The 44,985-nt window shown below is 37.1% G+C and carries 36 protein-coding genes and 1 tRNA gene (1 of these 37 running past the window's edge); 25 read left to right on the top strand and 12 right to left on the bottom strand.

The window, feature by feature from the left end; genetic code table 11:
* The 7 genes from J0M15_09040 to J0M15_09070 form a co-directional block, all read left to right on the top strand.
* On the top strand, window positions 1–435 hold the 3' portion of the coding sequence (locus J0M15_09040) for an aminotransferase class IV (GenBank protein MBN8537188.1). 474 nt of this gene lie to the left of the window's left edge; 435 of the gene's 909 nt are visible here — the last part of the coding sequence; its start codon lies beyond the left edge, outside the window; the stop codon is at window positions 433–435.
* Between the two features lie 116 nt (window positions 436–551).
* On the top strand, window positions 552–1,529 hold the full coding sequence (locus tag J0M15_09045; GenBank protein MBN8537189.1) for a hypothetical protein: 978 nt from the start codon (window positions 552–554) through the stop codon (window positions 1,527–1,529).
* A gap of 68 nt (window positions 1,530–1,597) precedes the next feature.
* Window positions 1,598–3,133, top strand: a complete 1,536-nt coding sequence (locus tag J0M15_09050) for a hypothetical protein (protein MBN8537190.1) — start codon at window positions 1,598–1,600, stop codon at window positions 3,131–3,133.
* 25 nt (window positions 3,134–3,158) lie between these two features.
* Entirely contained in the window at window positions 3,159–3,731 is a 573-nt protein-coding gene (locus J0M15_09055) for a hypothetical protein (GenBank protein ID MBN8537191.1), read from the top strand.
* On the top strand, window positions 3,709–6,276 hold the full coding sequence (locus J0M15_09060; GenBank protein MBN8537192.1) for a hypothetical protein: 2,568 nt from the start codon (window positions 3,709–3,711) through the stop codon (window positions 6,274–6,276). Before J0M15_09055 ends, J0M15_09060 begins: the two co-directional genes overlap by 23 nt.
* 2 nt (window positions 6,277–6,278) lie before the next feature.
* The gene (locus tag J0M15_09065) at window positions 6,279–6,902 is read left to right on the top strand and encodes a hypothetical protein (protein MBN8537193.1); all 624 of its coding nucleotides are present in this window, start codon (window positions 6,279–6,281) and stop codon (window positions 6,900–6,902) included.
* A complete protein-coding gene (locus J0M15_09070) occupies window positions 6,895–8,088 on the top strand; it encodes a hypothetical protein (protein ID MBN8537194.1) in 1,194 nt (397 codons plus the stop codon). The genes J0M15_09065 and J0M15_09070 overlap by 8 nt, the downstream gene beginning before the upstream one ends.
* Here J0M15_09070 and J0M15_09075 read toward each other — a convergent pair.
* Together J0M15_09075 and J0M15_09080 are read right to left on the bottom strand one after the other, a co-directional pair.
* Window positions 8,085–9,122: a rod shape-determining protein gene (locus J0M15_09075; GenBank protein ID MBN8537195.1), complete on the bottom strand. Its 1,038-nt coding sequence runs from the start codon at window positions 9,120–9,122 to the stop codon at window positions 8,085–8,087. The two genes, J0M15_09070 and J0M15_09075, sit on opposite strands and share 4 nt — an antisense overlap.
* 1 nt (window position 9,123) lies before the next feature.
* Window positions 9,124–9,759: a hypothetical protein gene (locus J0M15_09080; protein MBN8537196.1), complete on the bottom strand. Its 636-nt coding sequence runs from the start codon at window positions 9,757–9,759 to the stop codon at window positions 9,124–9,126.
* A 107-nt stretch (window positions 9,760–9,866) separates the two neighbouring features.
* On the opposite strand from J0M15_09080, the gene J0M15_09085 reads away from it, so the two are divergent.
* From J0M15_09085 to J0M15_09105, 5 genes are all read left to right on the top strand, one after another.
* Window positions 9,867–10,634, top strand: coding sequence for a glycosyltransferase family 2 protein (locus J0M15_09085; GenBank protein ID MBN8537197.1), 768 nt, complete (start codon window positions 9,867–9,869; stop codon window positions 10,632–10,634).
* Window positions 10,634–11,578 carry a hypothetical protein gene (locus tag J0M15_09090; GenBank protein ID MBN8537198.1) on the top strand — a complete coding sequence of 315 codons (945 nt, stop codon included), beginning with the start codon at window positions 10,634–10,636 and terminating at the stop codon, window positions 11,576–11,578. The genes J0M15_09085 and J0M15_09090 overlap by 1 nt, the downstream gene beginning before the upstream one ends.
* 87 nt (window positions 11,579–11,665) lie before the next feature.
* A complete protein-coding gene (locus J0M15_09095; protein MBN8537199.1) occupies window positions 11,666–12,073 on the top strand; it encodes a hypothetical protein in 408 nt (135 codons plus the stop codon).
* Window positions 12,074–13,741: a hypothetical protein gene (locus J0M15_09100; GenBank protein ID MBN8537200.1), complete on the top strand. Its 1,668-nt coding sequence runs from the start codon at window positions 12,074–12,076 to the stop codon at window positions 13,739–13,741. It abuts the gene before it with no gap.
* 34 nt (window positions 13,742–13,775) lie between these two features.
* Entirely contained in the window at window positions 13,776–14,216 is a 441-nt protein-coding gene (locus J0M15_09105) for a hypothetical protein (GenBank protein MBN8537201.1), read from the top strand.
* Between the two features lie 490 nt (window positions 14,217–14,706).
* Here the strand turns inward: J0M15_09105 and J0M15_09110 are convergent.
* Window positions 14,707–14,782, bottom strand: a tRNA-Ala gene (locus tag J0M15_09110).
* Between the two features lie 147 nt (window positions 14,783–14,929).
* Here J0M15_09110 and J0M15_09115 point away from each other — a divergent pair.
* From J0M15_09115 to queF, 3 genes are read left to right on the top strand one after another with little or no spacing between them, the layout of a single operon-like run.
* Window positions 14,930–16,120, top strand: a complete 1,191-nt coding sequence (locus J0M15_09115) for an acyl-CoA dehydrogenase family protein (GenBank protein ID MBN8537202.1) — start codon at window positions 14,930–14,932, stop codon at window positions 16,118–16,120.
* 11 nt (window positions 16,121–16,131) lie between these two features.
* A complete protein-coding gene (locus J0M15_09120) occupies window positions 16,132–16,845 on the top strand; it encodes an RNA methyltransferase (protein ID MBN8537203.1) in 714 nt (237 codons plus the stop codon).
* A complete protein-coding gene (queF, locus tag J0M15_09125; protein MBN8537204.1) occupies window positions 16,845–17,333 on the top strand; it encodes a preQ(1) synthase in 489 nt (162 codons plus the stop codon). Before J0M15_09120 ends, queF begins: the two co-directional genes overlap by 1 nt.
* A 212-nt stretch (window positions 17,334–17,545) precedes the next feature.
* Here the strand turns inward: queF and J0M15_09130 are convergent, their stop codons facing one another.
* The 6 genes from J0M15_09130 to J0M15_09155 all read right to left on the bottom strand — a co-directional run bounded on the left by J0M15_09130 (window position 17,546) and on the right by J0M15_09155 (window position 25,331).
* Window positions 17,546–18,535 (bottom strand): hypothetical protein, encoded by a 990-nt coding sequence (locus J0M15_09130; protein ID MBN8537205.1) that lies wholly within the window; start codon window positions 18,533–18,535, stop codon window positions 17,546–17,548.
* 172 nt (window positions 18,536–18,707) lie between these two features.
* The gene (locus tag J0M15_09135; GenBank protein ID MBN8537206.1) at window positions 18,708–21,335 is read right to left on the bottom strand and encodes a hypothetical protein; all 2,628 of its coding nucleotides are present in this window, start codon (window positions 21,333–21,335) and stop codon (window positions 18,708–18,710) included.
* A 62-nt stretch (window positions 21,336–21,397) separates the two neighbouring features.
* Window positions 21,398–22,855, bottom strand: coding sequence for a TolC family protein (locus tag J0M15_09140; protein MBN8537207.1), 1,458 nt, complete (start codon window positions 22,853–22,855; stop codon window positions 21,398–21,400).
* Window positions 22,849–23,598, bottom strand: a complete 750-nt coding sequence (locus tag J0M15_09145; protein MBN8537208.1) for a hypothetical protein — start codon at window positions 23,596–23,598, stop codon at window positions 22,849–22,851. The genes J0M15_09140 and J0M15_09145 overlap by 7 nt, the downstream gene beginning before the upstream one ends.
* Window positions 23,599–23,606: 8 nt before the next feature.
* A complete protein-coding gene (locus J0M15_09150) occupies window positions 23,607–24,743 on the bottom strand; it encodes a hypothetical protein (protein ID MBN8537209.1) in 1,137 nt (378 codons plus the stop codon).
* A gap of 48 nt (window positions 24,744–24,791) precedes the next feature.
* Window positions 24,792–25,331: a PilZ domain-containing protein gene (locus tag J0M15_09155; GenBank protein ID MBN8537210.1), complete on the bottom strand. Its 540-nt coding sequence runs from the start codon at window positions 25,329–25,331 to the stop codon at window positions 24,792–24,794.
* A 267-nt stretch (window positions 25,332–25,598) separates the two neighbouring features.
* Between J0M15_09155 and ppk1 the strand changes: the two genes are divergently transcribed.
* The 4 genes from ppk1 to J0M15_09175 all read left to right on the top strand — a co-directional run bounded on the left by ppk1 (window position 25,599) and on the right by J0M15_09175 (window position 33,334).
* Window positions 25,599–27,761: a polyphosphate kinase 1 gene (ppk1, locus tag J0M15_09160; protein MBN8537211.1), complete on the top strand. Its 2,163-nt coding sequence runs from the start codon at window positions 25,599–25,601 to the stop codon at window positions 27,759–27,761.
* Between the two features lie 42 nt (window positions 27,762–27,803).
* Entirely contained in the window at window positions 27,804–28,307 is a 504-nt protein-coding gene (gene sixA, locus J0M15_09165; protein ID MBN8537212.1) for a phosphohistidine phosphatase SixA, read from the top strand.
* Between the two features lie 145 nt (window positions 28,308–28,452).
* Window positions 28,453–31,803 (top strand): AAA family ATPase, encoded by a 3,351-nt coding sequence (locus tag J0M15_09170; GenBank protein ID MBN8537213.1) that lies wholly within the window; start codon window positions 28,453–28,455, stop codon window positions 31,801–31,803.
* A gap of 151 nt (window positions 31,804–31,954) precedes the next feature.
* The gene (locus tag J0M15_09175) at window positions 31,955–33,334 is read left to right on the top strand and encodes an AarF/ABC1/UbiB kinase family protein (GenBank protein ID MBN8537214.1); all 1,380 of its coding nucleotides are present in this window, start codon (window positions 31,955–31,957) and stop codon (window positions 33,332–33,334) included.
* Window positions 33,335–33,410: 76 nt separating this feature from the next.
* Here the strand turns inward: J0M15_09175 and J0M15_09180 are convergent, their stop codons facing one another.
* Window positions 33,411–34,388 carry a hypothetical protein gene (locus J0M15_09180; protein MBN8537215.1) on the bottom strand — a complete coding sequence of 326 codons (978 nt, stop codon included), beginning with the start codon at window positions 34,386–34,388 and terminating at the stop codon, window positions 33,411–33,413.
* Between the two features lie 276 nt (window positions 34,389–34,664).
* Between J0M15_09180 and J0M15_09185 the strand changes: the two genes are divergently transcribed.
* Complete coding sequence (locus tag J0M15_09185; protein MBN8537216.1) at window positions 34,665–35,357, top strand: hypothetical protein; 693 nt, start codon at window positions 34,665–34,667, stop codon at window positions 35,355–35,357.
* A 140-nt stretch (window positions 35,358–35,497) separates the two neighbouring features.
* Here J0M15_09185 and J0M15_09190 read toward each other — a convergent pair whose 3' ends face one another.
* Window positions 35,498–36,652, bottom strand: a complete 1,155-nt coding sequence (locus J0M15_09190) for a hypothetical protein (GenBank protein ID MBN8537217.1) — start codon at window positions 36,650–36,652, stop codon at window positions 35,498–35,500.
* A gap of 86 nt (window positions 36,653–36,738) precedes the next feature.
* Between J0M15_09190 and J0M15_09195 the strand changes: the two genes are divergently transcribed.
* From J0M15_09195 to J0M15_09210, 4 genes are all read left to right on the top strand, one after another.
* Window positions 36,739–37,353 carry a hypothetical protein gene (locus tag J0M15_09195; GenBank protein MBN8537218.1) on the top strand — a complete coding sequence of 205 codons (615 nt, stop codon included), beginning with the start codon at window positions 36,739–36,741 and terminating at the stop codon, window positions 37,351–37,353.
* Between the two features lie 96 nt (window positions 37,354–37,449).
* Window positions 37,450–38,151 carry a hypothetical protein gene (locus J0M15_09200; GenBank protein MBN8537219.1) on the top strand — a complete coding sequence of 234 codons (702 nt, stop codon included), beginning with the start codon at window positions 37,450–37,452 and terminating at the stop codon, window positions 38,149–38,151.
* 23 nt (window positions 38,152–38,174) lie between these two features.
* Window positions 38,175–39,470, top strand: a complete 1,296-nt coding sequence (locus J0M15_09205) for a trypsin-like serine protease (protein ID MBN8537220.1) — start codon at window positions 38,175–38,177, stop codon at window positions 39,468–39,470.
* A gap of 102 nt (window positions 39,471–39,572) precedes the next feature.
* Window positions 39,573–41,069 (top strand): PAS domain-containing sensor histidine kinase, encoded by a 1,497-nt coding sequence (locus J0M15_09210; protein MBN8537221.1) that lies wholly within the window; start codon window positions 39,573–39,575, stop codon window positions 41,067–41,069.
* 5 nt (window positions 41,070–41,074) lie between these two features.
* Here J0M15_09210 and J0M15_09215 read toward each other — a convergent pair whose 3' ends face one another.
* A complete protein-coding gene (locus tag J0M15_09215; GenBank protein MBN8537222.1) occupies window positions 41,075–42,655 on the bottom strand; it encodes a response regulator in 1,581 nt (526 codons plus the stop codon).
* Window positions 42,656–43,081: 426 nt separating this feature from the next.
* Here J0M15_09215 and J0M15_09220 point away from each other — a divergent pair, with 426 nt between their 5' ends.
* Complete coding sequence (locus J0M15_09220) at window positions 43,082–44,893, top strand: hypothetical protein (protein MBN8537223.1); 1,812 nt, start codon at window positions 43,082–43,084, stop codon at window positions 44,891–44,893.
* Window positions 44,894–44,985 lie beyond the last annotated feature (92 nt).

Below are 44,985 nucleotides of genomic sequence, written 5' to 3' on the forward strand. Positions count from 1 at the left end.
GGATTTTGGGCGCAGACGAAGAGCTTGAATTATCTTCCAAATGTCTTGATGAAAAAAGAGTGTGAAGATCAGGATTTTGATTTTATATTTGGGGTCACTGAAAATGAATTGATTTCTGAAAGTTATACCGAGAACATTCTTTGCTTAATGGGCGATGAGTTGTTTTATCCAAGTTTTGATTACACGTTAAAAGGAACAACTCTTTCCAGATTAGTAGAACTGTTAGAATGTAAAGAATTCAGTGCTCAACAGCTACCAATAAGACAGATATCCTCAAAAAGATTAACTAAAGATGAGTTATTTCAATCAGATGCCATTTTTGTCGTAGGAACCACATTGGATATTATCTGGATTAATAGCTTGCATAACAAGAACTTTTCTGTCCCTAACTGTTTTAAAGAGTTAAGGAAATTAATTCTCCAAGATCAAATGTAACGATTTCTTTTTTTCACTTAAAGTCACTTTTTTTCAAAATTCCTGTTAAGAGAATTTAACTCATTGGACTTTTTCAGCAATTTGGTCTATTGGATATCCACACAAGGAGAACAATTATGAATATTTTTTCACAAGGCAGCAAACTTGCCTTATCAGTTTTTTTAATGTTAGGTGTTTTTTCAACCTATAAAGCGGATGCCATATCGCTTAGATTTAAATCGAAAATATTTTCAAGCGGGCCAGATATTTACGCTTGTAATGCGGGCGTCGCTTCTGCATTTTTACAAAATAGTATCTGTTATTTTGGCGGGAAGAAAGAGAATGGATTTTGTACTCCTTCTTCTTGTTCCAATGCTAAAGAAAATTGCAATACCGACTGTGTGTGTATTGATAAGGGTGGTCAAGGGGAGACTTATATTAATAAAATTACCTTGAAAGCAAAACTATATGATACGGAAGCGACCCTTCCTCTAGAAAAGAAAAAGGCTTCTGGACCCGCGTTTCAAAGTGTTTACACTCCTGTAGATTCATGGAATCGAAAAATCTATGATCTGTCGACGCAGTTTATGACCGAAGCCTATACCGGATCTTATTTTGTAGATATTTGCTACCGTGGAACTGAAATTCCAGATGGAGAAGGTTATTTTGTCATTTCAACAGAAGCTGCGGCAATTCCCTTTTTAGTTACAGATTTAACGGGTTATAGTTCTTTAGATAACAACAGAACCGGTCTGGATTTTAATGAGGCGAACATGCTAGGTAAAATTTATACAGATAGAGCCGAGTTGTCTGTAGAAAGATTTGTTGTCTGTGGTGACACGCAAGCATCTTCTGACTTTGTTCTTAATGGAACAACGGGAGTGCCAACTGGAGGAACTGCTGGAAATAAATTTTTTAGTTCAGCTTCAGAAATGCAATTGAGATCATCAGCTTTGTCTAAAGCTCACGGATCTGTTATCGATCCTAAGTTTTGTAAATTTAGATATATTTTTAGGGAAACCAATTGGAAATCAGCAACTCCTTACCGTCGAAGCACTAAGGGTGAAGGCGCTGAGGTTTGTACCTACACTAAAATAAGTGATCCAACAGAATAATTTAATAAAAAACTAAGGGCGAAGGCCCTAAAGAGTTAAGACTTTTGAAACAAACTCTGAGGAAAATAATGAGAATTTTCAAATTAAAGAGACTTCGAAATATTACATCCTCCTTTTTAAAGGTAAGTGCGCTCATGTTGCACTTACCTTTAGTCTTTTCTTTGGCTTGTACTATTGAAAATGTCGATAAAAATACGGATAAGATTTTTATTTCCAACGAAAATGGTAAGTTAAAATTATTTAAACAAGTTAACCCATTAATGTTAAATTCTTGTAAAGAAGAAGTCCAGTTGGCGCTATCCGTAGTGTTACCTTCTCCCCAGGATTATTCTTCAGAGTATTGGATGCATGATTCCATAAGTAACAAAAAAACATGTGAAATCACCAGTGATCTAAAATTTTTAAAAGAACAAAAAGAAGTTACGAGTGAAGTTTTGTTCAAAAAGTTTAAAATATTTGAAAGCTGTGTGGGATTAAGAGTCAAAGATCTTGATCAAAAAAAAATTAGACTTTCTAAATCTGTAAATTGCGAAGTTTTGCCAAGCTCAACAGAGAGTGAGCTATTGTTGAAGGGTGATAATTGCTTTGTGAGAACAACATCAAAAGCTCAGAACCTGGTGGTATCCCCTTTGGTTCTTGATAGTTGTGCTGACATTAAGGACTTTATTGATTTTAATGCCAATCTTAAAGTTATCAAAATAGAAAATAAAATTCCTGAGATATTAACATCCAAAGATTATCATATCCTGTTTGAAGACAAAGAAGAACCTAGGGGAAAGATAAAAGTAAAAGAGGGAATGCTTCCTTTTTTTAAAAGTTCCCATTACATGTTAGATTATTATTTTTTTAATTTGATATTTAATGGATCTAAAGATTTGACGTTAAATGTTCAAGCTCAATATTTTGTTAATAATTTTTCAAATCAACATTTACCTTTTGTTGTTAAAAATGATCTGACCTTAGTTAAAAAAACAAGCAAAGAAAGAATATCTTTAGGGCTATGGTACAATGGAATTATAGTTCCTGGTCAATGGATGGGCGTGGATGGCCTATCTGACAATTTGAGTATCACCCATTCTGTGGAGTCCTACCAATTAAGTCAGAATGCAAAACAAATAGAAAAAGGAGATTTTCTTATTCTCAGTGGGCAGTTAGTATCCCCGAATACAGGCTATCAAAAATTTTGGAAATTTACCCATGAGTATTTAAAAAAAATGGCTGGAGATAACAGGAAAAGAAAGCCGGGAAAAGTTCGAAGCAGAGTGATTTCCGATGAAATACCTTCCATCGATGAATTAAAGTCTTTTTCTCAAATTTCCCAGATCGAAGAATTTTCTTTAGAACAAGCGACTAAAAAGATTTTTAATTTGGATCCAAGATTTCAAATTCGATTTACCCATGTATGTCAAAAGCTGAATAGGGAAGATTTGGAATGTGAGGATTTTTCAATCGTTGAAGATTTGCCTGAAATCAGGGTTTTATTTGAAGTTACTGATTCAGAGTATGAAATAAAGGTGAAGCCAATTAAAATAATTAAAACAAACTGGAATCAAAAAAAGGAAGAGGAGAATTTAAATTCTTCTTCGAGTATTTTATGTCATTAGTCACACGCACTAAAAGGGAGAAATTATGAATCGTACCGTATTGTTAACATTATTATTCTTATCTGGGACTATTTGGGCCGATGAAGCTACGGATTTGTTAACAGTGGACACCTTGCAAGGAAATCCTGCGCACGTAGGGCTTTCTACAGTGGATAAAATTGAGCAAGAAATCGTGGCTGGAATCAAACAGAAATGTGATATTTATGGATGCGTTCTATTTGTTGATGAAGGAAACGGAAATGAATTTAAGATCACTTTAGGTGGTGGTGTAGGGCAGAATTACTCTGGCTATGGCGGTGGTGGTGGCGGAGGAATTAATATCTATGGAGCCCAGTCAGGCAACGATCCCTATTATGGAGTTACTTTTACTTATATTCATACCAACTATAAATGTATTCGAAGAGTGCCCGAAGGGACTTACAAGTTAGTTGAAAGTTATCAAAAGCTAATGGCCTCAAAGGAATATGTGGAAAAAGTTTTTAGTTCATGGAAAAAAGGTGAAGAATTGCCAACACCCGAAAATGTAAAAACAGCACTTTCAGTATTGGTTTCTGTAAAACCAAGTCAGGGAAATTGTGGCAGACTGGGAAACAACTAAAATAAATTTTCTAAAACTTCTTCTGTTTTTTTTGTTAGGTTTCGGTTTCCGAAGTTTTTCCGAAGTTTATTCTTTTTCTAATACCAACCTCTGCGCCAGACAGTCATTGGACCCGGCAAACTCGGTCTATTTGTTAATGGATGGATTTGCACCAGGTCGAGCTGCCATGAAAAGAGCCTATGATCTGAATTTATCTTCTCCGGAACTTGTTAAGAAGGTTTGGGCAGAGTACCATAAAAGAGCCTTCTATCTTTCTCATAAAATTTTAAATCACTTATCAAATGGACAGTTGCCTCTCCTTTCTGACGAAACAGTTAAGTCCTGTCATGGAAACATCAGAAACTGTTTAATTCTTAAAAATTTAGTTCTTGAAAATTGGAACCGAGTTTTCGAAACAACTCCAGGAAAAAATGTGAAATGTTCTTGGATTAAAAAAGCCATTCCTTTAAATTTTGCAATCAATTTTGAATCTAGAAATCCGACAAGGGATGATTTAGAAAAACTTGCCATGAGCTATCTGGATAAAAATAATTATATTGATCGTTGTGAAAATATACTGAATTTAGACCTTCAAAATCAACCTGACTTGGTTCTGAGGTTGAATTTTCCGCCATTCAAAGATTCTAAGGAGGGGTTTCAATTTTGGAATTCGTTTAAGATTTATTTGACTTATATTTGGGGCCTAAAAATTAATTCTGGAAAGTTTAAATTTGAAGACTTGTCTAGGAGCTTTGCGGTTGAGGAGTTAATGACTCTCATGGCTGACGGTTGCCAGTCGATATCCAAACCAGAATGTTCTTCTGATTTTTTAAACACCTCGCAGTTTCGAGATATCATCAAAAAGGGCAAATTTGATGATAATTATTTAATGGCCAATGAGATTTTAAAGGCAGAAATTACGAAAGCTAAAAATGAGCTAAACCCTGATGAGAAGTCATCGAAACAAAGTTTTTCTGCAGGTAATTTTGATCTTCGCAATCAGTTGTTGTCTACTATGAAATTTAGACATCAAGCTCAATTTCAGTTTTATAAAAGTTATAAGACTTTAAAAACAATTTTTAATCAAAAAAAGGTTAATGAAATAGTGAATGACTTAAACACTCTTGAAGGCATCGAAAGATCTGAGGCCGAGCAGGAAAAGGAAGTCATGTGCAGTGAATTATTAAAATTTTCAAATAAAGAAGTGAGTGGTTTCGCAAAAGAGATAATCCAAGCTAGATCTGTTTTTGCTGCAAGTGAAAATTCTGAACTTTTAAATCTTTGGGAAAAAGTGATAGATCTTTCATTGAAGTTAAAACCTTTTTGTCAGGATGTGGAAAATAAATTAAAACTTAAGATGGTGTCAGAGGATGCCTCTACCAAAATCATGAGGACGAAGAAATGGTCCAAAACAGTGACACAGTATTTATTGCCTTTTGATATTCAAAATGATTTGACAGAGAAAAATCAATCTCGTTCGCATCCTTACGTAAAGCTTGCGGAAGAAATAATTTGTGATAACCCTATAGACTGTGTTCGTTCATCTATGGAGTCAGCGGTTAACTTGTATCAAGTTATGCTGTACCGGAATCAGGCTTTAAATAAGCTTCCAAACGAGTTGAATGCCCAAGGCAGTCTTGCGGGAGCCGTGGCTTGTCAACTTTATGATCCTTGGGCTGAAAGTCAATTAAGGAAAAAAAAGCTTATCAGTGACATCATCAGCTCCGTGATATCGGGAGTGACGATGCTTCCGATTTATTTAGATTTAACATTTCAGCAGCCTCAGATTACCAGTTTTAAACAGCTGATGGATTCAGGAACTATAAAATTTGACCCTATTTTTAACGAAAATGACATTAAAAAGACTCTTTTTATAGATCTGGGTCCTGTGGCAAGAACAAATTGTTATTTAAGTTTATCAAATAGTATAGATTTGAATTTACATCAATACAGGTACGTTTTTAGTGGTGTCACCTTTCAGGGCTGCATGAAAAAGGCGGCTGGGGAAATGAATTCTGATCTCCTCAGCTTAACCGAAAACAAACTAAATGAGCTCAGCGCTTGTGGGTCTTGTACTTTGAATTTTGAATCGGTAGCCATGGCCGCAGTGGAGTCGAATTACAGTGTTCTTCGAGCTGGTCTTAGAATTTTTGCGAGCTTGATTTATTATCTGAGGGAGTCCGAAAACCCTAAAACCAACCCCATCGAGTTTCAGATAAATTCTGATTACATCGTAGAGACTTTTCAAAAATACAATTCTATTCCAGATAAGTGTGTTTATGAGCTGATTAATGGTTCAAAGTGTATGGAAGATCTTTGTGTTTCCAAAACAGTTTCTGAACTTGAGAAATCCACTGGGCTTAAAGTGGAATCAGCATCGATATGGAGTTCAAGTTTAGAAAAGGGTGTCGGTGGATCAGACCATCCAGCAAAGGACGTTTGGGTTAAGATTGTTGGGTGTCAAAGGGAAGAACGAATACCTATCACTTGTGTTACTAACAGAATCCCTAGTTTTATTAATATATCAAATCATCTGAAAAATCTTTCATGCGGAAGAGGTCAATAAGAATGAAAAATTTAATTCAAATGATCTTGATCTGTTTTTCGTTTTCTCATTTTCTTTTAGCGGCACCAAAGTCAATCCCTAAAGTAATTCCAGAGAGTCATCAGCCCTTTGAAATGAGTGAATATAAAATGAGTAAAGAAAAAATAAGTTATGAAAGTGATTTCACTATGGGATATTTTATTGAATGCAGTGAAAAAAGCTCTCAACTTTGTCAAAATTTGTGTCACCAAAATAAATGTTTGCTGAATGAGGATTCCTGTGAAGGGTGTATTTCTTCAAATAATTATCAAATGTATTCTCTTTATCGTGATTTAAAGAGCATTTATGCAGTATCATTAAATCAAAGTTCAACAATTCAGGTACTAACCGAATTTCAAAATGAGGCATTGTTTGTTGTTGATAGCACTTCCATTTTTGGTCTATTTATGGATGTTTCGGATGGGCTTCAATTAAATAAAATGAAAGCCGATTTCTTAAGTTATTGTCCGCAGGGAAGCAAAGAAAGTTTTTTGGTTCTTTCAAAAAATGAAGATCATTTTTTGAAATTAAAGTTTATTATTTGTCAAAGTTCCAGTGAATTTGCCATTTTTCAAATCCATTTCAATAAAGAGTATGAAAATGACTAAAATTTTTCTGGTTGTTTTTCTAGCTGCCTTTAGTTTGCTTGCAGAGGTTTGGCATTCTGAAAACGAATGGAGTCTTGATTGGGAAAATAAGTATTCAGATTGGGTTAAAGAATCTTGGGTACAGGAAATCTTCACTGATGAAGAGAGTCTTTTGTATGGCTTAAAAACTGATTGTGCGGACGCTACTTATTTTATGAGGGCTTATTTTTCTTACAAAAATAAACTGCCATTTGTAGCCACATCATCAAGTGGCAAACTCCTTACTGAGAAGTCAAAACAATTTGATTTTCTTTTAGATGAAAATAAAAAATTTATTAGTTTTTTAAAATACATAGCCGATGTGACCAACACCTACACCTTAGCAAAGGATACTCTGCCCATTCCTATGAATAGAAAGGTGTTGAGGGCCGGAGCTGTTTATGTAAGCCCAGGAATTCATTCTTATCAAATTGTGGATTTGGATGAATATGGAAATGTAACAACCCTCAGCTCAACAGTACCCAGAGACGTTAGAATTTTATTTAAAAATTATGGATTTCCTTTCTACATTCCTAAGGATATAAAAAGCGAAAAAGATGGTTTTAGAGTTTTCAAGTGGCCTTCAGAATATACTTTGCCGGATAAAGAAAATCTTCGCAGATCTTCTGAACAATATGAACTGTTTAAGCCCTATGAGAACTCCTTCGTTCGGTATAATGATTTTGTTATAGATCGATTTAAATTGAAAGCTGAACCCTTGGAAAATAAGATAAATAGAGTTTATGAAAGCCTTTGTTATTATTCAAGAGAAAGATCGGCACAGGTCACCCAAGCCTACGTTCGGTGGTTAGAGACTCGAAAAACTTGTTTATCTCGGTCCGATTACGATGAGTACAGTACTTTTTTTAGAGATGATCAACTAAAAGAATATTTCAATTATTTTCGGTCTATAAGGTCTAATGAATCTTGGTCGGAGCTTAGCTCGGAAACGAAAGAGAAATTCCTATCCGTTTTTAACCAAAAATATGCAAGAATGGGATGCCTTGTGGAGACTACTTGGCCTCAACAGCCAGTGATAACTTTATTTGAAATTAGAGAGGCTCTTGAAAAAGGACTTATCGTTTCCGATCCCAATGCGGATATTGCCCAAAGATGGGGATTAAAGTCCTTTGGGCCAAAATGCTTACGATATGAGACAGTGCCCTAAAGTTCCAATTGAATTTTTTCTAGAAGAGAAGGGTCCTCTAAAACCATTTCACCACCGATGGCAATAGCCACGAGGGGGGAGTTGGCAACCCTAACGGGAAGCCTGACTTCATTTTGAATTCTTAAGCTAAAATCCTTAATAAGAGCCCCTCCACCGGCGAGCCAAATACCTTTATCGATGATATCTGAAACCAGCTCTGGTGGAGTGTTTTCGAGGGCTTTGTGAATGGCATTAATTATTTGTTGGAGGCAATCATTCATGGCGATCCCAACTTCTTCTGAAGTGACTTCCATGGTTTTCTGCATCCCTGTTTCCGTATCTCTTCCACTAACAATGGCTGTTTGAATTTCCTTTTTTGGAACCGCGGTTCCAATAGAGATTTTTAAAAGTTCTGCCTGGGACTCGGGAATTATAATATTTTTATATTTTTTAAAATAAGCAATGATATCTTCATCTATTTTATGGCCGCCCACGCGGATGGCCTCACAATAAACAATATCAGCAAGGGCAATCACCGCAACTTCTGTCGTTCCTCCACCAATATCCACAATCATATTTCCCAGGGCTGATTTGATTTCTAAACCACTTCCTATGGCGGCAGCCATTGGTTCATCAATTAAATAGACTTTTTTGCTGCCAGCTTTCTTGCAGGCTTCAACAACCGCTTTTTTTTCTACTTCAGTGACTCCAAAGGGTAAGGAGACTACCACGCGAGGTGAGGAAAAATGTTTTTTAACCTGGGGATGATTTAGAAAAAACTTGAGCATGTGTTCTGCTGAATCAAAATCGGCAATCACTCCATCTTTTATAGGTTTTAGAATAAAAATATTACCAGTTTGTTTCTCAGAAATTTCCTTCGCAGCTAAGCCAACAGCCACAATCTTTTTTTTATGAGGGGAATTTGAAAGATAGGCCACAATGCTGGGCTCGTTAAGGACGATCCCTTTCCCCCGTGCTGAGATGACCGTGTTCGCGGTACCCAGATCGACATAAATATCAGCTCCATTTTTATCTTCTCGAAACCAGGAAAACATATTACTCCTTTTTCTTTCTTCTTTGGAAGCCCTTATTGGCATCAAAAGGAATGCTGGCAAACAGGCTTAGACCCGATTCAGAGTTATTTAGATTTAAGGCGAATTCTCCTGCGAAAAAAACGCTCTCAAGGTCTGGGTGTTGGTACTCGGTGCCTACAACAAATTGAGTTCCAGTGCTGTTATTACTCTTTGTATAAACTAAATTGATGGGTACCGCGAAATAAGGAGTCATGGTGCCCTTCTCAATATCTACTTTTTTGCTGATTAAGGGGCTGATTTGAAAGGCTGTGGTGCTGGTGTCAGCAATTCGAGCAAGCCAAATCGAAGCTTTGATTCCAATGGCCGGCTGATTCATGAAGTCAGGAAAGGGAATATATTTAACGGAGCCACCCAGATGAAAATCAACAGATCCTAGACCAAACAAAAACCGAGAAGAGAGCTCATCACTTCCACCCATGTCCAGAAAGGTACCGATATTAAGGCCCGATTTCCCTGCGGTGAGACTTTGTAAACTGGCACCAATTCGATAAGTTCCTTGGGGAAGGGTTTCCCCAGATTCTCCGATGCTTAAGTAGTTAGCCTTAGCATAGAAAGCGGTTGTTAGAAGCAAAAGAACAAGGTGGAATTTAAACTTCATATTTTTAGTTCCTATGTAAACTCGATTTCGTATCGAGATGGATTTAAAGATCATAAATTAAACTAAGTGGGTTTGACAAGTAGATGAACTGTTGAGATTTTATTATCATGAATATTGAAAAAATACCTTTGAGTATTGTCGTGATTACTTTTAATGAGGAAAAAAATTTGAGGAGATGTCTAAATTCTGCTAGTTTCGCACAAGATATCGTGGTGTTAGATAGCATATCTAAAGATAAAACTAAAGAGATCTCCTTAGCCTGTGGAGCCCGATTTTATGAACAGACTTGGTTGGGTTTTGGTAGGCAAAAGAAAAAAGCTGTGGGTCTCGCAATGTTTGATTGGGTGTTATGTCTGGATGCGGATGAGGAAATAAGCAAAGACCTGCATGATGAATTGATTTTACGCTGGTCAGAATTAAAAGAGGATACGGGATATAAACTTCCAAGATTGTCATTTTATTTAAATAAATGGATTCATCATGGTGGATGGTACCCAGATTATCAATTGAGATTGTTTAACAGGAAATTTTCTCAGTGGTCTGAAGATCTCATTCATGAAAAAGTTTTATCTCCAAAAACAGAAAATTTTAAAAGCGCCTTAAATCATTACGTATTTGATGACATTGCTGATCAGGTGAATACAAATAATAAGTATTCTAGCTTGCAATCTGAAAAGATGAATCATGAGGGACGTCGGTTTAATGGTTTTCATTTTATAACAAAACCCATGGTTAAATTTATAGAATGTTACTTTTATAAAATGGGATTTTTAGATGGATGGGTTGGTTTTATCATTGCCATCAGTGCGGCCTATTCTGTTTTTTTGAAATGGGCAAAGCTTTGGGAGCTGAAAGAGAAGAGGAGTGTCAAGTGATGGCATGGAATAGAAGCACCTGTCTTTGTCTTGTTATTTATTTGATTTTCATTCAAGTGAAAATAGCAAATGCAGCTAATTTAGAAATTAAGTCAGTCCCTCCCGTTTTTAAAATCTTGTCTAACGCTTCGGAGGCACTCAATAAAAAAGAAGTATTTCTTAATCAAAAAGCCTTGACCACCTATAAGACGCTTGACTTCCCCTCCGGGGAATATGAGGTCAAAACGAATCAATCGAGTGCTTTTTTCGTGTTTAATAGCAATCTGAGAGTGAAGATAAACCCAAATTCTGAATTAAAAATGATATTAGGGTCTCAGGATAATCCAGGTATGTTGTTTGAGATAAGAAAAGGGCTTGCCTATTTTAAATCAGGAAATTCTCCTTTTGAGCTCTTCATTGAAAAGTTATTCCAATTTAAAGTTTTTTCCGGAGACTTATCAGTTGATTACGTCTTCTCTTCAAAAAAAACCACCTTTTATGCATTTGTTGCTGATCAGAATATTCAAGTTTTAGGCGATAACCGTGTCACCCTCCTTAAACCGAATCATAAAATTGAATATATTCCTGAGTTGATCGAGCGCGAATTGTCCTATGATTTTTTGCTCAATGATAGAAAAATTCCTAAGTTTCAAGTTAATCAGGATATCATTGATAATTCTTCTTTTTTGAAAGAGGAAGAATGGGGAAATGAAAAGGTTAATAAGGCTAATTTAAATTTAAAGAAAAAACCTGAATTGAAATCAAAAACGGTATTTAAGAGTCCGACACAAATTTGCATTAAACCTGCGGCCAATTATTTAGATTGTTACTGGGTTAGGAAAGAAAAAAAATGTCATCGATTTCATTGTAATTTAAATGGACAGTGGGTTCAGGAAACTGAATTTAATGAAATTTCGGAATGTCCAATACGCCCCACGGTCAAACCTTGCGAGTGGATGAATTAAAATAACGTCTCAAACTGTGACAATCCGATTAAATAAATTTTATTAAACAAATATAAATTCAATCCGATGGGTGGTACAGGAGCCCCTATGCCATTAAATGTAGCAATCTTTGAAGATGACATTGATATCGCTGACTTACTGAAAGAAATGATGGGGTCACCGGAATGTAAGGTGAGTGTTTACTACAATTTTAAAGACAATTCTTGGGTCGAATCTGATGTGGTTCTTGGTGATTTTAGAAATCATCTTATTCCTTTTCAAGATTTGAAACAAGAATGTTTGAAAAATGATATTCCCCTTATCGCCATTTCTGGAGCTGATACCACCCATACACCCCAACTGTTAAAACCTTTTTCCGCTGAAGACTTACAGATTATCATTCAAAAAACGGTCATTGAATACCGGAAGGATAAAATGAATAAAGCGTCTGATAAAAATCAAAAAGAAGAATTAAAAGAGAGTTCTGTTGTTTCCATTTTAAAAAAAGGAAGTTAATTGAAAGCGAAAAATAGAAACATTTTTTCGCTGCTTATTTTGATCTGTGGTGTGATGCTTGGGTATTATTTTCAGAAAAATCAAAAGATGATCGAAAAATTGGATTCCTCCTCGCACGAAGTTGGAAAACTTAAATATGAAAATATCTTGAACACGATTCAAGAAAAGAAAATGTTATTTTCAGGTAATGCTTTCTATCAGTCAGATGCCTGTGTTAGAGAATTGAATCATTTGTATGATTTGATTTATCCTCTTAAAGTAACTGATTTTGATCAAACCAATGTGGGTTTCCACTTTTTAGATGTCCTGAGGTCACTTTTTAACTTTAGAGTTCAAATGAGAGAGTCCTTTCAAAAACATTATTTTGAAGGATCGACAAGTGCTGAATGTGCTTTTGCCCATCGAAGGGTTTTTAGAAGCCTGCGAGTGTTAGAGGATTTCGTGGGAATCTATGGAACAGGAATGAAAAAAAACATTCAAGGGCTTGAGCCGTCTCAATTGAACAAGAAAGAAGACTTTTTTCGCGCCTTCGAAGGGAATTATGAAAACTTTCTTTGGAATGAGTCCTATAAACCTGCTAATCCTTTAGCCTATCAACCTCAATCTGGAGATGTCTTATTATCGCGTGGTTCAGCCTCCGTATCTGCGGCAATAGCCAGGATTACGGATGAAGATTCAAATTTTTCCCATATTGGAATGATCTATGTAGACCCCAAGACCAAAAGTATAGAGACCATTGAGGCGCATATTGAATTAGGTACTGTTGTAACAGACATTAAAAAATACAAGGATCTTAAAGTTCGCTCATTGGTTTTCAGATTTAGAGATCCACAGAAGACAAAAGAAGAAAATTCTGAAATGGCTCATCAAGCGGCCTCAAAGGTGAGAGCTCAAGTTTTAGAGTATAAAAGTAAATATGGATCTTCCGACTATCCTAATGTTTGTTATGATTTTACTATGAATGTAGATAATCCCATTCAAATGGAACCTTCAAAGGATCCATCAAAGAGAAAGTGTTTATTTTGTTCAGAAGTAGTGTCCCTTGGATTTTCATTAGTTAATGAAGGAAAATATAAAATTCCTACCTTTTTTTCATCAATTAAGCCAAAGAATAGAAAGTTCATTGAAGACATAGGAGTAGGAGTTGATAAAACATTTGCCCCTGCAGATATAGAAATAGATCCTTATTTTGATTTAGTTCTTGAATGGAGAGATTTCGAAAGAGTCCATAAAAGTCACCAAATGGATGCCATATTGACAGCTGTATACAACTGGATGGATGAGTTCGATTATCAATTTTTCCCCTCGGAAGAGGTAAGGCAAAAAGTATCAATCGGGTATACGGCAAGAAGAATACCTTTAATTAATAAACTTTTTGGAGTTGTAGAAAAATTTCCATTAAATTTAAGCAAAAATGGTGTTCAAGCCATCTACCTTATGGACTTGATCGCCAAACCATTGAATTTATATATTGTCGATAAAGAAAAAATGAACAATACCTTGTTTACGTCTAAGGAAATGATCGAATTGTTAAACGATTGGAGAGTTAAAGATTTAGCAGAATACAGCACCCAAGAACCTGAAAAAAATTATGGACGTGATCAGGATCCTTATAAAAACTATCGATTCCACAATTTCTTCAGATCAGCTGAAATCAATAAAGAGTGAAGCGGTAGAGCATGCCCTGATTGGTGGGTTTGCTATGGCTTTTTATGGATTTCATAGGGCGACAGCAGATGTTGATTTTCTTGCTGATGGACAAAAACGAGATCGGATTAAAGAGGTTTTACTGAAAGCGGGTTTTCAGCTAAAATATGAATCGACAGAGGTTCTGCAGTTTGTTGGAGTTGGTTTTTTAGACATTCTTCTGGCTAATCGTCCCCTAAGTCAGGAGATGTTAACGCAGGCAAACCAATCACAGGAACTCAAAGTTCAAATTTTGCGTGCAGAGGATATTATTGGATTAAAAATTCAAGCTTATAAAAATGATCCCTCAAGAGAGTTCCAAGATAAATCAGATATTCAAAATTTACTGCAATTGCCAAATCTTCAATTTAATATAGTAAAAAAATATGCAGAACTTTTTTCTGAATGGGATGAAATTCAAAGTATTATGAAGAAAGGAAAACCTCATGGGCCTTGAAGCCTATTTACAGTTTTTAGAAGAATATTGGAGCTTATTTCCCTTCCCCGAAGAGCCAGCGACCAAAAAAGAATATTCTTTGATTTTTTTATAAAAAAATCAGTTGCTAACTCAAAATGAACTCAGTTAAGTAGTTCTAACAAGAAACAAGAAGACCTAACTGTGTTGAAAAGTGAAGCGATTTTTAACAAGAGTTTATATCTTCAGCCTGCTGGCGGGACTGCATACGCGGCAAATCCAAAGAAAGTTGATGTTACAAGCACTAGTAATTTGTAGTAAGTTCTTTTGATACCTGTAAAAATCGACTCCAAAGCGACTCTTTTTTTGTGTCTTCAGGGCAAAAACTAAATCCAAGCCCCCCCCAAAAAAACAAAAAGCTCTCTGAAAGAATCCCTTCAGCGAGCCGTAAAATCATTTTTAAAAATATGAAAGAGCAAGCTTGTCAGCACTCGAAAAATCTTGTGGACACAATTTCGATTCGCTTGACAAATGGTGGACCTTACAGGGATCGAACCTGCGACCTGTTGACTGCCAGCCAACCGCTCTCCCAGCTGAGCTAAAGGCCCATATTGATATATTTAAATGGTGCGTTCCTATTAAATAATTATTTGGAGTGATGTCAATATTAAATTTGGCATATTTTAGATTAAGTGAAAAGCTTGCTCCCTGAAATAAGACAGAGTAATTTGTTTCGAATTGATAAGGAGTTCCTCATGCTTTCCTATAAAGAATTTGATTTATATAATCCTACTGAAGAACATAAAATGTTGCGTGATACGGTGCGAAGTTTTACTGAAAATGAAGTGGAACCACAAGCTCACGAGTTTGATAAAAAGGAAAATTTTAATTTAAATTTGTTTCGAAAAGTCGGAGAGCTTGGACTTCTTGGAATCACTGTTCCTGAGGAATATGGTGGAGCGGGTATGGATGCCACTTCAGCAGTGATTGTACATGAAGAGCTATCGGCTTCGGACCCAGGTTTTTGTTTGGCTTATTTGGCTCATTCCATGTTGCTCGTCAATAATTTGGCACAGAATGGCTCTATAGAACAAAAACAAAAGCATTTGCCAAAGCTTTGTTCAGGAGAATGGATTGGCGCCATGGGGATGTCAGAACCCCATGTGGGAACAGATGTTTTGGGGATGTCGACAACGGCTGAAAAAAAAGGAAATCAATATATTCTTAATGGCCGTAAAATGTGGATCACCAATGGGACTATAGATGAGAACAAGACTCCCTGTGATTTAGTTTTAGTCTATGCCAAAACAGGTGAGAAAAATGGACGGCCTTTAATATCTACTTTTCTGGTTGAGAAATCCCTTGCAGGGTTTAAGGTGGGGCAAAAAATAAAGGATAAATTAGGAATGCGTGCCTCAAATACAGCCGAGTTGGTATTTGAAAATTGCGAGGTGCCTTTGTCTCACTTGGTAGGAAAGGAAGGGGATTCTATGCTTCATATGATGAAGAATTTGGAGTTAGAAAGGCTTACCTTGGCCGCCATGTCCTTGGGGATTGCTCGCAGAAGTTTACAAATTATGAATAAGTATGCGTCCGAACGGGAGGCCTTCGGTAAACCTTTAAATTTCTTTGGTCAAATTCAAAAATATATTGGTGAATCCTATGCCGAATTTCAAGCAAGTCGAGCCTACGTTTATGAAACAGCTCGAAAGTTAAATTTAAATGTTGAAGGAAATCGTTTGGACAGTGATGGGGTTAAGTTAGTGGCAACGACCATGTCTAAAAATCTTGCTGACAGGGCCATCCAAGTTCTTGGAGGCTATGGGTATGTGGCAGAGTACACGGTAGAAAGACTGTGGCGTGATGCTAAGCTTTTGGAAATTGGTGGAGGAACACTAGAAGCTCATCAAAAAAATATCACCCGTGATCTAAGCAAAAATCTATGAATCATTCTGAATTGTTTCCATTTGCTGAGGAAATCAGACTCAGTGAAAGCTTAAGCGTTCATTATGAGCTGGTATTGCGATTATTGAGTGAACAGCTTACCGATGAAAGAAAAAAAAGAATTCGTGAGGTCATTGAGCTAAGAACCTTTGATGTCTCCGTGGTATGCGAGGGTATTTATGACAAAGGAAATGTATCTGCAGTAATGAGAAGTGCCGAAGCCTTTGGGTTTGCTCCTTTTCATGTCATTGAGAACTCTGAAAAATTTAAAAACTCGAGCCGCATCACTCGAGGTTCAGAAAAGTGGCTCGAGATTCAAAAGTGGAAATCGAGTTCGGAATGCATTTCCTTTCTAAAAAAACAGCAACGTCAATTGATTGTAACTTCACTGGATGCCACTATTTCCATTGATGACGCCTCAGATCGGATTGATTTTTCAAAACCTTGTGCTGTGGTTCTTGGAAATGAGAAAGAGGGTGTTTCGGAAGAGATGCTGGCGGCAGCGGATTATAAAATTAAAATTCCGATGTATGGTTTTGTCCAGAGCTTTAATATTTCGGTAGCGGCCGCCTTATGTCTTTATCATATTTCTCTGAGAAGAAAGAAGTTTCCACATTTAAATTCTCTTTCTTTGGTGCAAAAGAAAATTCTAGAGGCTATTTACACCCTAAGGACTTTAGATTCAGCTGAGGATCAATTAAGAAATTATTTTCAAAGGAATTCCTAATGAAAAGTAAAACAAGATTAGTGGAGTTAAAAAATTTTAAATTAGGAGAGTCTAAAACAACGTATGAAGTAAATTATAATCCGAATTTATTAGAGGCCTTTGAGAATAAGAATCCAACTAAAATTGCCTGGACTTCTTTTTTGTGTCATGAATTTACTTCCCTTTGCCCCAAAACAGGACAGCCTGATTTTGCAAAAATATATATTAATTATATTGCTGGGAAAAAAATGGTGGAAAGCAAATCTTTAAAGTTGTATCTGTTTAGCTTCCGGAATCATGGTGATTTTCATGAAGATTGCGTGCAGACTATTTGTGATGATCTTGTAGCGTTGATAAAACCAAAATATATAGAAGTCATTGGAGAATTCACTCCCCGTGGAGGAATTGCTATTTTTCCCTATGCTTCATTTGCTGCAAATGAAAAGATTTTTCAAGAAATTTATAAACACAGGCTGCAGAACTATGTTCCTGGAAAATATTCTAATTAGTTCCTCTGATTTAAAAAAGTTTATTTCCCCAGAGACGTTGAAGAAATAAGCGCCAGGGAATGATTTGAATGTTTTTATTGACTCGCTCTAGGGGGTCATCACTCAGGACTATAAACTCTTTAATACTCTCTTCCTGTTGGAGTGCACGTAAGCTTTTTAAATGAGATTCATTAATCCGCTAAATATATAGCACTTGATCAAGAATATTTTTCTTATTTGTCCTCAGGGTCCCATTCCTGTAAGCTTATTTTCGTTAAGGATGTCGGGCTTCTTTTATGAGTGTTTGCGATTTCATTGTGAAAATTCAAGTCGTCTAGTTTTTCTAGAGTGATCATATAGAGGTCAGCCAGTGGTTTAATTCCATTATGTTTTCTAAGATTGTAATTTTGAATTCTAGCAATAATGTCTTGCTTGTCCCTAAGGTATAGCTGAAGACCCCATTTTGACCAAATCGTGGGAAGGTAGGTATTGGCGGAAAGTAGGGCAGGAAATTGTTTGATGTCATAATCCCAAAGCTCACGGGAATCGAGTTTTCTGAAAAGTTGAATATCAATAATAATAAAGGCATCCAAGATAAAAAGAAGAGGGTAAACAGCTGTGTTTCCTAAGCCACGAAGTAATAAGGATAGTTGCGAAGGAGTAGGGATGTCGGGAATTTTCCATGAATAATCCTCTTGCCACGGATAAGCCCAGTTAGGTCTGGAATTTTGATTAAGAAATCCTCGTTGCATAAACTCAGAGAATAGCTCGTTTCCTCTTTTAAAATCTTTGAAGGCCACAATGGCCGCTTGGGCCGCAAAAATTTGATCTCGGCTACAATTTTGAGGATCAAATCCCCAGTAGGATGGATCATTGGATCTTCGATAAATGCCACGTTGGTGTGTTAAAGCCATCAAATCTTCGTTGTAACCTTGGGATAAGGGACGATTTAAATCATCTTTTGAGGCGCCTAGGATATTCAACAGAGTGTAGTAAGAACCTGTTCTTTGTAAAGTGTCACCCATATCCGAATCGAGTTGGGTGATCAGTCCTTGGGAACGGTAAAGGGACATTTGATCTAATACTTGCTTGATAATGTCCTCATTTACCAGATAGAAGTAGGAACCCTGTCCTTCTTCCAGAGGGGTCACAAAAAATCCTGTAAAACTAGAAGCCAACACCAAGGAAGTTAAGACGGCAAGTCGTTTTAAAGTCCATTTCATCTTGTTTTTAGGATATCAAAAGTGGTGTTTTTACTCTATTATTATGTTTCTATAGATAGGTAAAAACAAGAAAATGGTCCAGATTGGATGTGAGTGTATCACATTGAGACCAGGGGCGCTAAAGATTCCACGCTTTGTATCCGAGCCCCTCTGTGGACAGGTCCCTCATCATCTATTTTTTACGAGTCAAAATCACATCGGCTTTTCTATTTTTTGGTAACAAGAGAGTTCCAACAATTTGAATTGGGTTTTGAGGTCGCAAAATCCCTTCAAAATTAAAGAAATAAGCACGAGAGCTACCATTTATTAAGCTGGTCATGGTGATTCTTTGAGGAAAGGTATCGGGTCTATAATCTACATCGAGATCCAGACTCAGATCTCCAGAAGGGACATCCAATCTTTCATAATAAGCCCGTATCACAGGTTTGTTTCCCACAGTCATGGTCGCATTTAGGGAAATTCGGATAGGAAATGGTTTAATGTCTTTTGTAAACACATCAACCGTTCCTTCATAGGAGCCCTCGATCGTTTTATAGATTTTCAATAAATTTTCACTGTTTTGATTGTCTAAATTATCACTTGGAGCCTGAGGTGTCTTATCGAGCCACTTCATGCTGACGGTACCAATAATCCCATTTCGCGATAGTGCTTCGGCAACAAATACAGCGTTTACAAATTTTCCTCTGAGGGACACAATATCCAAATTTGGATTTGAAGGATTGTAAATAACCAGGTTGTAGTTTTCAGGATTCGCCAGATCGTTGTAACTGACAGAGTAAATGGAGCCTCCGGCAAAATTATCAGCTCTTTTGATATAAGCTTTTAACACAGCTTTGCGGAGTGGTTGTCCTTGGCTATCTATCCCACCTAGTTCTTCCTGAGTAAAAATAGATAATTCCAGTGAGGGGCCCGCCTGTCCAGGCCGATCATTGAGTTTCAAGGACCCTTTATAGCGACCAATGATTTCTGAGTTCAATGGGTTCGGTCGATCTTTAAGTCTTTTAAGAAGGACCTTGGTTTTGATATTCTTCGTAAGGACCAAATCACCTTCAAGAGCCAAAAGATCAAGAGCCAATGGTGGACAAGGACCTTTAGGTTCCTTGCTGCATTTTTCATCCGTTTTTAATTGGCCTTCAAAGTTAAATCCACTTCCCGATTTACTCACAAGGGAAATTTTCTGAGGGAAAGTGTCTGTTTTGAAATCAACCACTAGATCCTGATTAAAATCCAGAACAGGGTATTGATCGAGTCTTTCATAAAAGGCCTTCAGTTCTGGTTTTCCAGCCTGATTGGTAGTGGCAGTTAAGGTGACTCTAGAAAGAATTGGATTTAAAGCTGAATTTGGAACTTGGATAAATCCTTCATAGGTCCCTTCAACAGTTTTATAATTTTTTAATAGATTGCTATTGTTTTGATTTTCTAAGTTGTCACTAGGAGTATGTGGATTTTTGTCAAGCCATTTTAAACTCACTCGGCCAATGATTCCATTACGAGAAAGAACCTCAGCTTCAAACAGGGAGTTAATAAATTTTCCTCTTAGTGAGATTATATCTATACTTGGATTTGAAGGGTTATAGATAACTAAATTGTAGGTCTCTGGATTCGCGAGATCGTTGTAGCTCACGGAATAGATGGAACCTATCGAGTTGGTATCTAATCTTTTAATATAAGCTTTTAAAACTGGCCGGCGCATTGATTGCCCATTGTTATCCACACCGCCGGTTTCCTCTTGAACAAAAATAGAAAATTCCAATGTTGGGCCTATTTGTCCTGGGCGGTCGTTCAGTTCTAATTGCCCTTCATATTTTCCAACCACATCAGAGTTTTGTGGTTGAGTTCTATGAGTCATCCGAGAAAAACGAACGGCGGTTTTGATATTTTTTGCGAGGACTAAATCCCCTTGGATAGTGAGGGGGCAGGTATCAACCCCGCAATAGGTATCCGCGTTCATCGTGCCAACAAAATTAAATCCGCTTCCTGATTTGCTGACAAAGGAAATCTTTTGTGGGTAGGTCTCAGTTTTAAAATCCACCACGAGTTCGTGATTGAAATCAAGAACAGGGTATAAATCCAAGCGTTCAAAGTAAGCCTTCAATTCCGGTTTTCCAAGTTGATTCAATGTTGCAGATAAGGTGATCCTTGAAAGAATAGGGTTTAATGCCGAGGGCTCAACATAAATGGATCCCTCGTAGGTTCCTTCGATGCGTTGGTAGAGTTTCAAAATTTTTTCATTGAGATCTGATTGAATCCCTAGACTTGAGGCTTCTGTGGATTTATCAGAAAGCTTTAAACTCATTTTACCAATTTCCCCACTCTCAGAATAAACGAGGCATTCAATGCTATCGTTTTGAAAACTTCCCCTAATCGAAGAAATTTCTTGAGAGCTAAGGGTTGAATTTTCACCAACAACAGTTGGGTTATTTAAAATTAAATTTTGCTTGTTGGGGTCCGTTGGAGGAAAATCCGCCATAAATACCAAACCTAGATTTAAGGCATCGGCTCTTTTAAAATAGGCTTTTAAGGTAGGTCGGGTGATGGGTCGTCCATCCGTATCCATCCCGGCATTTTCCTCTTTGATGTATAAGGAAAGCTCAACGTCCACATTTTTATTTTGCGGGCGATCGAAAAAAATTAACTGCCCAACATATTTTCCCGTGATCTGGTCATATTGTTGCTTTAACTGATCACGATCTTTTTCCCGTTGCTTGATTTTTTCAGCGCTGGGGTTGTTTTTATCAAAAGAGCAAGCTAACAATAAGAAATAAAAAAATAGCATCATGACTAAATTCAGTGTTTTCATTTTGTAATCCTCTTAGCCATTAAAATTGGCCATTTACATTAGCCATCTAAAACATCCAAAAACTATTCCCTTATGAGCTCATCTTTAAGGGCGATATATTCATTAATTGCGATAAAGTAATCTCCTACAGCACGAGAATAGGCGACTTTCATAGTGAAAAAATTATTCATCGCTTCGATAAGACTACGAATGTCCGTTCGGCCTTGGGAGTAAGATCTATTCAGTTCATTGAGTGCCTTTTCCCGAAATTCTTTTTGTTTTTTAATAGACTCTACTAATTGCAAACTCACTTGAGCTTTGCGGAAAGATTGAAAAAGATGATCCTGAAATTCAGCGGCAGTTCTTTGCAATTTCGCTTTTTCCAGATCGGCTGCTGCCTTTTTATTTAAGTATTCGGCATCTTGTAATTCGGATCCAAAACTATGAGATAGTTTTAGTCCAACATAAGCTTTGGGGTTTTTCCCTCGTGTGAGCTCATTGAGAGAATCCGTCGAGGTTTCATCAAGTCCTGTTGCCGATAATTTGCCGACAAGGCTTAACTTGGGTCTATTTCGAGAATTGATTTCTTCAAGTTGATCTAGAGCCACTTGTACTTTTAACTCTTGAGACTTGATATTTCTTGAAGCTTTTGGATCTTTAGCTTGGTATTCCGGTAAGGGAGGAAGAGTTTTAGGAATTTCAAAATTAATTTCAGATCCAGGGGCTAAATGAAGTAAGGTGATCAGGCTTTCCATTTTACTCAGGTAATCTTGAGAGCTGTTTTTGACATTTTGTTCTCGGGATTCAGATTCTGCTAAAACTTGATTGAGTTCGCCAGGAGCCGTGTAGCCTAAAGAGTTCTTTTTTTGAATGCTTGAAACGAGTTTCAAATAACGTTCTCGGGAATTTAAAGATTCTTTTAAATTTTCTTGAGCGACATAGGCATTCCAAAATAACCGTAAACCATCTAACACAATGTTTTGCAATTCATCACTACGAGTGATCATCTGGGATTTATATAAATTTTCAGCAGCCCTCACTTTTAATTTATCGGCAACGCCAAACGCGTTATTCCACAGACTTTGTTCTATACCAAGACCCCAAGAATCTAGAGTGTACTGGCTTGAAGCATTTAGCGAAGTGGTAGAAAAAGAGTCCCCTTCCTTTTTTTGCGAGGTTCTGGCAACTTCAAAACTGAGAGTGGTGCCCGTAATCAAATTTTTAGAAAGGCTGGCTAGGGTTTTATAGCGTTCAAAACGGTAGTCTCCGATTAAAGAAAGGGACTCCGTTTTATCAATTTCGTAGCCAGATTCAAGATTCCATTGCCAGTCATAGAGACTGTAGATTTGGAAGGGTGCTAATTTATTTTGCTCATATTTTAAATCAGTTTCAGCGGCTTGATAGGATTTCTGAATGATTAAATCAGCCATGGTTTTTTGAGAGAGTATTAATTTTTCTGAAGAAACAGACTCAAAACTAAAAAACAAGAAAAACAAGAAAAACAAGAAAAAACGGAGAAGATAAAATAAACGGATCACCATAAATATGTAGCTCCTACGGAAAGAACGATGGGTTCCAGTTGAATTTGCGAAGCTCCAAGAACAGATTTGCGAAGGGAAAGCTCTGTATTTATCAGCACCTGGGAGGTAAGAGAGTAGTTCCCTTGGCCACCGATGCCGACAAAGAAAAGATGATCATTAGAACTGAGAAGTTCATTATCAGAACTTGTGACTTGTAATTGAAGAAAGCCAAACTCATAGAGGGAATTGAAATATAAATCCTTATTTTGATAAAAGCTTTTATAGCCGGTGAGATGAACTTGGCTTTTAGAGAGCAAAACAGCCTCGTAGGGAGACAGATCTTCTCTTGCTTGTTGGTAACCTAAATGAAGGGATAGAAGAGATAGATGAGATATCTGATTTTGATTGTAGGACAAAACAAAATGGAACATCAGAGGGTGAGGGTTTTTTTCTAAATTCAATTCAGAGTTTTTTTTATTTTTCAAAGATCCTTTTAAATTTTCAAGACTCAGGGAGAGGCCCACTGGAAAACGAACCCGCGGTGTTTCGATCGAAGATTCTATAGGGGCAATATGAAGTAGACCTGTGTCTTCAATAGAACCGAGAACGGGTTTCGAAGGTTGAACAGATTCATTTATTTCAGCAAGAGCTTTGTCTCCTAAGGGAATAGGAGCTGGTTTTTTAAGTTTAGCAGCGGCTGTGGAGAAAAGGACTCCAGAAAAAAAAGCAAAAATGATATTTCTGAGAAATATCTTTGTCCGCATGAGCCTTCCTAATGAGAGAAATTGATGAGCGTAGGTTCAAAGCAGGTATTTCCCTCATAAGGGTAACCCAGATAATACCACTGTTGAGTGGTGTAATTATACTTAACCAGACCGCCAATTTCATTTAATGAAAAAACGATTTCATTTCGATTCCATAAAGGTTGGTGGAGCAACCGGAAAGGAGCTGTTCCAAATTTTTTTAATAAATCCACCATAAAGTTTGCGTATTTGGTTGTTTGGGTGAGCCTATTCTTAGTCACATCAAAGACATTAATCTGTGCTTCAATAATGGCAGAAGGGTCTGTCTTGGAGGCGCTTTTCTCTGAGGAATAAAAGATGACGTTATTCACCATTAAAAAATTGTAATAATTCGCATTGGCTGAGTTTAGTTGAAAATAAATTTTTTGAACCCCAAAGCGAGAGCTTATAGCTCGGTAGGTTTTTGAATTAAGTCCCGTGTTTTCAATATTCAAATAAAAAATATTATTTTTGTAAACATTTAATAACTGAATATCACCTTTAACCCCCACAATTTGTGTGCCATCACTGTTTAAGTCATGGAGGATTAATTGCGTCTTAGTTGTTTCTTTATAGGTCCAAGCGGCATAGTTTTCCATAATTTGCGGATTATGAAAGCCAATTGGTTGGATCCACTGATGTACCATTGCCCCAGTAGAAAGATTGATTAGTTTCCAGACACCTATTTCATTTGCTGGGTACAAAAGCAAGCCCTTAGAAAGGGCAAAAAGGTGATAAGGAATTTCTGTAGATAAATTTTTTAACTCCTTTAATTTAGGTGGTAGATAGTTTAAAAATTGAGTTTTTGCTAATTTAAGAGAATTATTAATTTCAATCCTGTAAACTCCGAAGCTGCCTTGGCTATCTTCTGCGGCAATAAAGACAACAAAAACATCGTCACTCGAGTAAACAATTTGATGTGAAAGAATATTTTTAAAAGCATTATTTTTTGTATCGGTCAGAGTGTAAATAAAAGGATAACTAGTTTCTAGGGCATCCAGACGAGGGAAAGTCATTTGATGACTATTTGTTTTTTGCAAGAGGCAGGAAAGTCTTGCTGGAGTGTTAATTTGTCCAAAGGTTAAACAGCTAACAACAGTTGCTAAAAGTAATATTAATTTTGCCATGACATTTAGTACCATTGTCTAAAATGAAGTCAAGACTGCAGAAAAATACTACTTGAAAAACAATTGACGAATTGCATTATATACACCTTCATAGCTATTATTTACAAAGGCGAACATAAGCCAAAACCAGAACGTGAGCATCAAGCTCATCACTGTGATTTTTTTGAAAAGATTCCATGTATGCTGCTCAGTTAAAGTTAATTCCCCAAAAATAGAATCACTTTCGCTGATTATTTTTTTATTTAGTCCTTGAGCAAGCACAATTCGATGAGCCATTTCCAATTTGTAAAAGTGAACAGCAACCTGAATTTTATTATTTTTCTCTGGATCAAGTCGGGTAACGATGGCATGACAGGCCATTTGCTGGGACCCCGGAACGACAAATTGCACTTTGATAACCTCACCTAACAATGGACAAAGATCTTCGGGTGCGGTGAAGGACATTCCTGTCAACGAGACATTTCTGATCTCGGTGTCTTCTTCCCAGGTCATGTTGTGAGGCCCGGCAATTCGAATCAAACAATCATCCTCAGTATTAAGAATATAGCGTGGGGAGCGTGCGTGAAATCTAGCCAAACCTTGATTCATACCAGACCTATCGGTTTGTACAGGAATTACTTAAGGTGAATCTTACCCCGCCCCAAGGCTCAATTAAACAACGGCTCAATTATCAGCTAGGGGGGTTAGCTTAACCTGCTACGCAGGTCAGCTAATAGCCAAGCTGTTGAGGTTTAAGCACAAACCCGCTAGAATGCCTGACAGGGGTTACGCCTAGGGCTCAATTCTTCGTTCTTGTCGGTTGGACTCCTTGCGACTTGGCTTTGCTGTAAACATTTTTGACAATAGGGATGTGAAATGGTTTCAAAAAAAATAAAAAAAAACCATCAAAGAAAGTTTAAAAAAAGTCTTACTAAAAAAAGTCTTAAAGTTAAGAAAATAAAGGGTCATAAACAAGAATTGCCAATTGAAATTTCTAAGGAGTTTACAAATCGAGAAATTGGTTGGTTGTATTTTAATTTTCGTGTTTTATTTGAAGCTAGGGATGTGCGTAATCCTTTGTTAGAAAGAGTTAAATTTTTATCCATTGCCAGTTCGAATTTAGATGAATTCATTATGAAAAGAGTGGGACGGCTTAAAAAACAATTGGCCTATGGAATTTTATCTAAGTCCTCTGATGGTCAGACTCCGTTTCAGCAATTGAGTGGTATCAGAAAAAATGTCAAAGACATGATTAAAGAGCTAGCCCACTCATTTAAAGGATTAAAAAAGGAACTCGTTCATGAAGGAATTCATTTGTTAAAGTGGAACGAGTTGACAACTTTAGAAAAAGAACAAATTCGCTCTTATTATTTAAAAAATATATTTCCAGTTTTAACCCCATTGTCAGTGGATCCAGGCCACCCTTTTCCCTTTATTTCAAATCTTTCGACCTCGCTAGGGGTCACATTAAGACACCCAGAACATAAAGAAAAATTATTTGCAAGAGTGAAAATTCCTAAAGTTTTTTCGCAATGGATGAGTGTTAACGAGTATAAGTATGTGAGTTTAATTGATGTGATTGTGGCAAACTTAGCAGATCTGTTTCCAATGATGAAAGTTTTAAACGTGATGCCATTTCGCTTAACGCGAAATGCAGATATGGATTCCAGTGATGAAGATGCTGAGGATTTGCTCGAACAGATCGAAGAAGAAATTCGTCAGCGTCGTTTTGCTGAAGTCGTAAGGCTAGAGCATGGTCCTAAACCTGACCCTTGGATGTTAAAATTTTTAATGGACGAACTTGAATTGTCCGAAAATGAAGTCTATGAACATCCAGGGTTATTAGATTATACAGATTTAAATATCATTTATGAAATTCACCGTCCTGACTTGAAATTTAAACCTTACAAAGCGGTAACGCCCCTTGTATTTGCAGATGAAAGCCAGTCCATTTTCCTGGCCATTAAGCATCAGGATTTGCTGACTCATCATCCTTATGAAAGTTTCAAGAACACGGTAGAAAGATTCGTCAAAGAAGCCAGTGTGGATCCCAAAGTTTTAGCCATTAAAATGACTTTGTATCGAACCGGAGACAATTCTCCATTTGTAAAAGCCCTGATCAGAGCCGCGGAAGAGGGTAAACAAGTTGTTTGTTTGGTTGAATTAAAAGCCCGCTTTGATGAGGAACGAAATATTTATTGGGCTCAAGAATTAGAAAATGCAGGTGTTCATGTGGTCTATGGAGTCCTGGGTTTAAAAACCCATGCAAAAACCATCTTGGTCGTCCGGCAGGAAAATGAAGATTTAAAATGTTACGCTCATATAGGTACTGGAAATTACAACTCAGCAACTTCGAGGTTTTATTCGGACTTTGGCTTGTTTACAGACGATGAGACGATCACCCAAGAGCTTGTTGAGTTTTTTCATTTCTTAACAGGGAGGTCATTAAAAACAAATTATCAAAACTTGATGATTGCTCCCATAAACATGTTTCAAAAATTCAAATCAATGATTCAAAGAGAAGCGGATCATGCTAAAAATGGAAGGCCTTCCCACATCATTGCTAAATTTAATAGCATGGAGGAAAATGAAATTTCTTTAGCCTTGTATGAGGCTTCAAAATTAGGAACTCTTATTGATTTGATTGTTCGAGGCTTTTGTTGTGTAAGACCTGGAGTTCCTGGGCTTAGTGAAAACATGAGAGTTATCTCTATCATTGGAAGGTTTCTTGAGCATTCCAGATTATTCTATTTTCGCAATGGACAGGAGGATCCTTTGGATGGAGAATTTTACTTAGGTTCGGCCGATTGGATGTACAGAAACCTTCATGGAAGGGTGGAAGCCATCGTTCCTATTTTTGACAGAGTCTTAAAAGAAAAATTATGGCAAACCCTGCAACTTTGTTTAAATGATCAACGTCAATCATGGTTGATGCAGCCAGATGGTCGTTATATCAAAAGAGATTTAAATCAAGAAGGTGTTCATCAAAAGTTGATGCAAATTGCAAAACAAAGTGTTCAAATTATTGAAGAATCATAGAAGAGTCATTTTTAATTAATATTTTGAATCAGGTGAGGACCGATGCTTTTATATATTGTGAGACATGCCATTGCCGAAGACCGAGACCTATTTGCCAAAAAAAATCCAGAAGACAGTTTACGCCCTTTAACGATGAAGGGGAAAAAGAGAATGAGAAAAATAATTCAGGGAATTAAGAGAGAGCTTGCTGAAATCGAGCTTATTGTAACAAGCCCTTTTCTTCGTGCTAAACAAACGGCAAATCTTATTTCCGAAATGATTGGGAAAATCCAAATCGTTGAAAGCGCAGAACTTGTTCCCCAAGCGCCTCCCCAGGCCATCATTAAATGGTTAAAAATGGAGGGAATTAAACACAAAAAGATTTTGATCGTAGGCCATGAACCCCATTTGAGCTCCTTAGCAAGCTTACTATTGAGCGGAAAATCGGAAGGGCGCTTTATCGAATTTAAAAAGTCTTCCATAGCCTTGATAGAGACCGGAAATTTTTCGGAGCTCACTCCCTCCAGGGCGAGCCTCTTATGGCTGCTATCACCCAAAATGCGATGAGGATGGAATCTGAATCTCTAGAAGTGTCTTTTTTACTGTATAAAACAAGTACACTATAAAAATTTCATGTTTTAATTTAGAATCACTAGAAATTTGCAGCATCGTTTTTACAAGCATAAGACGAAATCCAAAGAAGGCATTACTTATGAGAATAGTCCTAGTGTTCATATATTTGATAGCACTTTCACCCTTTCTGGCATTAGCTGAAAAAGTCGAATTTCGTTACGAGTTTAATAATGAAACTTTGTTTTTTCGCTTTAATTCTGACGGGTCGCCAGATGAAGTTCATATATTAGATCAAGATGACAAAAATTGGAGACTTTTAGCAAAGGGAAAAATTTCAGAGCTCACATTGCCAGTTCATGATAATATTCCAGTACTGCCGGATGGGGTGAGACTTGGATCCCAAAAGACATCCGATTTTAACATCGTCATTGATGGTCACTGGGCTCTTTTAGTCTTGGCAAAAGGCATACCGCCCATACCGCCAGGACAAGGCAGGTACCTGCTTCCTGATGTAAATGTTTCGAATATCCATTACTCGCAAGGCTTTGATTATAATAATGATTTTTACCGTATCATCTCTTATCAAACGAATACGGGTCCCAAAACTATAATAGTTCGACGCTCTGATGGTAAATACCGGTTATTGGCAAAAAAGAAAATTTCATTCGATAAAAACACTGCCATCCAAAATAGAATTATTAATATTCCAGGTTTAGCAAGAACATTTAATATTGACGATTTTGAAGGTGGACCATCTGCTAAATTTGAACGCCTACATGAGATTCATGAAGAGATCGAACGCCTACGAGAGGATCTAAAGAACACGATCTTCGGGCAAGATCTTGCTCTCAACGCCCTCGTAAATTCTTATCGCGAATTGAAAACAAACACTTCAAACAAACCTCGAGTGGTACTCGCAATGGGGCCATCAGGAACAGGCAAGAGCTATACAGCTGAAACGTTTGCTGAGCTAAAAGCAAATGGTTTAGTCATGACGATCAAAGGAAATGAGTTTAATGCTCATGCTGGATCATTAGATTATATGAAGTTATTAGGAGGAGCCAAAGGAACATCAGCTGACAAAGAAGGTTCATTAATTACGTGGCTAAAATCACTTGAAGGCAAGCAAGGTGTTCTTATCATCGACGAGGGTGATAAAATGCATCCCGAAATTTGGTTAAAAATGATGGAGTTCTTAAACACTGGGATTTTAACAGATAACGAAGGGAAACTAATTAAAACTGAAAATTTGGTCGTATTCATTACCACGAATCGCGGTGTTAAGCGTATGTTTCCGAGTAATTCAAAAAATTGGTCACAAGCGCAAATCGACGAGCGTGCGGCTAGCCTTACGCAAGAACAGTTGAAAGCCTTTTATTTGCAAAAAGAAGGATTGGACGACAAAAATGTTCTTCCACCAGAAGTTCTCAATCGTATTGATGAATTTATTCCATATGCCCCGCTAACTCCTGAAGCCGCAGTAGGCATCGTCAAAAAAATTTCGACCGAGCTCAGTGATCACTATGAAATTGAATTTGGAATTTATTTTGAAGCCTCTGCTGAGGTATTAAGAGAGTTAGCCTTGGCTGACTTTAATGGATCTATTGATGGCCGTGCGGTAAAAAGAAATCTTTCAAAACTTTATAGCGATGGGTTGCACCTGGCGGCCAAAAAATTGGGGCTCAAGACAGAAGGTCATGTGCATTTGGAGTTAAGTACGAACCCTAAAGGCCAAAGATTTCTTCAAATGCGGGTTGATAGTGAAAGCCTACCATTAGCACCTCTTAGCCAGGTTAAATTAAGTCCAATGGAAGATCCTATTCAAGCACAAAGGCTTTTGAATATGGAATCTGAATTAAATTTGGAAGTCTTCGGGCAGACCGAAGCCATGCATGATATCGCCGAAGCGGCGAAGGCCCACGGGGGAATGAATAATAATGGACGACCATTGATTATTTTTCTCGGAGGTATTTCTGGGAACGGAAAAACTGAAACAGGCCGCGCCCTGGCTAAGGTTCGCTATGGCTCAGAAAATCGCCTCGCCATTATTCCTTTAGGTGGTGTTCAAAATGATGCTCAATTCGATAACATTTTTGGAATTTCAGCGCAATATAGAGGCGGCGATGTTGAGCGTGTTTTCGAAAAGGCACTTCGTGAAAATCCAGAAGGTGGAGTTTTAGTTTTTGATGAAATTTCAAATATGGGCGGTATGGACCGCGCCATAAAAGAAGGTCTATTAATGAAATTCTATGATCTTTTTGAAGAGGGTCGTTACATATCTCCCATTGATGGACGTGAATATAATTTAGATAAGTACACAATTGTTTTAACTGGCAATGATGGGCAAGATGCCTTTCGAGGCATGACCAATGATGATCTTCTGCTTACTACTTGGAAAGAAAATAAATCTCCAGATCGAATTCGCAGGATGTTACTAGCCCGAGGTTGGCCACAGGCCCTCATTAATAGGGTGACAATAAAATTATTATTAAAACCAACTTTGAGTACAGAAATTGGTCGAATTGCCAAAAAACTGCTGAAGCGTGAGCTTGACAAATTTCAAGAACAAAATCCATCTATCAAAGTTAATGTGCCCGAAAATTTCGCAGATCAATTGGCGAAGGCTTTCTTTGCTCCAGATCAAGGAGCAAGGGGACTTCGCGATGCTCTTGAAACTAAGATTCGAGGTTCATTGGTGAGTTCAGTTCTAAGAGCGCGGGCAACTCAAAAAACAGTTGAGACAATTACGCTGACAATGGATCTAGAAGATACTAAACGTAATAAGCCATATAAAATAAAAGGTACGCCTGATCGAAAAGTAAATCTGAAAGTGACGTCAAACCAAGAGGGGCAAGCACCTCAGACAGACAGTGTTGATCTGACAGAACACGCAACTTCAGAAGTGTTGTTGTCGAGTAAAAATGCCCGCTTAGTCAGTTTTCATGAAGCGGGCCATGCTGTTTTAGGTGAAAATACAGATTTCATTACTATTCGCGGAGGCCGAATGGGTGACACCGAGTACTATGGATATGCTCGTGAAGATCAATCAAAGAGAACTTCATTGAACATGGATCGTAAACAAGCCGTTCATAGAATCGCCACACTATGGGCAGGCCGCAAAGCGCAAGAGCTTGCTGGATATAGTGCTGATTCTGGTTGGACACAAGATTTGGCGTCCATTCGTGAGGTGATGACTTCGTACTTTATAAAATCAGGCCTAGATCGAGATTTTGTTGGAATTGCCGTGAATGACAAAGGCGAGCCGCAAATGTCACCGTCGATGAAAATTCGCTTAGAAAAGAAAATGTCCCTGATGGAAAGAGAAGGCGAAGAACTGGCAGAGAAGACTTTAAAAGACGAGTGGCCATTTGTAAGATCCGTCGTTGCCGAACTTTTGCGAAAAGGCGAGATAACCGGCGCCCGTTTTAGACAACTAAAGGGTAATTTGTGCCTACATTTCTACAAGAAAAAAATTAGAGAAAAAAAGTAATTATATGGAGAGTTGTGTCAGTCTAATTGGAAGAATTGTCATGCAATCGTAAATCCCTTTTAAACCAAAAAAAAGTGAATTTTGACGGTTTTTGACAAAGCCAAAGATTATACCTTTATATAAATTGAAAATTCAGATAGCCTGCTAGTGAATGTCAGAGACTAATAAAAAAAAATTAAATCAAATTAAAAGTTCTCTTTTTTCCAGATCTCTGACCATGGCTAAATTTTCTTTCAACGCCGGTGCTAGCTTAGCAAGTCAAAGTCTCTCGGGTTTGTTTCAAACGCAAGCCGTAAAAGACTCTCATTGGAATCATTTTTTAAGTTCCCAGGCTGAAGCTTTCTCCAAAGAAGCGGGTGCGCTCAAAGGCTCCATTATGAAGGCTGGACAAATGCTTTCCATGTATGGTGAATATTTTTTTCCAATAGAGGTCAACCAATTTTTTAAAACCTTACAACAAGACACACCCGGTTTAAGGTGGGAAGCTATAGATCCTCTTCTGAAGGATTATCTTGGTTTGGAAAAGTATCTTGAACTTGAAATTGAAAAAGAGCCCATCGCTTGTGCTTCACTTGGTCAGGTCCATCGTGCGAAAATCAAAAAAAGCAAAGAGGAAATCGTTTTAAAAATTCAGTATCCAAAAGTAGATCTTGCTATTGATAGCGATTTAAAAGCCATTAAATCTTTTATCTATTTTTTAAAAATTATTCCAAAAGAAATGAATTTGGAAAGTGTTTTTAGTGAAATCAAGTACATGTTGCTTCAAGAAAGTGATTACGAACAGGAAGCGCAAAAAACCATCGAGTTTAAAAACCGTTTACAAAATGATAATCGTTTTATTATCCCTAAGGTGTATCTGGAATATTCAAATAAAAAAATTCTGGCTACTTCTTACGAAGGTGGGTTACGTTTGGAAAATGAAGTGATCCAATCGCTTAGCCAAGAACGCAGAAACCATCTTGCGACAAATTTTTTAGACCTTTACTATAAAGAATTATTTGTTTGGAAAGAACTTCAAACAGATCCTCACTCCGGAAATTATAAAATTCGATTAAATTCTCAAGGAAAGGATCAATGGGTACTCTATGATTTTGGGGCGACGAGAGAATATCCAGAAGAATTTTTAATTCCCTACTATGGTATGATTAAAGGGGTCTTATTCAATGATCTTGCTCTTTTTAAAAACTCTGCACAAAAACTAAAATTTATATACGAAAATGATGACCTTGGCCTTTTAGATATTTTTACCTCGTTTTGTGTTGAAACCGTCGAACCCTTTATGCTGCCTAATGATACCAGACAAAAAGGTCCCATGGACAGTGAGGGAAATTATGATTGGAAAAACACGGATCTTCCGAAAAGATTATCTGGAAAAGTCATAGAAATTTTAAAAAAATATGCATGGCGAACTCCTCCCAAAGAGTTATTATTTCTTGATAGAAAAACCGGAGGCGTTTTTATTATTCTTTCTCTTCTTAAGGCAAAAATGAATTCAAGGGACATTCTTATCAAATATTTGAAGGATCTCTAAACTGATCGCATTTGATTAACGCAAGCAAATTGCTTTTTTTTCACTAAACCTTCGAAAAAATTAATTGTTTCGATTGTTAATTTCCGAAAAGTTGCTTAAATTTTGTGTTGTTATAGAGATGTCCATTTCTGATTTCCCAATGTCCAAGATAAACTGGAATTCCGATGGGTTTTAAAATGCCTAGCAGATCAGGACTTGAAACCACAAAATGATCAACATCATCGAGACTTAATTCCCCTAAAATAAGGGTTTCAAAATATCTTTCTTTGATTCGTTTGGGCAATTTGCCCCTGAAAAATGTTCCCATAAAATGCATGATCTTTTGAAATGAAACATCAAGAGTTTTACTTCGTTCATAACCAAATTTGAAAGAGTCACTGGCTACCCATAAAGACCGCCGTTTCACTTCAGATTTCATCACAGCGCCTATCTCACCAAATTGTGAAATTAGGTCTTCAGCCATGACTTCGCCAATGTCTACATCGGCTCTGATATTAAGAAAAGCTGATTTCGGTCGAAGCTGTATGGCTTTAAGGCTCGAACCTAATTGTAAACCAATATTAGCATCTTCAATTTTAAGTCTTCTTTTTATATCCCTATTCCCATTTGATGTTCCTTTTTGATGAAGATTTATAAAACCCTTTTCTATTATGGATTGAAGATCTCGCGGCCAGAAGTGTAACACAATATCAACGTCATTGCTCATATCGACAATGGCTCCTTCGGAGAAATTAATTTGATTTTCAAATTCCTTTTCCTTTGAGACCCATCGTTTAATAATAGATCGTGCGATATCATTAACTGAGTATTTCCTATAAATGGGAATTGGAATCTTGGCCCTATCGGGCAAATCTAAGATTATTTTTTCCAGATTGGAATTATTTTCACTTAGTTCAGAAGTTGCGTAATGATCGAAGCAAAGATTCTTGTAATTTCCTAACAAAGGTTTTGCATTTAATATTCTGGGTAATATCAAGGTACTGCCAACAATAAAATTGACAAGTGTCAAAATTAAAAACACTTTTTCTTGTAATTTCCTAAAAAAAAGTCTCACGTGACGCCTTCTTTGCTATCACTTTGGAGGCTGCAACAAAGAGTCCAAAAACTTTTCTATCAAAATCAAACTAATGCTATCGAATGCAAACTAATGCTAAGTAAAAACCATTTTATTAGAAAAAAGTACTCGTTGGGAGGGCAAGCGGGTTAAAATTACCATAAAAATTAAATGTAATCTAACACGGTTGAATTGAATTGGTTGAATACTTGCTCTTATGAATCAGAGAAATCGAGGTTTTAAAAAAGCCAAATTGCAAAAACAAAAGGAGAATTTATGATAAGAAAATTGATGTTGAGGGGATTAATGATAAATAAAATAGCTTGGGTTTTATTGATCTCACTCGCTTTAGCGTCTTGCAACAAAAAGAGTACCAATACGGATCCGATTGATAATACCAGAGAAGCTTTAAAGGACGCTAATTTACAAGAAAAGACGTTCAGAGGCGATTGTCAGGAAAAACCTATAAATGAAATTGTAACAGGTTTGCTTACATTGGGAGAGAGTTCATTGAAAAGTCAAAGGATACAATATCGATTTGCAGGTGCAAATGTTTCACGAGTGACCCATTTATACTCTTCAAGAGATTGTAGTGGTTCAGAATCTTTCACTTTTGAAGAATCTGGTGAGCTCCGAATTCAAGATGGAACAAAAACACCTGATGGGTCGACTTTTGTTGAGTTCGATTATCAAAAATTAGAACTTAAAATGTCTAGTCAAGAAGGTGTAGTTATCGCGAATGCTGCCAATGTTTGTGGAATGAATGATTGGAGTCTCAACAATTCTAGAGATGTAATTACAAAATCAGAAAATATAAATTGCTATAATTTAAGAGTCCCACGGCAAGAATACAATGTTTACCGAATTGATAGCGGAAACACACTATTCTTTGGAACCCATGCGCAAGTTAATACTCCAGAGTCTCGACCCACATCAGTCAAGACTGATCTAAAATACATTTCTGAATAAATTTTTGAACAATTCCTAGAATAAATTACTGACTGTTAGTTTGTTTGATTCCAGTGATTCTGTGAGGATTGGGCTTGAAATGTGAAAACGGCATTAAAGTCACAATCCTCCATTTATTGGTTGGTGAAGATACAAGCGTGTTACAGATTATCAATAAGGACCGAGAAAGATTGAGAAACGTTATTAAAGCTTTTGGCCTGATCCATAGCTGCCTGGAGAATGGCTGGTCCAATACGCGCTTCGAGACCTATGGTAAAATGATTTCTATCTAGGGAGGTATCTATTCTTGAGGGCTCACGGTAGTACCCAACTCTCCAAGTGACGGATGTTTTAGTTCTCTTCATAAGAAGTTGTTCGGCACCCAATCGAAAAATCGAAACTTCCTTGTCAGCAACAGGAACTAAATTTGAATACTCGTTAGATTCGAAAACATAGGTGTAAGTTCCTGGGCTCTTGAACGTATCTAAATCAAAAACGATTTTTGTTTTTTGATCTTTTAAATTATAAAAAAATCCCAGACTATTTTTTTCAGGAATGATAACAGAGTTAAAATAATTACTTTTCGGATTGCTAAAGTCCCAAAAGGATTTGCCCGTGTAACTGTAGCCGAAACCAATATCCTCATTAAATCTGATAGCCATACCATATTTGTAATGGATAAGGGAGTGCTCTTGTTCGCTTACTTCTGCAAAGGAAGAGACCGATTGAGTCGCTTTGGATTCAATGACGTTGACGCCTAAACAAAAATTAGAAATAGGACAGTGGGATAAATTCAAAGCGGTATCTTTAATGGATAATTTTTTTTCAGTAGCTGAAAAATTATTGATTAAGCCAACGGCATAGGGTTGTATGACTCCGATACCTATAGAAAAAATTTTATTTTTGTAGTGAACTCCAAATAAGGATAAATTCTGAGTTTGCGATTTACCGACTCCATTGCTGTCGATATCCAACTCGTCATTGTTTAATATATTGTTTGCACCATCCAGGTTATAGCTCCATTTCGCAAAACCAGTTCCTGCTGGATTGAGGATAAAGGCATTACTGTCTTCGCTCAAGGCGGTGTAGGCGCCGGCAAGTCCCAAAACTCGACTTGAGCCAAGGCTATAATGGCCATAGGCTCCGTAGGAGCTTGCAAAGGAATTTATTGAAAAAAGAGAAAAGATCAAAGGTAGGTATTGTCTCTGAATATAGTTTTTTACCTTGGAGAAAGGATAAAATTTTATTAATAATAAGATAAGTATGACAAGTCGCAAAAGTAAAAATCCTTTAGAGGGCGTTTGAAAATTTTTCAAGCACTCTCTGAGAGAAAAAGTTTATCCTTATTTTGATGTTAGGAAAGTTTAAAGTTTAAAACAAGGTTTTAGGTAATTTAAATTAAATGAAAAGAAGCCCAATCGTTCATTTTAATAGCTACTTTCGGATTGATGGTAGCATTCATATTATCATTCACGTTTTATCAGTATTTTTTTGTATTAATTTATTTTGTCTAGGTGCAAATGCCGAGGATAATTTTTTTATGGAGCCCTATGTGGGTTTTTCTAAGCTTGAAGTTTTAGACTCCAGCACGACCTACAAGGATATAAGTGACAATTATATTATTGGGGTAAGGTCTGGAGTCAGACTCAATAAATTATTTTTGTTGGGGGCCGATTACCATGCGGGAGGTCCCTACCAATTTGGAATGGTTATTAACAGAGGTTCTTGGACCACCAAATCTTTGGGGATTATTTTTGGTTTAGACTATAAAGTCATTAGATTTTGGTATTCCTATTACCCCCAATCTCGAATTGATGATACTTTTAACAATTACTCCCTAACAGGAACGGGACAAAAATTTGGCTTTGGATTAGAACTAAATCAAAAAATAAGAGTAAATCTTGAAATCATGTGGTACGCTATGACGAAACGACTCTATCCTTATCTGGAACAGGATTTTTCTCAGTTTGTTCCTAAAGAAACAAATGCCTATTTGAGTGTTCCCGTAGAATTTTGATTTTTGAGTAGAGTATTTATACTCGTCGCATTAATGACCATCATCATATATTTTCTAGACTTAAGGGCAGAGGCTTTAGTCAAACAAGGAGGATATGTGAGAAATTTATTAATATGTTTGTTGCTATTAGTTCCTGCATTGAGTTTTGCTGATGAGTTACCAACTTTGAGATATTCAAATATAGATGCCGGGTATATCCCGGATGGTTTTGATTCCAATGATAATGTTCAAGTTGTGGTTGAAGGAGTTTACAGAGATACTTGCTCGAAACCTGCAGGGTCGAGGTTTAAAGTAAATCCCATAACGAAAAATATTGAGGTTGTTCTGTATGAATATCGTTACGAGGGACTTTGTTTAGATGTGCTTGTTCCCCATGATGAGGTCATCAATCTGGGGGTGGTTACTGATGGTCAATACAAGGTGATGCAGTCTGGTGGTCGAAATATTGGAGTCTTAAATGTGGTTAAGGCGACTAAAACAACTCCGGATGACTATCTGTATGCGCCCGTAGCTCAAGCTTATTTAAAAAGTCAAAATGGCAAAGTGGCAGTAACTATTTCTGGAGTGTTCACAAACTCTTGTATGAAGCTAAGAAAAATCATTCCTAAGGTGCAACCTAAAGTGATAGCTGTTGCTCCCATTGCTGAACTAGAACAACGTGCAGGGGTAGGGTGTGTCAATGGAAGTTATCCTTTCGAGCAAACAATCCTTATAAATAATGTCAAGCCAGGAAGATATTTGCTTCATGTGAGATCACTAAACGGCAAGGCCGTAAATAATCTCTTCGACGTTAATTAAAAATTCAGCTATTATTTTTCTAAATGAAGGTTCTTGTTTTTTTTCTACTCTCTCTTATTTATTGGCAAAGGGCATTTGCAGAGCTAAGTTGTGAAAATGTTAATGACTGCCATGAAAGTGTTGGTCAGCTGAGGATTAGAGAGAGTAAGGGTCAGCTCAAAGTATGTACTGGTTTTCTGGTAAAGGACAATGTAGTCGCTACGAATCTACATTGTCTTCCTGATGATCTAAAGCAAATAGGTACTAGTTGTTCAAAAGTTATTTCATTTGCTTTTCCAGAAAATAAACTTGGTTCCAATTCTTCAGATAAAGCAGAAAGTAATAATTGTGATAAGGTCGTCTTTATCACGGCGCCATTGTTTGAAAATGGGCTCAATGTGGATTTGGCCTTATTGAAATTTGAAAAGTCATTTCAACGAAAAGTGCTTAGAATTTCCCAGAGCGGATTCCCATTTCAATCAAAATTTCAGATTTATAAAATTGATCCTACAGAAAAAGGTGGCGTGCTTAAAAAAATAATCTGCTTGCCTAAGCCAAAAACTCTTTTGAATCCTTATTACGTGACCGAAAAGAGCCCTATCATTAACTTAAACCCTTGTGTGGCTATCAAAGGGAACTCAGGTTCTCCTATTTTATCTGAGGATGGATTGGTTCGGGGGATGTTAAGCTCAGGGGGTGGATTCGGATTGAAAAAAGAGATGCAAGAAATGAATACGGTTTTTGGTTCTAACTTTAGCTGTGTTGATCTAGGAATCTTGGGATATCCTTCGATGAATTTGAGCTCTTGCGATCTTCCCATTAATCCCGAGAACGAAAAGAAATTAGCTAATGAGCTTTATGCTCAAGAAAATATGAAACTGTTGAAGCTAGTTGAAGAAAAGCTGCAGTACGAGAAGAGGTTTAAAAATTCCGAGATGAGATTATTCAATTGGAGTCTCGTATCCAAAGAACCATCAAAAGAAAATGATCATCAGCACAGTGCAAATACGAAAGGTGATTATTTGGTAAAAGAAATTATTTTTAAGCTAGCACCTAAGTGCGTTTTGTTTAATGGAAATCCAATGGGTATTTTGAGAAAGAAGATCAAAGAATCAAATTTGATTGGAATCTCTTTTGAGTTACCTGAGTTTATTGCTAAACAAAAAATTGGAACCCAGTTAGATTTTTCAGCTGAAGTCATTGAAAAAAGTTTAACATACAAAGTGAATATTCCTGTTATCGAATTTTTTAATGAGAATCTTATTAAATTTGATGTTGAAATCCAGAGTCCCCTCCAGACAGTTCAAAGAGAAAAATGGGAATTAAAAGCCTGCGATTAAAAAATAGTTCTCTTTTTTAAGATCAGCAATTGTGCTCCTTTATTTTATACGGTAAAAACACTAATGAAATTGTCAATTCATTTCAATTCAAAGGATAATTAAATGTCTCCTGTTGATCCGATCAACCTAACAAGAGAAGAGCTTTTCTCCATTATTGAAAATCTACCTTATGCGACTGGAGTATTTGCAACGGATCTTCACTATATCTATTACAATCGAGCCGGTGAAGTGATGAGTGGAATACCATTGCTGCATGCCATGGGTAAGAAACCAAATGATCTATTGCCTTCCAACGTTTGCGATACCTTTGTTCCTTTAGTTGAGGAAGCCATTCAGACAAAAACTCCGGTAGAGAAAGAGATTCAGATTTGTTTTGGAAAAGAGATCATAACTCTTCGGTTGAATTATGTTCCTATTCTGAATGGTCATGGGGAAGTTAACTGCGTCCTAGGGATCACGCAAGATGTATCGGACCAACAGTTTGTCAAAAATCAACTCAACTTAGCTGAATCAATTTCAGAGTCGGGAAGTTGGCTCCTAAAAGTTCTTGAAAACAAAATCTGGTTAAGCGATCAAGCCGCTCGTATTTTGGGGATAGATAGTCATTCAGCCTATACCATTGATTCATTTATAAATTCATTTACTTTAGAAAGTCGAGATTTTCTGAAAAAATGCATAGAGAGATCTTGCAAGACTGGTGATTCTTTTGATCAGGAGTTTAAGCTGGTCTTAAAGTCTAATTTCGAAAAGTGCTTACGGCTAATTGGGCAACCTAACCGATTTGGGGACTCTGTTCAGTCTATTTCTGGATTTTTACAAGATATAACAGTCCATAAAAATCAGGAACTTTCTTTGCAAAGGGCCCTTGTTAAAGCCAATTATGCAATTCAAGCAAAGAACGATTTTCTTGCAAATATAAGTCATGAAATTCGCACGCCACTCAATGCTATTGCAGGTTTTTCTGAATTAATTTGTGATCCGGGACTTCTTTCAGATTTAGAGTTGAGTGATATAAAAGAAAGAATCAAGATCAACGTAAAGAATCTAACAAGAATTATTGACGGACTTATTGATATTTCTCGAGCAGAACAGAATGTTCCAAGAGCTCAGCGAACAAATGTCCCTCTTAGAAGGCTCGTAGGTGAAATCGAAGCCTTTGGATCTCATCGCGCACGAATGAAAAACCTTAATTTTTCGGTAGAATGTTTTTTGGATCCTGGGCAATTGATTTACATTGATTTCAGTAAAACCTTTCTGATCCTAAGAAATCTTGTAGAGAACGCCGTTAAGTTTACTTCAAAAGGTTTTGTTCAGGTTAAATTTGATGAAAGAAAGAATGATCATGGGGAAAAAGATTTAATTATTTTTGTTGAAGATACTGGAATTGGAATTTCAGCAGATCAAAAAAAAGTTCTTTTTACGCCCTTTCAGCAAGGCGATGCTTCATCAACGAGAGAAAATGAAGGTCTTGGTCTTGGTCTTGTTTTGGCTAAAAAATACGCCCAACAACTCAACGGGAATCTACAGTTAATTTGGTCAGAACCAAATCAAGGAAGTCGATTTGAGTTTATTCTTGTTGATGTCACCTCAGGTCCTTAGCAATATCACCCAGGATTCACGAGCTTTAAAATCGTAGAGGATAAGGCTAACCTTTCAATAGGCTTTGCTATATGTGCCGAAAAACCTGCTTTGAGTATGCGAGTGACATCTTCAGGAGCTGCAAAGGCTGTTAAGGCGACAATCGGAAGGCTTTTTGTACATTCAGAATCTAACTTGTTAATCTTGCGAAGAAAGCTGTAGCCATCCTCTCCAGGCATAGAAATATCGGTCAGTAAAATATCTGGATGGAATTTCGATAATACTTGAAGGCCACTGACTGCTGAATCGGCGACCTGAACCTCAGCGCCAAGAGACTTTAAGATGGAGGCAATCAGTATTCGATTGTCTTCATTGTCATCGACAGCTAATATTTTCAATCCATCCAGACGTCTTGGCTTTTTTTGAAGATCGGCCCCTTCCATGAAAAGGCCAGTTTGAGTTTCAGACTCAGGGATCAATGGGAGGGTCAAAGTAAAGGTAGCTCCCGTTCCTGGACCTTGACTCTCGGCTATAATCGTCCCACTTTGTGTTTCAAGGAGAGTTTTGACAATAGCCAGGCCAAGTCCTATTCCGCCATATTTTTTCGCTGTAGAGACATCTTCTTGGACGAACCGTTGAAAAATTAAAGGAATAAATTCCTTCTTAATGCCAATTCCCGTGTCCCTAATGGCAATTTGAACAAGTCGTTCATTTGGAGAGTCCTTCAGTGAACCTTCGATAACAATTTTACCACCTTCAGGAGTGAACTTGATTGCGTTTGTGAAGAGGTTCCAAAAGACCTGTTGCATTCTTGTGGGGTCTGCATAAACAAGACATTTTTTTGGAAGGTCAAACGTCTCAATCAGGAGAGATTTATTTTTCGCGAGGCTTGTAACAGAATCAATGGTTATTTTTAGGACGTGAATTAAATCAATTATTTTTGGGCTGAGAGAAAGCTTTCCTGAATTAATTCTTGATACATCTAAAAGATCGTTGATCAGCTGGCCTTGAACCTGAGCGTTTCGTTCGATCATAGAAAGACCTTCTTCCAGGCCTTTTGGGTCATCCATTTTTGAACGAAGTTCTTGGGCCCATCCCAAAATTGTCGTTAAAGGGGTGCGGAGTTCATGGGAGAGAGTTGCTAGAAATTCATCTTTTTTGCGATTGGAATTTTCGGCAATCTCCCTTAACATTTTTTCATGTTCCACTATTGTTCTCAATTCTTTTGTATGACTTTTGGGGATGGCTTGAAGGGAAAGAATAGCAGCTTTTTTTTCTGGACCTAATAATTCTGTGTTCTTTGAACTCACGAGGATCTTTTCTCGACCCTTCTTAAAAAAATCAAACTCTATTTCTAGATCAAAAAAGTCTAATCCCTCATAAATGGACTTATCAAGAGCATTCATCAAAATAGGTTTGTTCAATGGATCATGGCAAAAATCGAAAAGAGAGTGTCCTGTTATTTCCGAAGATATACAGTTAAATTTTTCATAGAACGCTTTATTAGTAGCCTTAATTTTTTTTTCTGAATCTACAAGAAAAACGGGAACGGGAACGGCTTCAATTAGCGACCGCATGCATTTTACTAAATCAGATTGATTGGTCATCTTTTTAAATCCTTTTCCCAACGCTTCTATCTTCTGTTCCTTTTCTTTAAATACGCTTTGAAGTTCTTATTTGATAAGTTTTCATTTAAGTTGGCAAGAACTGAGAGTGCAGTAATATCTTTTTACTCAGAATTTCTATTTACTTTCGCTCTGTGTCCTGGAAGAACTCTAATTGAATTTAGAATTGTTGTTTTTTCTTAAGATTGATTGAGAGTAGATCACTCGATTAATCATAAAAAGCTTGGCATCTCGAAGGGGAAGGTGACTAGCAATAATTGGCTGGGTCTGTCGTCAGAAGATACAGCTGATAGCCTCTTTTAAAATAAGCGCATTTTCTGCAATTAAATTTTGGCATGGTTTTTTGCAATATAATTTCGAATGATTAAACTAAATGATGATATCTTATAGGAATCATAAGGAAAATCTATGCAAAAAAGTTTACTGGTATGTTTGTTGTTATTAAATTTTTTAACATTTACTCTCGCCTCCGAAGAAGGAAGTAATAATAGTGTTCCTGATAGTTTTGAATACGACCTTCCTAGTCAAAATAAAATCAGAGTCACCTTATCACAAATGGTGGATGGAATTTCAGGGGCAATCAAAACAATTGTAGAGATCCATTTAGTTTCAGTAAATGGTGACACCGTTTTACATTCGCAAATTTTTGATGGAAGTCCTGATCAAGCAAAAACCCATCTGAGCTTGCCTCACCCCAAAAAAAACTCAAATTCAAACTCAGTACAAAGTCATGCAGAAATTAGCCCAGCAATTAATTCAGCAACTAAGTCATCAATAGATTTTGATCATCCTGAATTTGAATCTTACTTAAAAGAACAAGGGCTTTTTGTTTATGAAAAAAGTCCTGACAGAACACTTTTCGTGGTGGATCTGAACAAGCGCTCAAGTTCTCCTTTAAATCCCTATCAACCTGTAACTTATAAAATACCAGTTCATGAAAATATTTTGAAGGAGTATACAACCAGAAGGTACAACCTGAGACTCATAAACCATAGTGATCAAATTACAGCCTCTTTGGTCCAATGGGAAACTAACAGTGGATCTGCCTTAGACAGATTAAAGCCACCCTTTCTTTTATTTCAAGCCTTTGATTTTAAGCCAGGTACCAATCATTATGAGAATACGGCACTGTTTCTAATTAATAAGAATAACAGAGCTAGCTTTATGAAACCCATTGCACGTCATGCCATTCAAATTGGAAATCCAAAAGATTATAAGTTGAATTTTTCAATAGACAGAAACCTAGGGCAGCTGAACATGAGTACTATCGATATTCAAAATCATCTCTTTGAAAGAAAAAATGAAGTTATTATTAATCTAGATAATATAGTTGGGGGCCCTCAGGATGCCGCTCTCCAAAACCAATCCCCTAAAGGTTTTGCTAACAATAGGTCCTATGACCTGATGATGAAATTTCCAATACTTTATGATCCCGATTCTAACTTATTGAAATTGTCGCCATCTTCTTCGGGGCCACCCAGGGATATTTCAAAATTCTTTCACCGTGAGGATTTGGCGACCCCTAAGGGAAGAGTTGAAATTGCTACTTATCTAAAAAAGATAGAAGAGGGAATCAATGCTGTCCTCGAAGGCCAGCCAGAAGCCGTTGACGTCTTAATGGGATTTGAAAAATTAAATGTGGGGTCTGGTTACGAAAATAAAAAACCAAATGTGGCATGGTTTGCAGGTCTTCCAGGAACGGGGAAAGACACGTTAGTAGAAGTTTACCTTCAAGTGAAGCATGCATTACGTTACCCAAATTTAAAAGAAGACTTTAATTTGAATGATCATCTTTTCAGGTTGCCGAAGTTGATTAAAGAATCGGATTTAAATGAGGTCAGAGGGGCGCCACCGGGCTATGTTGATAGCCAAAGCCTATCTGCATTTATTGAATGGTTGGTACTTCACTCTGGCGGAAAATATTATATAAAAAGAGATGAAAAAACCAATTCCTTTCAAGGAGTCCACCTGAATAAAGAATGGCATCCGGGTGATGTGCTACCTGGTTATTTTGCACCTGAAGATGGAGTTCTTTTTGCCAACGAGTTTCATGATTGGAGCAAGTCCATGATTAATTTATTCTTAAAAGAAGGAGCGGAGAAAGGTTCCTTTGAAATTGGAAATGCGGCTGGAGGGGTGAGTCGCATTGAGGTCCCTGTAAATATTGTAATTGCTTCTAATCATCGCCTCTCCGGTTTTAAGCGGGGTTGGGCCATTTGAATAAAAATTCGTCAGTGTTTATCGATAGATGATTCAAGTATCCACAGCGCTGAAGTATCTTTCGCATGAAGCTGACCTTATTGGTGTAGTTG

Source organism: Deltaproteobacteria bacterium, assembly GCA_017302835.1.
Taxonomy (GTDB): Bacteria; Bdellovibrionota; Bdellovibrionia; order Bdellovibrionales; family Bdellovibrionaceae; genus UBA2316.

What these genes read in the sequence shown, in the direction of transcription:
- J0M15_09045 (MBN8537189.1), top strand. Translation starts at nt 552, where the DNA reads ATGAATATTTTTTCACAAGGCAGCAAACTTGCCTTATCAGTTTTTTTA.
- J0M15_09050 (MBN8537190.1), top strand. Translation starts at nt 1,598, where the DNA reads ATGAGAATTTTCAAATTAAAGAGACTTCGAAATATTACATCCTCCTTT.
- J0M15_09055 (MBN8537191.1), top strand. Translation starts at nt 3,159, where the DNA reads ATGAATCGTACCGTATTGTTAACATTATTATTCTTATCTGGGACTATT.
- J0M15_09065 (MBN8537193.1), top strand. Translation starts at nt 6,279, where the DNA reads ATGAAAAATTTAATTCAAATGATCTTGATCTGTTTTTCGTTTTCTCAT.
- J0M15_09070 (MBN8537194.1), top strand. Translation starts at nt 6,895, where the DNA reads ATGACTAAAATTTTTCTGGTTGTTTTTCTAGCTGCCTTTAGTTTGCTT.
- J0M15_09075 (MBN8537195.1), bottom strand. Translation starts at nt 9,122, where the DNA reads ATGTTTTCCTGGTTTCGAGAAGATAAAAATGGAGCTGATATTTATGTC.
- J0M15_09080 (MBN8537196.1), bottom strand. Translation starts at nt 9,759, where the DNA reads ATGAAGTTTAAATTCCACCTTGTTCTTTTGCTTCTAACAACCGCTTTC.
- J0M15_09085 (MBN8537197.1), top strand. Translation starts at nt 9,867, where the DNA reads ATGAATATTGAAAAAATACCTTTGAGTATTGTCGTGATTACTTTTAAT.
- J0M15_09090 (MBN8537198.1), top strand. Translation starts at nt 10,634, where the DNA reads ATGGCATGGAATAGAAGCACCTGTCTTTGTCTTGTTATTTATTTGATT.
- J0M15_09095 (MBN8537199.1), top strand. Translation starts at nt 11,666, where the DNA reads ATGCCATTAAATGTAGCAATCTTTGAAGATGACATTGATATCGCTGAC.
- J0M15_09105 (MBN8537201.1), top strand. Translation starts at nt 13,776, where the DNA reads ATGGCTTTTTATGGATTTCATAGGGCGACAGCAGATGTTGATTTTCTT.
- J0M15_09115 (MBN8537202.1), top strand. Translation starts at nt 14,930, where the DNA reads ATGCTTTCCTATAAAGAATTTGATTTATATAATCCTACTGAAGAACAT.
- queF (MBN8537204.1), top strand. Translation starts at nt 16,845, where the DNA reads ATGAAAAGTAAAACAAGATTAGTGGAGTTAAAAAATTTTAAATTAGGA.
- J0M15_09130 (MBN8537205.1), bottom strand. Translation starts at nt 18,535, where the DNA reads ATGAAATGGACTTTAAAACGACTTGCCGTCTTAACTTCCTTGGTGTTG.
- J0M15_09135 (MBN8537206.1), bottom strand. Translation starts at nt 21,335, where the DNA reads ATGAAAACACTGAATTTAGTCATGATGCTATTTTTTTATTTCTTATTG.
- J0M15_09140 (MBN8537207.1), bottom strand. Translation starts at nt 22,855, where the DNA reads ATGGTGATCCGTTTATTTTATCTTCTCCGTTTTTTCTTGTTTTTCTTG.
- J0M15_09145 (MBN8537208.1), bottom strand. Translation starts at nt 23,598, where the DNA reads ATGCGGACAAAGATATTTCTCAGAAATATCATTTTTGCTTTTTTTTCT.
- J0M15_09150 (MBN8537209.1), bottom strand. Translation starts at nt 24,743, where the DNA reads ATGGCAAAATTAATATTACTTTTAGCAACTGTTGTTAGCTGTTTAACC.
- J0M15_09155 (MBN8537210.1), bottom strand. Translation starts at nt 25,331, where the DNA reads ATGAATCAAGGTTTGGCTAGATTTCACGCACGCTCCCCACGCTATATT.
- ppk1 (MBN8537211.1), top strand. Translation starts at nt 25,599, where the DNA reads ATGGTTTCAAAAAAAATAAAAAAAAACCATCAAAGAAAGTTTAAAAAA.
- sixA (MBN8537212.1), top strand. Translation starts at nt 27,804, where the DNA reads ATGCTTTTATATATTGTGAGACATGCCATTGCCGAAGACCGAGACCTA.
- J0M15_09170 (MBN8537213.1), top strand. Translation starts at nt 28,453, where the DNA reads ATGAGAATAGTCCTAGTGTTCATATATTTGATAGCACTTTCACCCTTT.
- J0M15_09175 (MBN8537214.1), top strand. Translation starts at nt 31,955, where the DNA reads ATGTCAGAGACTAATAAAAAAAAATTAAATCAAATTAAAAGTTCTCTT.
- J0M15_09185 (MBN8537216.1), top strand. Translation starts at nt 34,665, where the DNA reads ATGATAAGAAAATTGATGTTGAGGGGATTAATGATAAATAAAATAGCT.
- J0M15_09195 (MBN8537218.1), top strand. Translation starts at nt 36,739, where the DNA reads ATGAAAAGAAGCCCAATCGTTCATTTTAATAGCTACTTTCGGATTGAT.
- J0M15_09205 (MBN8537220.1), top strand. Translation starts at nt 38,175, where the DNA reads ATGAAGGTTCTTGTTTTTTTTCTACTCTCTCTTATTTATTGGCAAAGG.
- J0M15_09210 (MBN8537221.1), top strand. Translation starts at nt 39,573, where the DNA reads ATGTCTCCTGTTGATCCGATCAACCTAACAAGAGAAGAGCTTTTCTCC.
- J0M15_09215 (MBN8537222.1), bottom strand. Translation starts at nt 42,655, where the DNA reads ATGACCAATCAATCTGATTTAGTAAAATGCATGCGGTCGCTAATTGAA.
- J0M15_09220 (MBN8537223.1), top strand. Translation starts at nt 43,082, where the DNA reads ATGCAAAAAAGTTTACTGGTATGTTTGTTGTTATTAAATTTTTTAACA.